The sequence below is a fragment of the Aeromonas sp. s1(2024) genome (genome assembly GCF_040908005.1).
GTDB classification, from domain to species: domain Bacteria; phylum Pseudomonadota; class Gammaproteobacteria; order Enterobacterales; family Aeromonadaceae; genus Aeromonas; species Aeromonas caviae.
Window position 1 is genome coordinate 57,672 of record NZ_JBFOCW010000043.1, and the last position, 54,943, is coordinate 112,614.

Below are 54,943 nucleotides of genomic sequence, written 5' to 3' on the forward strand. Positions count from 1 at the left end.
AGCAATGAGTCCTGAAACCTTCGTCGACGTCTTTCGCGAGGCGCTTTGGCTGGTGACCATCATGGTGTGCGCCGTGATCCTGCCGAGCCTGATGGTGGGGTTGGTGGTCGCCATCTTCCAGGCCGCCACCTCCATCAACGAACAGACCTTGAGCTTCCTGCCCCGTCTGGTGGTCACCCTGCTGGCCTTGGGGGCGGGGGCTCACTGGGGATTGCAGAGTCTGATGGACTTCTTCCAGCTGATGGTGAGCCAGATCCCCGAGGTGGTGGGCTGATGCCAGCCAAGGGCCACTCTTTTGCTCTGGCCGAGGCAGACCGTGGCCTGCGTCCTCCCGTTGGCCTGTTCCTGCCGGGAGTGTTGCTGTCATGACCTACACCACGGCGCTCATCATGGAGTGGCTCTCCTCCATCCTCTGGCCCCTGGCCCGGGTGAGCAGTCTCCTGATGGTGATGGCGGTCTTCGGCAGCCGGCTCGCCCCCGCCCATATCCGTATCGGCCTGGCGCTGGCGATCACCCTCATCATCGCCCCCCTGCTGCCCCCGATGCCGAAGATCGAGCTCTTCTCCCTCGGCAGCTTCCTGGTGCTGGGGCAGCAACTGCTCATCGGCATCGCGCTCGGCCTCATGACCCAGTTCCTGCTGGAGACCTTCGTGATGGCGGGTCAGGTCATCGCCATGCAGACCAGCCTGGGCTTTGCCACCCTGGTGGATCCCATGAACGGCCAGTCGGCTCCCGTGGTGGGCCAGTTCTACCTGATGCTGGCGACCCTGGTGTTTCTCGCGGTGGACGGCCACCTGCTGATGCTGCGCATGGTGGTGCTGAGTTTCGAAACCCTGCCGGTATCTGACAGCGGGCTCACCCTGCCTGCCATCCGCAGCCTGGTGAGCTTTCTCGGGGTCATGTATCAGGCTTCTCTGGTGATGGCGCTTTCGGCCATCATCGCCCTGCTGCTGATCAACTTCGCGTTCGGGGTGATGACCCGTGCGGCCCCCCAGCTCAACATCTTCAGCATCGGCTTTGCGGTGAGCATGATGTCGGGCCTGTTCATCCTCTGGCTCACCATCGGTGGCTTCATGGGACACTTCGACGCGCTCTGGGAGCGGGTGCAGGAGACCAGCTGCGAGCTCATCAACGTCCAGTGCTTCGGGGGCCAGCATGACTGAGGCCCTCCCGGTTGCGGCCCTTTTGCCGCCACTCTGGCAGGCCGCCAGTCGGCTGATGCCGGCAGGAGGCCAGCATGGCTGATACCGATCAGGAACGCACAGAACAACCCACGGGCAAACGACTGCAACAGGCCCGGGAAAAAGGGCAGATTGCACGCTCCAAGGAGCTGGGTACCGCCAGCGTCCTGCTGGCGACCGTGTTCGGCCTCCTGATGATCAAGGAGAGTCTGGCAGGGGCCATGATCAAGGTGCTCACCATGGGCTTTACCCTGGACCGGGATCAGGCGTTCGACCCCAATGCCATGGGGGCCATGGTGCCCGCCCTGCTGGGGGAGCTGATCCAGCCTCTGGGGCTGCTGTTCATGCTGGTGATCATCGCCGCCTTCGTCGGCAACACCCTGCTCGGCGGGATGAACTTCTCCTCCGAGGCCATGCTGCCCAAGTGGAGCAAGCTGAGCCCCCTGAGCGGCATCAAAAGGATGTTTGGGGTGCAATCTCTGGTGGAACTTGTCAAATCCATCGCAAAAGTGGTGTTTATTAGTCTGTTCGCCTGGTGGATGCTGTCGAGCCAGTTCAACCATCTGCTGAATCTCTCTCTTGAGGGCTTTCCCGGCGGCATCGTCGATGCCCTGGACCTGCTGCTCTGGATGCTGATCATCCTCTGCTGCGCCCTGATCCCCATTGTCGCCATCGATGTGCCGTTCCAGAGCTGGAACCACAATCGCCAGCTCAAGATGACCAAGCAGGAGATCAAGGACGAGTTCAAGGACAGCGAAGGCAAGCCCGAGGTCAAGGGGCGGATACGCCAGTTGCAGATGCAGATGGCCATGCGCCGCATGATGGGGGATGTCCCCAAGGCCGATGTGATCATCACCAACCCGACCCACTACTCGGTGGCGCTCAAATACGATGCGGGCAAGCCGGGGGCTGCGCCCAAGGTACTGGCCAAGGGGGTCGACGAGGTGGCGATGAAGATCCGGGAGATCGGGCGCGAATACGACATCCCCGTCATGTCCTCTCCGCCGCTCACCCGGGCCCTTTACCACGCCACCGAGATTGGCCAGGAGATCCCGGAGGGGCTCTTCGCCGCCGTCGCCCAGGTGCTGGCCTATGTCTATCAGCTCAAGAAGTTCCGCCGTGGCCGCGGCCGGCGCCCGACCCCCATCGCCAAGGATCTGCCCATTCCCCCCGAGTTTCGCAAATAACGCAGTGGTGGCAGCCTGATCCCGGGTTCTCTCCCTTGTGTCGCAAACAAGGCCGCAATCTCCCTGTCGAGGCGCGGCGCCTCGCCCCATGGCCTGGGCTGGCCTTTGGCCGGCTTGGTGAAGGCAGCTTCCCCCCTGTCACCATTCCCCGTGACGCCAACGACGGACTTCTGACAGCGTTAAAATAAAAACCATATAGATCAATGCATTGAATCCTTGGCTTGATATTTGCTTTAATCCGCTATTGGCAGTTTATCATTGAGATGCACGATGGGATTCAAAGCGGGACTGGGCCGTTTCAAAGAGTACAAGTGGCTGCTCAGCAGAGGGGTAGGGACGCCGCTGCTGGTATTGGCCTCTCTGGGGATGGTGGTACTCCCCATTCCGCCCCTGATGCTGGATATCCTCTTTTCCTTCAACATCGCCCTCTCCATCGTGGTGCTGCTGGTGGCGGTCTATACCCGCCGCCCCCTGGAATTTGCCGCCTTCCCCACCGTCTTGCTGATCGCCACTCTGCTGCGGCTCGCCCTCAACGTCGCCTCCACCCGGGTGGTGTTGCTGGAAGGCCACAACGGCAGCGCGGCGGCAGGCCATGTGATCGAGGCGTTCGGCAACGTGGTGATCGGCGGCAACTATGCCGTGGGCATCATCGTCTTCATGATCCTGGTGATCATCAACTTCGTGGTGGTCACCAAGGGTGCGGGCCGGATCTCCGAGGTGAGCGCCCGCTTCACCCTTGACGCCATGCCCGGCAAGCAGATGGCCATCGATGCGGACCTGAACGCCGGTCTCATCAACCAGGAAGAGGCCAAGAAGCGCCGTCAGGACGTGACTCAGGAAGCGGACTTCTACGGCTCCATGGACGGTGCCTCCAAATTCGTGAAGGGGGATGCCATCGCCGGCATCATGATCCTCTTCATCAACATCATCGGCGGCTTCATCATCGGCATGATGCAGCACCAGCTCACCTTCGGCGAAGCGGCCCAGGTCTATACCCTGCTCGCCATCGGTGACGGTCTGGTCGCCCAGATCCCCTCGCTCCTGCTCTCCATTGCCGCGGCCATCATCGTTACCCGTCAGAATACCGACCAGGACATGGGGACAGCGGTACTCGGCCAACTGTTCGAAAATCCCAAGGCGCTGGTGATCTCCGCCGGCATCCTGCTGATGATGGGCAGCGTACCCGGCATGCCGCACCTGGCTTTCCTGAGCCTGGGGGCGGTGGCGGCGGCGGGCGCCTGGTGGCTGCTGCGCCGCGAGAAGCAGAACAAGGCGAAGGCGGCGAGCGGCGAACTCATGCCGGCCCAGGGGGATGCCCCGGTGGAGCAGAAGGATCTCAGCTGGGACGACGTCATGCCGGTGGACATCATCGGCCTGGAGGTGGGTTATCAGCTGATACCTCTGGTGGACAAGAACCAGGGGGGAGAGCTGCTCAACCGGATCAAGGGGGTGCGCAAGAAGCTCTCCCAGGAGCTGGGCTTTCTGGTGCCTGCCGTCCACATTCGCGACAACCTGGATCTTGCCCCCAACCAGTACCGCATCACCCTGATGGGCGTGAGCACGGGGGAAGCCACCGTCTATCACGACAAGGAGATGGCCATCAACCCGGGGCAGGTGTTCGGCCAGATCCACGGTATCGCCACCCAGGACCCGGCGTTCGGGCTGGAGGCGGTCTGGGTCGCCAAGGAGCAGGTCTCCCAGGCCCAGACCCTTGGCTACACCGTGGTCGATGCGGCCACCGTGGTGGCTACCCACCTGAGCCAGATCCTCTCCAACCATGCGGCGCTGCTGCTGGGTCATGACGAGGTGCAACAACTGCTCGACATGATAGGGAAGCATCAGAGCAAGCTGGTGGAAGGACTGGTTCCCGAGGTGATCAGCATGGGCAACCTGGTGAAGGTATTGCAGAATTTGCTCAATGAAGGCGTGCCAATTCGCGATATGCGCACTATCCTGCAGACCCTCGTGGAATATGCGCCCCGCAGCCCGGACCCGGAAGTGCTGACCGCAGCCTGCCGGATAGCCCTGCGCAGATTGATTGTGCAGGAGATTGCCGGCCCCGAGCCCGAGCTGCCGGTGATCACCTTGTCACCAGAACTGGAACGTATATTGCATCAATCCCTGCAAGCAGGTGGGGGAGATGGCGCCGGTATCGAACCGGGACTGGCGGAGCGGATGCAACGCTCCCTGGTGGAAGCCACTCAACGACAAGAACTGGAAGGCCAGCCGGCCGTGCTTCTGACATCGGGGATATTGCGCAATACCCTGGCGAAATTTGTCAAGAATGCCATTCCTGGATTACGCGTGCTGTCCTATCAGGAAGTGCCTGACGACAAGCAGATCCGCATCGTCAGTGCGGTGGGACAGGGCTAGTTAGCGGAGATGACGGGTGAAGATTAAGCGGTTTTTTGCCAAAGACATGCGCACGGCGCTGGCCGAGGTCAAGGAGACTCTCGGACCCGATGCCGTCATCATGTCCAACAAAAAGGTCACCGGTGGGGTGGAGATAGTCGCGGCCGTCGATTATCAATCCCAGGTACCGGGGCCCAAAGACGCGCCGGTTCGCCGTCAGTTGAATGAAGAGAGCGTCAATATCTCGTCTGCGGGCAAGCAGATGACGAGGTCGGCGCCACCCAAGGAACAGAACGAATACTACGCCGATACCCTGGCGGCCCTGCTGGCACGCCAGCAGAAGCTCAATCCGGCCAACCCGGCGGGTGGCAATGGCGCACCGGGATCATGGTCTGGCAGCGGAGCGGGCAACGGTCAGCCAGCCTCGGCCTCCTGGCCCGCCAATGGCACTGCCGGCACCCAGTCCGCCGGACTGGCGGGCGCGGCCAGTGCTCCCAGAACCCTGGCCGAACAGGGCCAGTGGGGCGCCGCTCCCGAGCCCGCCAAGCCCAAGGCCCGTCCTGGCGCCGCCCCGCGCCAGGCCCAGTCCGCCCAGCGGGATCAGGAGATGGAGGGGATGCGCAAGGAGATGGCCAGCATCCGCAAGCTGCTGGAGCACCAGATCTCCGGCCTGATGTGGCAGGAGGTGGAGCGCCGCGAACCCATGCGCGCCCTGCTCATCAAGGAACTCAAGAAGATGGGGTTCGACGACGCCTTCGCCGATCAGCTGGCGGGCCTCATCCCCGAAGACATGCCGATCCATCAGGCCATGGCCCAGTTGGCCGAGGTGCTGACGGCCCAGCTCAAGATCAGCGAGGACGAGATCCTGCGTCAGGGGGGGGCGGTGGCCCTGCTCGGACCGACCGGGGTGGGCAAGACCACCACCATCGCCAAGCTGGCGGCCCGCTTTGCCATGAAGTATGGCGCCGAGCAGGTGGCGCTCATTACCACGGACAACTACCGGATCGGTGCCCACGAACAGCTGCAGACCTATGGTCGCATCATGGGTTGCCCGGTGCGGCAGGTGCGGGACGCCGAAGAGCTGGCCAGTGCCCTCTATCAGTTCCGCCATCGCCGGCTGGTGCTCATCGACACCGCCGGGGTGGGTCAGCGGGATATCCGCCTGACTGAACAGCTCGACACCCTGGTGAAGAATGCCAAGGTGCGTATCCGCAGTTATCTGGTCATGTCGGCCACCTCCCAGCGACGTGTGATGCAGGAGGCGGTGGATCACTTCCGGCGCATTCCGCTCTCCGGCTGCATTCTGACCAAGCTCGACGAGAGCCTGAATCTGGGTGAAGTGATCAACGTGTGCATTCAAAACGCCCTGCCCATCAGTTACATCACCGACGGGCAACGGGTGCCGGAAGATATTCAAGTTGCCAACGCGGCGCTGCTGGTCGGTGCCGCCATGGGGTCGCTGGAACGGGAAGCAGAAGATCCCTATTTCTGGGGATCGGGTTTTGGCGAATCCGAAGATTCGGAGTTTTATGAGTAACATGTATATGGATCAGGCGAGTGGTCTGCGCAAAATGCGTCAAAACAATCGAGTGAAAGTGATCGCCGTGTCCGGAGGCAAGGGGGGCGTCGGCAAGACCAACGTGACCCTGAACGTGGCGGGAGCCATGGCCGCCCAGGGCAAGCGGGTGTTGGTGCTGGACGCCGACCTTGGTCTGGCCAACGTCGACGTCATGCTGGGGCTGAGGGTGCATCGCAACCTCTCCCATGTGCTGGCGGGGGAATGCACCCTGGACGACATCATCGTCGAGGGGCCCTACGGCATGATGATAGTGCCAGCCACCTCGGGCACTCAGTCCATGGTCGAGCTCTCCCCGGTACAACATGCCGAGCTCATCCGCGCCTTCAGCGAGATGAAGACCCAGGTGGACGTGTTGCTGGTGGACACGGCGGCGGGGATCTCCGACATGGTGCTGAGTTTCACCCGTGCCGCCCAGGACATCATGGTGGTGGTGTGCGATGAACCCACCTCCATCACGGATGCCTACGCGCTCATCAAGATCCTCTCCAAGGATCACGGTGTATTCCGCTTCAAGGTGGTGGCCAACATGGTCCGCTCCCTGCGCGAGGGGCAGGAGCTGTTCGCCAAGCTGACCCGGGTCACCGACCGCTTCCTGGATACCTCCCTGGAACTGGTGGCCTGCGTGCCTTACGACACCAACCTGCGGGCCGCAGTGCGCAAGCAGAAACTGATAGTTGAAGCGTTTCCAAAATCCCCTGCCGCCCTGGCATTTCGTGCCCTGGCGAACAAGGCGGCGAGCTGGCCCATCCCGAATCAGCCGGGCGGCCACCTCGAATTTTTCCTGGAAAACTTGTTGCAAAAGCCGGTCATAACACAGGAAGACTCCCGTGAATAAAGCCCAAGCATACTTGCGTCATCAGGATTCCTACGTGCTGGTCGAGCGACACGCTCCGCTGGTCAAGCGGATTGCCCAGCATTTATTGGCTCGCCTGCCAAGCAGTGTCTTGCTGGATGACCTGATCCAGGCAGGTATGATTGGGCTGCTCGAAGCTTCCCGCAACTTTGACGGCAGCAAGGGCGCCAGCTTTGAAACCTATGCCGGCATCCGCATCCGTGGTGCCATGCTCGACGAGATCCGCCGCGGAGACTGGGTGCCCCGCTCGGTGCACCGCAACAGCCGTGCCATCGCAGAAGCGATCGAGAACGTGGAGCAGGCCCATGGCCGGGATGCCAGAGACACCGAGGTGGCCGCCAATATGGGGGTGTCCCTCGGGGAGTACCATGCCATGCTGCAGGATGTCTCCTGCGGCAAGATCATCGGCATCGAGGATCTGGGCGTCAGCGAGGATGTCATCGGTCATCCCGATGAAGGCAACGGTCAGGGAGGATTCGACGATCTGGCGGCCGAGCGCTTCCAGGGGGCCCTGGCGGAGCACATCGCCCGCCTGCCGGAGCGGGAGGCGCTGGTGCTGTCCCTTTATTACGATGAAGAGCTGAATCTGCGCGAGATCGGTGAAGTATTGAGTGTGAGTGAGTCTCGCGTGAGCCAGATTCATAGTCAGGCCATGCACAGGCTGCGCGCCCGTTTGCGAGATTGGAATTTATAAGTGGTTGTACTGGCTACACTGGAGCACAACTCTAAGGCATAATCCGCACCATAAAACCTGCGATCTGCATCATGTAAGTGAGCCGTCTTGGCGGCTATTTAGGAGGAACTTTGGACAAGAACATGAAAATCCTCATCGTCGATGACTTTTCAACGATGCGCCGGATTATCAAGAACTTGCTGCGTGACCTGGGATACAACAATACCCATGAAGCAGACGATGGCAACACGGCGTTGCCGATGCTGAAAAATGGCGACTTCCAGTTCGTGGTCACCGACTGGAACATGCCTGGCATGCAGGGCATCGACCTGCTCAAGGCGATTCGCCTCGACGACAAGCTCAAGCACCTGCCGGTTCTGATGGTGACTGCCGAAGCCAAACGCGAGCAGATCATCGAAGCCGCCCAGGCCGGGGTCAATGGCTATATCGTCAAGCCGTTCACCGCTGCCACCCTCAAAGAGAAGCTCGACAAAATCTTTGAACGTATCGGCTAAGGAGCGGCAGGGATGAAGGCCAAAACGAGTGCCATGATCTCGCTTGACCAGGCAAGGATGCTGGTTGCCCACCTGGAGCGGGAAGAGTTTGAACAGGCCGATACCATCCTCGCCGATGTGTGTGCCCCCAATGCGGCGGCCCTGTTTGACAAGGTGGGGCAGCTGACCCGCCAATTGCACAACTCATTGCAGGATTTTCGCCTGGATCCCAGGATCCCCGACCTGGCCACCCATGAGATCCCGGATGCCCGGGAGCGTCTGAGCTATGTCATCGACATGACGGACAAGGCGGCCAATCGCACCATGGATGCGGTCGAGGCAAGCCTTCCCATCGCCGATCGACTCAACGACAACATTCAGCTGGTCATGCCCAACTGGAATGCCCTGATGAGCCGGGATCTCGAGCTGGGTCAATTCAAGGCGCTGTGCCATCAACTGAATGATTTTATTAAGGCTTCTGAGACGGATGCCGATAAGTTACGACAACTGCTGACGGAAATTCTGATGGCTCAGGATTTCCAGGACCTGACCGGTCAGATGATCCGCAAGGTGATCAAACTGGTGCAGGAAGTTGAAACGAAGTTGATAGAGATGCTGACCATGTTCGGTGAGGGCGTTAGCGACAATTCGGCACGTAGCCTGCCAGTGAGCGGCATCGAAGCGGAAGGCCCCATCATGAACCCGCAGACCCGCTCAGATGTGGTCAATGGTCAAGATGATGTGGACGATCTGCTGTCTAGCCTGGGATTCTAATGGAGTGACGCATGGCCTTCGAAGTTGATGAAGACATACTGCAAGACTTTTTGGTCGAAGCATCAGAAATATTGGAACAGTTGTCTGAACAACTGGTCGACTTGGAAAAGCGGCCCGATGACAAGAACCTGTTGAACGCCATCTTCCGCGGCTTCCACACCGTCAAGGGGGGAGCGGGCTTCCTCTCCCTCACCGAACTGGTGGATGTCTGTCACGGTGCCGAGAACCTGTTCGACATGTTGCGCAACGGCAAGCGGACCCTCAGTGCCGAGCTGATGGATGTCATCTTGCAGGCGCTGGATGCCATCAACGTCATGTTTGCCCAGGTCCAGAACCGCGAAGAGATAAGCCCCGCTTCTCCCGATCTGCTGCACGATCTGCACGAGCTGTGCAAGCCGGAAGGGCAGGAGCAGCTGCGTACCGCCAGCGTGGCGGCCCAGCCAGAACCCGAGCCTGAGCCCGAACCCGCACCAGAACCCGAGGTCATCGCCGAGGTGGCGCCTGTCGCCGTCAATGGCGGTGGCTCCATCGACGAGATCTCCGCCGACGAATTTGAACGCCTGCTCGATGAGCTGCACGGTGTCGGCAAAGCGCCGACGGTCTCTGCCGCCCCCGTGCTGAGCGGGTCAGGTGACATCACAGACGACGAATTCGAGGCTCTGCTCGACCAGCTCCATGGTCAGGGCCAGCACGGTGGTGCCCCCGATCTGGCCCCCCTGCAGTCGGTCCAGAAAGAGGTGGACGAGCTCATCGACGACGATGAGTTCGAGCGCCTGCTGGATGAACTGCACGGCCGTGGCCAGGCGCCCCAGCACAGTCTGGCACCTGCTCCTGCGCCCGCTCCCGAACCCAAGGCCCCGGCACCCGCTACCCCCGCAGCCCCGGTGACGCCGCCCAAGGCGCCAGTGGCCGCCAAACCCGCGCCGGCAGAGCCCCCAGCGCCAGCCAGGGCCGCCCCTGCCAAGCAGGCCGCTCCCGCCGAGAGCAGCGCGGTACAGAGCGATACCACGGTGCGGGTGGATACCAAGACCCTGGACGTCATCATGAACATGGTGGGCGAACTGGTGCTGGTGAGAAACCGCCTGGTGAGCCTCGGCATCGCCAGCAATGACGAAGAGATGTCCAAGGCTGTCGCGAACCTCGACGTCGTGACCGCCGATCTGCAGGGCGCGGTCATGAAGACCCGCATGCAGCCTATCAAGAAAGTATTCGGCCGCTTCCCGCGCGTGGTGCGCGATCTGGCTCGTACCCTCAAGAAGGAGATCGAGCTGGTGATGGTGGGTGAGGACACGGATCTGGACAAGAACCTGGTGGAGGCCCTGGCCGACCCCCTGGTTCACCTGGTGCGCAACTCCTGCGACCATGGCGTCGAGATGCCGGACGTGCGCGAGAAGGCGGGCAAGCCCCGTCAGGGCACCATCACCCTGAGCGCCTCCCAGCAAGGGGACCACATTCTGCTCTGCATCGAGGATGACGGCGCAGGGATGGACCCGGAGAAGCTCAAGTCCATCGCCATCAGCCGTGGCGTGCTCGATGCTGACAGCGCGGCGCGCATGAGCGACAACGATGCCTACAACCTGATCTTCGCCCCCGGCTTCTCCACCAAGTCGGAGATCTCCGACATCTCAGGCCGTGGAGTGGGCATGGACGTGGTGAAGACCAGCATCGTCAGCCTCAATGGCTCGGTACACATCGATTCCACCTGGGGCAAGGGCACCCGTCTCGAGATCAAGGTTCCCCTGACCCTGGCCATTCTGCCGACCCTGATGGTGGAGGTGGGTCAGCAGACCTTCGCCCTGCCCCTCGGTTGCGTGAATGAAATTTTCCACCTGGATCTGAAAAAGGCCAACGTGGTGGATGGCCAGCTCACCATCATCGTCCGTGACAAGGCGATTCCGCTGTTCTACCTGCACAAGTGGCTGGTACGCGGTGCCGGCAAGACGGCCCGCCAGGACCAGGGTCACGTGGTCATCGTCCAGATAGGGACCCAGCAGGTGGGCTTCGTGGTAGACAACCTCATCGGTCAGGAAGAGGTGGTGATAAAGCCCCTGGACAACCTGCTGCAAGGTACCCCCGGCATGGCCGGCGCCACGATTACCAGCGACGGCGGCATCGCCCTCATTCTGGATGTGCCCAGCCTGCTCAAGGCCTATGCCCGTCGCCACTGAGCGCCAGGCTCAAGGAGTTAAAAGAATAACAATGGCAGTCAAGGTATTAGTGGTCGACGATTCGAGTTTCTTCCGCCGTCGGGTCAGCGAAATCATCAATCAGGATCCCCTGATGACGGTGATCGACACGGCCCAGAACGGGCGGGAGGCGGTAGACAAGGCGCAGCAGTTGCGGCCCGACGTCATTACCATGGACATTGAAATGCCGGTGCTCGACGGCATCAGCGCCGTGCGCGAGATCATGGCCAAGTGTCCGACCCCCATCCTGATGTTCTCCTCCCTGACCCACGAGGGAGCCAAGGCAACACTGGATGCGCTGGATGCGGGCGCCCTCGATTTTCTGCCCAAGAAGTTTGAAGACATCGCCCGGGACAAGGACGAAGCCGTCAACCTGCTGCAGCAGCGGGTCAAGGAGATCGCTCGCAAACGCTTCCTGATGGCGACCCGGCCCCGTGCCCCCGAGCCTGCCGTCCGGCCCGCCGTCACGGGGACCCTGAATCGTCCCTTGGCCGAACGCCAGCCCGAGCCTGCGCGGGCAGCGGCGGCTCCCGCCGCGTTCAAGCGCAGTGGCAAGAGTTACCAGCTGGTTGCCATCGGTACCTCCACCGGCGGGCCGGTGGCACTGCAGAACGTGCTGACCAAGCTGCCGGGAGATTTCCCTCATCCCATCCTGCTGATCCAGCACATGCCGGCCACCTTCACCGCTGCCTTTGCCGCCCGCCTCAACGGGCTGTGCCAGATAGGCGTCAAGGAGGCGCAGGATGGCGACGTGCTCAAGCCGGGTCAGGCCTATCTTGCCCCCGGTGGCAAGCAGATGTTGCTGGAAGGGCGCGGGCCCGGTGCCCGTCTTCGCATCATCGATGGCAATGACAAGGTCAACTACAAACCCTGCGTGGACATCACCTTCGCCTCCGCTGCCAAGACCTATGGCGACAAGGTGCTGGCCATCGTCCTGACCGGCATGGGTGCGGATGGCCGCGACGGTGCCCGTCTGCTCAAGGAGCAGGGGGCGACCATCTGGGCGCAGGATGAAGCCTCCTGCGTGGTCTATGGCATGCCCCAGGCCGTTGCCAAGGCGGGCATAGCAAGCGAATCCCTGCCGCTGGATCGGGTGGCCCAGCGCATTCTGGTCGAGTTGGGTCGCTGACCATGGGCATGCTCGGCCTGGTGCTGGCGCTGGGGGCCGTCGCCATCGCCCAGTGGTGGCATGGCGGGAGCCTGCTGACCCTGCTGGATGGCCCGGCCTTTGTCATCGTCGTCGGGGGAACCTGGGGGGCGGTGATCTTGCAGACTCCCCGCAGGTACCTGCTCAGTGCCCTGAGGCAGGCAACCTGGATGCTGTTTCCGCCGCAGCTGGATCTTGCGGAGCAGGCCGAGCGCCTGAAGGCGTGGGCCCAGTTCGCCCGCCAGCAAGGCTTGCTGGCGCTGGAAAACCAGGCCGAGGCCGAGCCCGATCCCTTCACCCGCCAGGGGCTTTCCATGATTGTGGATGGCGTCTCCATCGAGGATATCCGCAGCCTGCTGGAGGCGGACATCGACATCGAGCAGGAGCGCAACGAGCACTCGGCCAGGGTGTTCGAGTCCATGGGGGGGTACAGCCCCACCATCGGCATCATCGGGGCCGTGATTGGCCTCATCCAGGCCATGTTTCATCTGGAGGAGCCAGGCACCCTGGGGGCGGGCATTGCCGTGGCCTTCGTCGCCACCATCTACGGGGTGGGCTTTGCCAACTTGCTCTATCTGCCGATTGCGAATCGGTTGCGCGCCTTCCACTACCATTACGGCCTCTATCAGGAGATGACCCTGGAGGGGCTTCTGGCCATCGCCCACGGGGAGAACGGCCCGCAGGTTGAAAGGCGGTTACGGGCTTATCTGAAAGGGGAGTAGCCATGCGCAAGCGCTATCGTTTGCACCTGCAAGGGCGAGAGCATCTCGATCGCTGGCTGGTCTCCTATGCCGATTACATGACGCTCATCTTCGCCCTTTTCGTGGTGCTCTACTCCGTTGCCATCGTCAACAAGGAGGAGTACCGCGCCGTCATCGAGGGCATGACCCAGGCCTTCAACCAGGCGCCGCGCAGCGATGGCCTGCTGGAAGGGCGGGGTAATTCCTTGCTGGACAACCCGGTCTCGGCCGCCCCCAGCCTGCTGGAGAGCCAGGCCTCTGCGTCCCCCTCGCGTGCCCCCATCACGGGTACGCCCGTCTCGCAAGATGGCACGGCTCTTGCGCAGATCGACATGCAGATCCAGGAGTCCATGGGCGCCCTGGTCGATGCGGGGGTGGTGAAGCTTGCGCAGGATGACAACTGGCTGACGGTGGAGCTGAGTTCAGGTCTCCTGTTCAACAGTGGCAGCGCTTTTCTGGGGAGCAATGCCGCCCCTGTGCTCGATACGCTTTCAGGTATTCTCAAACCGGTCGATAACTATGTCAGGGTGCGGGGCTACACGGATAACCAACCGATAAACAACGAAATTTTCCGCTCCAACTGGACATTGTCAGCGGCCCGCGCCGAGGCAGTGCTCAATGCCCTGGTGGGCAAAGGGGTGGCTCCCGGTCGGCTCGCCTACGAGGCGTATGGAGAGTTTTCCCCCTTCGTCGACAATGGCACCGAGCAGGGACGATTACAGAATCGCAAGGTGGTGGTCGCCATATCCAGGTTCGCCTGGGTGCCGCCAGCCCCCGTCAAACCGCTGACGGTGGCACCGGTGCAGGACGCACCGCAGAGTGTCGATAGTGAAAAGATCAGGGTGATCGCGCTGCCCGGTGGGGGCATACGCATAACAACAAGGCAGGATTGATACAGTGATTGTTTGGACGGTTGCCAATCAGAAAGGTGGAGTCGGTAAAACCACCACGGTCGTCTCCCTGGCGGGCATTCTGGCCCAGCGTGGCCAGCGGGTACTGCTGATCGACACCGACCCACACGCCTCCCTGACCTCCTATCTCGATTTCGACTCGGACAGGCTGGAAGGCACCCTGTACGAGTTGTTCCAGGCGGCCAAACCCAGCGCCGAGCTGGTCAACCGGATGACCCTCAAGACCCGATTCGAGAACATCAGCCTGCTGCCCGCTTCGATTACCCTGGCCACGCTGGATCGGGTGATGGGCAACCGGGAAGGGATGGGGCTGGTGCTCAAGCGCGCTCTGCTGCGGGTGCAGGATCAGTTTGACTACGTGCTCATCGACTGCCCGCCGGTGCTGGGGGTCATGATGGTGAACGCGCTGGCGGCCTGCGATCGCATCCTGGTGCCGGTACAGACCGAATTCCTGGCCCTCAAGGGGCTGGAGCGGATGATGAAGACCTTCGAGATCATGCAGCGCTCCAAGCGGGAGAAGTTCCGCTACACCATCATTCCGACCATGTTTGACAAGCGTACCCGCGCCTCCCTGATGACATTGCAGTCCATCAAGGAGCAGTATGGGGAGGCGGTGTGGAATGCGGTCATTCCCATCGACACCAAATTCAGGGATGCCAGTCTGGTGCACATTCCTCCCTCCATCTATGCACCGGGCAGCCGGGGCACCTATGCCTATGAGACCCTGCTCAACCATCTCGACGCGCTGGAGCGTCAACGGACCCAGGAGGTGATGCCGTGAGAGAGACCACCCAGGTTCGGGCCATGGACGACTATTTCCACTCCCTGCTGCTGGACGATGCCCTGCTGCGGGAAGATTCCGAAGACGAAGCACCGGCCCCTGCGTTGCAACGTCAGACCGTCGCCGTGCCGGAGGTGGCTGCCACCCCCTATCTTGAAGCCGATACCCGACTGGCCCAGCTGAGCGAGCTGCTTGCCCAGGTGGGACAGGTCCAGTTCGAGATGGATGCCCTGAGCCACGAAGAGGTGCATGTCGAGCCATTCCAGCTCGAGGCGGAGGTGGTTGACAGTGAGCCTCTGGTCGCCCTGGCAGAGCCGATGGTGGAAGCCGTGGTGGAGGAGGTCGAGCCCGTCGCCCTCGCGGTGGCAGAACCCGCGCCCGCCCTCGAGGCGGCGCCCGCACCGTCGACCTGGGAGAACCTGGATACCGGCAACGAGTTTCAGGCGCTCTTCTTCGACGTGGCCGGGGTGACGTTTGCGGTGCCTCTGACCGAGTTGGGGGGCATCCATCAACTGGGGGAGGTGACCTCTCTCTTCGGCCAGCCGGGCTGGTACAAGGGGATCATGACCTCCCGCGAGCAGAAGATGAACGTGGTGGACACGGCCCAGTGGGTCATGCCGGGCCAGCATCTGGAGATGGACGATTACAAATATCTGATTATGCTGGGAGAATCACCCTGGGGATTGGCCTGTCACCAGTTGAAGGGCACAGAACTGCTGCACCGGGACCAGGTGAAGTGGCGCCATCAGGAGGGCAAGCGCCCCTGGCTGGCCGGCATGGTCAAGGAGAAGATGTGTGCCCTGCTGCACGTCAGGGAGCTCTTGCTGCTGCTTGGCCGGGGCGTGAACATCGAAGGCCGCTGACAACATCGGCATCGCCATGGTTTTATTGCTAATTTTACCCGTTGACGGGTTCATACAAGGATCAAGAAGATGACAGAGAAGCGCAATATTGCACAGAATCTGGCCGAAGACGAAGTGCTGCAGTGGGTGACCTTCCAGTTGGAAAACGAGACCTATGGCATCAACGTGATGCAGGTTCAGGAAGTGTTGCGCTACACCGAGATCGCTCCGGTCCCGGGTGCACCTGACTACGTGCTGGGTATCATCAACCTGCGTGGCAACGTGGTGACCGTCATCGATACCCGCTCCCGTTTCGGCCTGCCGGCCGGGGACGTGAGCGAGAACTCCCGCATCGTCATCATCGAGGCGGAGAAGCAGGTGATCGGCATCATGGTGGACAGCGTGGCCGAGGTGGTCTATCTGCGCTCCTCCGAGATCGATGCCGCCCCGGCGGTGGGCACTGAGGAAAGCGCCAAGTTCATCCAGGGCGTCAGCAACCGTGACGGCCAACTGCTGATCCTGGTGGATCTCAACAAGCTGCTCTCCGACGAAGAGTGGGAAGACATTGGTTCCCTGTAACAGGGACGGGAACGTGAGGACGGGGGCGATGGCACCTGTCCGCCTCCCTGTGACGGTAAGGTGATGGTTTGATGATTGAATTTGCAGCCTTGGGGTTGTCCTTGCTCGCACTGGTGCTGGCCCTTTACGGGATCCTGGGGCACCGTCGTCGCCAGCGAGAGTCCGAGGCCAGGGTGGAAGCGCTGCAGGGGCAGCTCGAGAGTCTGCGCAAGCAGATGATGGAGTTGCACACGGGCGCCATCGGCATGGGTCAGCGTCTGCAAGCCGCAGAAGGGGCCATGCAGAAGATCCACGACAGCCAGCAGGAGCTGACGTTGCAGGATCCGGAGCGCCGCCTCTACAGCCGCGCCGCCAAGATGGTGGAGCTCGGTGCCGATCTGGACGAGGTGATGAGCGAGTGCGAGTTGCCCCAGGCGGAAGCGGAGCTGCTTATTTCCTTGCGAAAGGGACGCAGCTGACGGATGTGTCGCGGGGAGGCCGGTGCCTCCCCGCTTTCTGTTCGGCCCGTGGCCACCTCTTTCTCGATGCCGGGACGGTGATAATCCTTTGGCATCAATCTCTTTGGTGGAGGCGCGATCTTCCCCACAAATCCTGTTGATTATTGGCATCTTTGAAAAGACGCCTCCGGATCCTGTGTTAAGATGCAGGCCGCCTCATTTTCAACGATTACATCCCCATGCTGCTTCAAGCGAACAATCTGAGCTGCGTGCGTGAAGATCGCACCCTGTTTGAACATCTCTCCTTCGCGGTGCGTGCCGGAGATTTGATGCAGATTGAGGGGCCCAACGGGGTGGGCAAGACCAGCCTGTTGCGCTTGCTCACCGGCCTCTCCCAGCCCTTTGCTGGCGAGGTGTGCTGGAATGGGGAGAATATCCGCCATTGCCGGGATGAATACCACGCCAGCCTGCTTTACCTGGGCCATCAGCCCGGCGTCAAGGCGACCCTGACCCCCCTTGAGAATCTCTCCTTCTACCAGAAGCTCCATGGTCCTGTCGGGGACGGCGTGGATCTCTGGCGGGTGCTGGCCCAGGTCGGCCTCGCCGGTTTCGAAGACTATCCCGCGGGGCAGCTCTCCGCCGGGCAGCAGCGACGGGTGGCGCTGGCCAGGCTGTGGCTGAGCGAGCGACCGGCGCTCTGGATCCTGGACGAGCCCTTCACCGCCATCGACAAGCAGGGGGTCAGGGTGCTGGAGCAGTTGTTCCTCGCCCACGCGGACAGGGGGGGCATGGTGGTCCTTACGACCCACCAGGATCTGACCCTGATGCAGGGACGGCTCAAGACCCTCTCTCTGACCTCGCTGTTGCAGGAGTAGCCCATGCTGCGCGCCGTCATACACCTTATTCACCGCGAGTTGCTGATGGCCCTGCGCCAGCGCGCCGACATCTTCAACCCGCTCTGGTTCTTCCTCATCGTCATCACCCTGTTTCCGTTAGGGATCGGGCCCGAGCCCCAGTTGCTGGCCCGCATCGCTCCCGGCATTATCTGGGTGGCGGCCCTGCTGGCAGCCATGCTCTCCCTGGAGCGGCTGTTTCGTGACGACTTCAGTGACGGCGCCCTGGAGCAGATGATGCTGATGCCACATCCCCTGGGGTTGCTGGCCCTGGCCAAAGTGATCGCTCACTGGTTGCTGACCGGTCTGCCGCTGTTGCTGGTCTCCCCCTTGCTCGCCATCCTGCTCTCCCTGGAGCTGAAGACCTATCTGGCCGTGGTGGCCACCCTGGCGCTCGGTACACCGGTGCTGAGCCTGCTCGGGGCGGTCGGAGTAGCGCTGACCGCAGGGCTGCGCAAGGGGGGCGTGCTGCTCAGCCTGCTGCTGCTGCCGCTCTATATTCCGGTGCTTATCTTCGCCACGTCCGCCATCGACGCGGCCAGCATGGGACTGCCCTATGCCGGTCAGCTCGCCATCCTGGGGGCCATGCTGGTGGGGGCATTGACCCTGACGCCCCTGGCCATCTCGGCGGCGCTGCGGGTGAGTGTCAACTGATTGATTTGGCGAAAAGATTTTCGTTTGAAGCCTTGTTAGGGGCGAGATAGTTGAGATAGATCAAGGGGATGGCTGCTTATTGCTTTCGGGGGATATGATGTTTTTCCCCCATGGGTATGGTAGTCCTCGCCACTTAAAAATTAATAACTGAAAGGTTTCGTGAGCTATGTGGAAATGGTTGCACCCTTATGCCAAACCCGAGCGCGCCTATGGGCTGGCCGGCACCCTGCTGCCCTGGTTTGCCGTGACAAGCCTGCTCGCCTTCATCATCGGCACCGTCTGGGGGCTGGCTTTCGCTCCCGCCGATTACCAGCAGGGTGACTCTTTCAGGATCATCTATATCCATGTGCCCTCCGCCATCCTTTCCATGGGCGCCTACTCCACCATGGCGGTGGCCGCCTTCATTGGCCTGGTGTGGCAACTGCGCATGGCAGACATGACGGTGGCGGCCATCGCCCCGGTGGGGGCCGTCTTCACCTTCATCGCCCTCTTTACCGGCGCCGCCTGGGGCAAACCCATGTGGGGCACCTGGTGGGTGTGGGATGCCCGGCTCACCTCCGAGCTCATCCTGCTGTTCCTCTATCTGGGTGTCATCGCCCTCTACAACGCCTTCAGCGACAAGGTGGTGGCGGGCCGCGCCGCCGGCATCCTGGCGCTGGTCGGGGTGATCAACCTGCCCATCATCCACTACTCGGTGGAGTGGTGGAACACCCTGCACCAGGGGGCCACCATCACCAAGTTTGACAAACCCTCCATCTCCCCCGAGATGCTGTGGCCGCTGCTCATCATGATCCTGGCGTTCGCCGCGTTTCTCGGTGCCCTGACCCTGATGCGTTTTCGCAATGAGCTGCTGATGCGGGAGTGGCACCGCCCCTGGGTCGCCGACATCGCCAGGCAGGAGAAGTAAGCATGCACTTTGCCTCGTTCAGTGATTTCATGGCCATGGGAGGCTATGCCTTCTACGTCTGGCTCTCCTTCGGTCTGACCCTGCTCTGCCTGGTCGGCATCGTCATTTCCACCCGGTTGAAGACCCGCAGCCTGCTTGGCGAACTGCGCAACAAGCAGGCTCGGGAGGCACGCCGCAAGGCGGCCCAGCAGATGGAGAACACCCTATGAACCCGCGCCGCAAGAAACGCCTCACCATCATCCTGGCCATCAGCCTGGGCCTTGCCAGCGTGACTGGCCTGGTGCTCTATGCCCTGAGCCAGAACATCGACCTCTTCTACACCCCGAGCGAGCTGGTGGAAGGGAAGGGGCCGGAGAAGATCAAGCCCGAGGAGGGGCAGCGCCTTCGCATCGGTGGCCTGGTGGTGCCGGGGTCTGTGGTGCGGGATCCCCAGAGCCTCAAGGTAGCCTTCAAGCTGGTGGACAACGGCGGCCATCTGGTGACGGTGGAGTTTGACGGCATCCTGCCGGATCTCTTCCGGGAAGGGCAGGGGATCGTCGCTCAGGGCACCCTCAAGGATGCCACCACGGTCGCCGCCTTCGAGGTGCTGGCCAAGCACGACGAGAACTACATGCCGCCGGAAGTGGCCGACGCCACCAACGGCATGCACTTCAAGCCCGAATACACAGAGGCGCAGTTGCAGGGAGCCAAGCAATGATGCCGGTATGCGCCAAAAATTCACTTCTTTATACCGCCAAATCGGCAGGTTTCTCCGTGCAATCGAGAGGGAATAGTCAATGATCCCGGAATTAGGGCAGTTCTCACTGATCCTGGCCTTCGCCACCGCCCTGCTGCTGGGCAGTTACCCGCTGATCGGGGCCCATCTCGGTCGTCTTGGCATGATGTCGGCAGCCCGCCCGCTCGCCTACAGCCAGTTTCTGCTGCTGCTGCTGTCGTTTCTCTGCCTCACCTGGGCCTTTATCGACAACGACTTCACCGTGCAGTACGTGGCCACCAACTCCAACAGCCTGCTGCCCCTGCAATACCGCATCTCGGCGGTGTGGGGAGCCCATGAAGGCTCGCTGCTGCTCTGGGTGCTCACCCTGGGGGGCTGGACGGCGGCGGTAGCCCTCTTCAGCCGTCGCCTGCCGCTCGATGCAGTGGCGCGGGTACTCGGGGTGCTCGGCCTTATCTCGGTGGGCTTCACCGCCTTCGTGCTGTTCACCTCGGATCCTTTCACCCGCACCCTGCCGTATTTCCCGGTGGACGGGCGCGATCTCAATCCGCTGCTGCAGGATCCCGGTCTCATCTTCCACCCCCCCATGCTCTACATGGGCTACGTGGGCTTCTCGGTGGCCTTCGCCTTCGCCATCGCCTCCCTGATGACGGGGCGTCTGGACGCCACCTGGGCGCGCTGGTCCCGTCCCTGGACCATGGCGGCCTGGGTCTTCCTGACGCTGGGCATCGTGCTCGGTTCCTGGTGGGCCTATTACGAACTCGGCTGGGGCGGCTGGTGGTTCTGGGACCCGGTGGAAAACGCCTCCTTCATGCCCTGGCTGGCGGGCACGGCCCTGCTCCACTCCCTCGCGGTGAGCGAGAAGCGCGCCACCTTCAAGGCCTGGACCGTGCTGCTGGCGCTCTCGGCCTTCTCCCTGAGCCTGCTCGGCACCTTCCTGGTGCGTTCCGGCGTGCTGGTGTCGGTCCATGCGTTTGCCTCGGACCCGACCCGGGGTCTGTTCATCCTGGGCTTCCTGCTGGCGGTGATAGGCAGCTCCCTGCTGCTGTTCGCCTTCAAGGGCTCCCAGGTGAAGAGCCACGGCAAGCATGAGCTGTGGAGCCGGGAGACCCTGCTCCTTGGCAACAACATCCTGCTGGTGGCGGGCCTGCTCACCGTGCTGCTCGGCACCCTGTTGCCCCTGGTGCACAAGGAGCTGGGGCTTGGCAGCATCTCCATCGGCACCCCCTTCTTCAACCACATCTACAGCTGGCTCATCATCCCCTTCGCCCTGCTGCTGGGGGTGGGCCCCCTGTTCCGCTGGCGCCGCCAGGATCTCGGTGAGCTCAAGGGCAAGGTGATGCTCGCCCTGGTGCTGAGCCTGGCCGCGGCTCTGCTGTTGCCCAAACTCTTTGCCGAGGCGTTCAAACCCTGGGCTGCGCTCGGTATCGGGCTTGGCGTCTGGATCATCGTCACCAGCGTGCAGGAGACCTGGGCGCGGGCCACCCACAAACACGGTTTTGCCACCGGCGTGCGCAAGCTTGGCAACAGCCACTGGGCCATGATCCTGGGGCACGTGGGGCTCGCGGTCAGCATCATCGGCATCGCCTGCACCCAGAACTACAGCATCGAGAAGGACCTGCGGATGCAGGCCGGCGATCGCGTCCAGTTCGCCGATTACGAGTTCGTCTTCACCGGCATCAAGGAGAAGAACGGCCCCAACTACGACGGTTTCAAGGGCGTGCTGGAAGTGCACCGGGATGGCAAGCAGGTAGCCCTGCTCAAACCCGAGAAGCGGATGTACACCGTGAGCCGCATGCCGATGACCGAGGCGGCCATCGATGCGGGTGTTACCCGGGATCTCTATGCGGCGCTCGGCGAGCAGCTCGACAACGGCGCCTGGGCGGTACGGATCTACTACAAGCCCTTCGTGCGCTGGATCTGGTTCGGCGGCGTCTTCATGGCCCTCGGCGGCGTGCTGGCCATGCTGGACAAGCGCTACCGCTTCGGACGTCGTGACGAGGAGGCCAAGGCATGAACAAGAAGACCTGGCTCTATCTGCTGCCCTTCATCATCTTCCTGATGGGGGCCGTGTTTCTGTTCAAGGGGCTCTACTCCGATCCCACCAAGCTCGAATCCGTGATGGTGGACAAGGAGGTGCCCGTGTTTACCCTGCAGGACATCTATGACCTGGGCAAGCAGCACGACAGGAGTATCCTCAAGGGGCGCCCCATGCTGCTCAACGTCTGGGCCACCTGGTGCCCGACCTGTTACGGGGAACACACCTACCTCAAGGAGCTGGCGGGGCAGGGGATCTACATCGTCGGCATGAACTACAAGGACGAGCGTGACAAGGCCATCAAGTGGCTGGCGGAGCTTGGCAATCCCTACCAGGTCAACCTCTACGATCCGGACGGCATGCTGGGGCTGGATCTCGGTGTCTATGGCGCGCCCGAGACCTTCTTCATCGACAGCCAGGGCATCATCCGCTATCGCCACGTGGGGGACATCAACCCAGACGTCTGGGCCAGTACCCTCAAACCCATCTTTGATGCCATGAAGTGAGGCCTCCCCGATGAAAACACTGATTGCATCCCTGTTGCTGCTGGCCGGTCTCGTCTGTGCCGGACAGGCCCGCGCCGCCATCGATGTCTACACCTTCGAGAGCGACGCCCAGGAGCAGACCTTTCGCGAGCTGACTAAGGAGCTGCGCTGCCCCAAGTGCCAGAACCAGGACATCGCGGACTCCAACGCCGGGCTCGCCAAGGATCTGCGGGACAAGACCTACCAGATGGTGCGCGAGGGCAAGGAGAAGCAGGAAGTGGTGGACTACATGGTGGCCCGCTACGGCAACTTCATTCTCTATGATCCCCCCCTGATGGCCTCGACCCTGATCCTCTGGCTTGGCCCCTTGCTGGTCATCGTGATTGGCGTCGTCACCGTGGTGGTGCGAAGCCGCCGCCATGCCCCTGCTCCCTTGCAACAGCCTGAAGGCACCCTGAGTGCAGAAGAGCAGGCCAGGCTGTCCGCCCTGCTCAAAGAGGAAGATAAACCATGACCCCATTCTGGATACTGGGTGCGGCCCTGCTGGTGCTGGCGAGCCTGGCGCTGATCGTGCCGCTCTGGCGCGGCGAGGGCAGGCAGAGCATCAGTCGCTCGGCCCTCAACAAGCAGCTCTATCGCCAGCGCCTGCTGGAGATAGGGGAGGAGCGGGAGCAGGGGATACTGGCGGAGGAGCCAGAATCCCTGGTGGAGCTGCAGCGCAGCCTCCTGGACGACATTCCCGACGTGGAGCAGACCGCCCGTGGCGGCAAGAGCCTGATCTGGATCCCCGGTGTGCTGGTGCTGGCGGTGGTGAGCATCGGCCTCTACGCCAAGCTCGGCGCCTGGCAGGAGGTGAGCCGCTGGCAGGATGCCAGCAGCCGGTTGGGGGAGCTCAGCAATCGCATCCTGGTGGAGCGTGATGCCCGGGTGACTGAGCAGGATCTGCTGGACTTCACCCTGGCCCTGCGAACCCGGCTGAAAGAAGAACCGAACGACTACCGTGGCTGGCTGCTGCTGGGGCGCCTGACCCTGGATGGCAATGATCCCGAGATGGCCCGCGAGGCGCTGGAGCGTGCCTACGCCCTCGCGCCCCAGAAGGCCATGGTGGCGGTGCCCTATGCCCAGGCCCTGATGATGACGGGGGAGGAAGCCCGTGCGGATCAACTGTTGCAGGCGGTCATTGCCGAGGACCCGGCCAACATCGAGGCCCGCTCCGTCCACGCCTTCATGGCCCTGCAAAAAGAGGATTTCCAGACCGCCCTCGACCGCTGGCAGGGGATGTTGCCGCTGCTGGAGCCGGGCTCGGCCCGCTTCACCATGGTGGAGCGCTCCATGGAGTACGCCAGGCAGCAGCTTGGCCAGCGTGGCATCGCCGTGACCACCCCGTCTGCCGAAGGCCAGGCACAAGCCGGGGTGCTGGCGGTGAAAGAGGGGGAGTTCCCCCTGCACATCACCCTGGCGCCGGGTATAAAGATGCCGGAAGATGCCCATCTGTTCGTCTTTGCGGTGATCCCCAACGGTTCGCCCATGCCCATCGCGGTCAAGCGCATTGCAGGCCCGCATCTCCCGCTCACCCTCTCCCTGGGGGACGGGGATGCCATGATGGAGGGGAGCAAGCTGGCGGCCCATGCCGAGCTACAGTTCAAGGCGCGACTCTCCCGGGGCGGCAACGTCATGAACAAGGAAGGCGCCTTTGAAGGGGTTTCGGTCACCGTGCCGACCAGCACCATCCCCACAGCGCCGATTGACATCCGCATCGATCACGCCCTCTAATACGCTTTTGGCCCACCCCTTGGGGTGGGCCCCCTGTATAATTCATATCAATACCCAAAAAAATCTTAGGACTTTCATATGTATCTGCGTTCAGGAGCATTGGCGGTGGTATTGCTGCTCGCGGGCTGTGCGGGCGGCCCTCCCAAGCCGGGCCCGGAGAGCCTGGATCTCGGCGAGACCCCGAGCCGCCCCGGGGCATCCAGCACGGCCAGCGATCCTCGCGACCCCTTCCAGGGGCCCAACCGTGCCATGTGGGCCGTCAACTATGACGTGCTGGAGCCCTATGTGGCGCGCCCCGTGGTACACGGCTATGCCCGCTATGTCCCGCAAGGGGTGAGGGACAGCATCGAGAATTTCGTGGACAACTTCGACGAGCCGAGCAGCATGGTAAACCACCTGCTGGTGGGTGATCTGAAAGGGGCCGGTACCAACCTGGGCCGCTTCACCCTCAACACCACTGTGGGCCTGCTCGGTCTGTTCGATGTGGCCAAGCATGCGGGCCTGGCTCGCAACACGCTGGAGATGGACACCGTGCTCGGCAAGGCCGACATCGGGGATGGCGCCTATCTGATGGTGCCGGTCTACGGTCCCACCACCACCCGGCAACTGGTAGGGGATACCATTGATACCATCTACTTCCCCTATGCCCTGCTGACCTTCCCGCTGAAGGTAGTGCACTGGGCGCTGGATGGCCTCGGTACCCGCTCCAAGCTGATCGATCAGGAGCGCATCATCGACAACGCGCTGGATCCTTACGCCCTGACCAAGGACTTCTACTTGCAGTACAACGATGGCAAGGTGACGGGCCGCAAACCCGAGCTCCAGGAGCAGAAACCAGAGGCGGCGGATGATGGCAACCTCGACGATTACATGGACGAGATAGACCAGTAAGCACGGTCATCTTCCACAAGGCGCCTGCGGGCGCCTTTGTTGTCGATGGCAGGTATTCGACCATAAAAAAACGCCCCGCAAGTGCGGGGCGTTTTGGCAAGAAAGGCTTATCAGGCAGCCAGGTTCTTGGCCACGAATTCCCAGTTGACCAGGGCCCAGAAGGTTTCCATGTACTTCGGACGCAGGTTGCGGAAATCGATGTAGTAGGCGTGTTCCCACAGGTCGACGGTCAGCAGCGGGGTGGTACCGGCTTCGGTCAGCGGGCAACCGGCGTTGGAGGTGTTGACGATGGCCAGGGAGCCGTCAGCCTTTTTCACCAGCCAGGTCCAGCTGGAGCCGAAGTTGCCGATGGCAGACTTGGTGAACGCATCCTTGAACTCGGCGAAGGAGCCGAAGGCCTTGGTGATGGCATCGGCCAGGGCGCCAGTGGGTTCGCCACCGCCGTTCGGGGAGAGGCAGTGCCAGTAGAAGGTGTGGTTCCAGATCTGGGCAGCGTTGTTGAAGACGCCACCAGTGGAGGTCTTGATGATCTCTTCCAGAGACTTGCCTTCAAACTCGGTACCCGGCACCAGGTTGTTCAGGTTGACCACGTAGGTGTTGTGGTGCTTGCCATGGTGGTATTCCAGAGTTTCCTGGGAGATGTGCGGTTCCAGAGCATTGATTGCATAGGGCAGAGCGGGAAGTTCGAAAGCCATTTTCTACTCTCCATTGGCTGGTCCGTGCGAAGGCGACGGTTGCAAGACATTGCGTACTCTTTTCTATCTTGAAAAGAATTGTTCTTGAAATGAGGGGGCCAGACGGCCCAAAGCCCGTCGATTGTAGCAGTATCAAAGATGGGCGAACAACCCTTGATTCTTGCCATGATCCGGATCAAGCTGCGGCGTATTGATGCATGACTTCTTTCATTCGCAACGGTTTGCCAGTTTGTGGTCTGCCCGGATTGCAGTAGAATGGCCGCCGAAATCGCTCCAGTGAGGCATTTATGGAAACTATTGAAAAGATCAAACAGCAGTTGGCTGAGAATCCCATCATCCTCTACATGAAGGGATCCCCCAAGCTGCCCAGCTGCGGTTTCTCTGCCCAGGCCTCCCAGGCCCTGATGTCCTGCGGCGAGCCTTTCGCCTATGTCGACATCCTGCAGAACCCGGACATCCGCGCCGAGCTGCCGAAATTCGCCAACTGGCCCACCTTCCCGCAACTGTGGGTCGAGGGCGAGCTGGTCGGTGGTTGCGACATCATGATCGAGATGTTCCAGGCCGGCGAGCTGCAGACCCTGATCAAGGAAACTGCCGCCAAGCACAAGCAGGATGACGCTGCCGCCGAATAAGGCCGCATCCATACCATGCAAAAAGGGGAGCCACTGGCTCCCCTTTTCTTTGTGCCCACGACAGACATCAGGCGATGCGTTCGAGGCGCGCCATGTAGAAGCCGTCGAAGCCGGTCTCGGCCGGGCTGACGTTGTGATCGCCGATCAGGCGGAAGTGCTCGTTGGCGGCGAGGAACTTGTCCACCTGCTGGCAGTTCTCCTCGGGCAGGATGGAGCAGGTGGCGTAGACCAGCAGGCCGCCCACCTTCACCATCTGGCTGTAGCGCTGCAGGATCTCCTCTTGCAGGGCGACCAGCACCGGCAGGCGCTCGGCGGTGTCGCGCCACTTGGCATCCGGGTTGCGCTTGAGCACGCCAAGGCCGGAGCAGGGGACGTCCAGCAGCACGCGATCGGCGCTTTCTTTAAGGCGCTTGACGGTCTTGCTGCTGGTGATGACCCGGGTCTCCACGTTGTGGGCACCGGCGCGGCGGGCGCGCTGCTTGAGGTTCTCCAGTTTCCACTCTTCCACGTCCATGGCCAGCAGACGGCCCTTGCCCTGCATCATGGCGGCCAGGTGCAGGGTCTTGCCGCCGGCACCGGCACAGGCGTCGATGACCCGCATGCCGGGCTTGACGTCGAGGGCCGCGGCCACCAGCTGGGAGCCGGCATCCTGCTGCTCGAAGCAGCCGTCGGCAAAGGCCTGGGTACGGAACAGGGCGGCGTCCGAGGTCACTTGCAGGGCGGTCTCCACTCCGTCGACGGGCACTGTGGTGACATGCTCTTTGGCCAGCATGGCTTGCAGCTCGTCCCGGGTGCACTTGAGGGTGTTGACCCGCAGGTAACGCTTGGGCATCCAGGCCAGGGCGGCACGCTCGGCCGGCCAGGCGTCGCCCAGTTGCTCGCTGCCGAGTTTTTCCAGCCAGGCAGGGCAGCCGTCCATCAGCACGGGGTTCTTCTTGGCCTCGGTCAGGCGGCGGCGGAACGCCTCCTCGTTGAAGCGATCCAGGGTCGGGTGGTTGGGCTGATCTATCTTGTGGAAGGCGTGCCAGCTGTGCAGCAGCGGCCAGACATTCTTCTCCGCCTGACGGACCTGGATGCCGGTGAGGAAGCAGTAGAGGCTGAGGCGGCGCAGCAGATCGCCGGTGACCAGGGCAATCCTTGCCTGTTCTTGCGGTTTGAGTTCGATGCCGGAGAAGTGACGTGCATAGGCGCGGTCGAGGGTAAGACCCTGACCCAGCACATCGTCAACGATGGCAACGACCAGATCCCCGAAACGGGGCAACAGTGGGGACTTGAGCATGAGATTAACCTTGGCCAAAGAAAGAGTGAACCGGCCCCGTCGAAGAGGGGTTCTGGAACGGACAAATCCGCGCCATGATAGGGGCTAGTCTGCATTGGTGCAACCTTCCCCATTCGGGGAATGTACAGAGGATGTTGCTGGACTAATCGGACCAGCGGGCAAATGATGCCGTGGCAGTTCAGGTGAATCCGTTTAAAAAGGAATTAAAAAGATGCAGTTGATGAAATATTCTCCGCTGGCGGTGCTGGTGGCGGGTCTGATGACGTCCGGCAACCTGATGGCCGGCGAGTGGCATACGGTCACGGCGCGGGCCACCGCCGCCGATGGGTACGAGGTGAGGGCCAGCCAGTATCGCATCGTCACCGTCTCTACCGATTACCTGGCTGCCCTGAAGGGGGGCGAGCGCCGCCTGACCTTGCCTCTGCCGGATGGCAAGGAGGTGACCTTCAGCCTGCAACCCTATGATCTGCTGCCGGCGGATCTAGCCGCCAAATATCCCGATATCCTGGCCTTCAAGGGGCACAACGAAGCGGCGCCTGGCGAGACCGGGCGCTTCGATCTCGGTCCCCAGGGATTCCACGCCATGTTCAGCCATGAAGGGAAGATGGTGTTCGTCGATCCCCTTCGCAATGGGGAAGGCTATGCCGTCTATTACCAGCAGGATGCCCACAGCCGGCTGGAAGAAGAGGCGGACAAGGTGATCGGGGGCGAGGCCAAAAAGCTGGCCCGTCAGGTGCTGGTGGATGGCAACGAGCGCAAGCGCTATGTCATCGCCATCTCGGCGGCGGGGGAGTATACCCAGTATCACGGCGGTACCGTGGAGGCGGGTCTTGGCGCCATCACCACCCTGCTCAACCGGGTCAACGAGGTCTACCAGCGTGATGTGGCGGCCGAATTCCAGCTGGCCAGCGGCAACGACACCATCATCTTCACCGACGTGGCGAACGATCCCTTCAATAATGATGACGGCGATATCGATGCCAACATGCAGGTGCAGGCCGATGCCCTGACCAAGGGGCTGGGGGCCTTCGACATCGGCCATGTGGTCAACACCGGTGGCGGCGGCCTGGCGGGGCTGGGCGTACTCTGCACCCCTGACAAATCGGCGGGGATGACGGGCTCCCCCGAGCCGGTGGGGGATGCCTTCTTCATCGACTACGTGGCCCACGAGATCGGTCACCAGTTCGGGGCAGACCACACCTTCAACGGCACCACAGGCAGTTGTGGCGGCGGCAACCGGGAGGCAAGCCAAGCCTGGGAGCCGGGCAGCGGCAGCTCCATCATGGCCTATGCGGGGATCTGCGGAGACGAAGATCTGCAGCCCCACAGCGAGCCCTATTTCCACAGCAAGTCCATCGAGCAGATGCGGGCCCACATGGCCACGGAGCCAAATTGCGGCACCCCGTTGGCGCTGGTCAACAATGCGCCCCAGGTGGCGGCAGGCAATGACTACGTCATCCCTGCGAACACCCCCTTCGTGCTCAAGGGGGCGGGGGCCGATCTTGACAGCGATCCGCTGAATTACACCTGGGAGCAGATCGATCTGGGGACGGAGTCGAGCAGCCCGGCCACCATGGTGGACGACGGCAGCCGTCCGCTGTTCCGTTTCGTGGCGCCGACCAGCGTGCCGGAGCGCACCCTGCCGAGTCTCACCTCCCTGCTCACCAACACCCTGGCAATAGGGGAGGCCTGGCCTGCCACCAACCGGGACCTGAACTTCCGCCTCACGGCGCGGGACGGCAAGGGCGGTGTCGCCAGCGATGACATGAAGATCCAGGTGGTCAACACCGGCAAGGCCTTTGCCCTGACCAGCCCGGTGGTGACCCCCCTGGGGGCGGGCAAGACGCAGACCATCAGTTGGGAAGTGGCCGGCACCAATGCCGCCCCCATCAACTGCAGCAAGGTGGATCTCTTCATGACCCGGGACGAGGGGGCAAACTGGACTTCCCTTGCCAGCGGCAAACCCAACTCGGGCTCGGCGAGCGTCACCATCCCGGCGGGCCAGGATGGCACTGCCCGTTTGAAGGTGGCGTGCAGCGACAACATCTTCTTCGCCATCAGTCCCCTCAAGATCTCGGTCACCCAGCGCGGTGAAGAGGGGGGAAGCGGTGGCGGCGGTGCCCTCGGCTTCTGGACCCTGGCCCTAGCGTTGCTGGGCTGGCAGCGGAGGCGGGCATGAGACTGGCCGGGGTGCTGCTGCTCACCCTGCTCGGCGGTTGTCAGGCCGATGCAGACACCCTGGAGCAGGCGGTCAGCGCCAGCCTCGCCAGGCAGGATTACCGGCTGATCGTGCGGGCCGGGCGCGGCGAGGTGGCGCCCGGGATCGCGGCGGATCAGCAGGCGGCGGCCAAGGCCCGCTGCGGCGTGCGCTATCTCGACGGATTCGGGGATGTCATCAAGCCGGATCAGAAGGAGGCCCATGCTAGGCTGAGCGCCTATGCGGCGGACTACAACCGGCGCATGCTGGCCCATTGCCCGCCGATTGACGGCAAGCAGTAGGCTGACGGTCATCGGCATAAAGAGGGAGGCATGAGCCTCCCTCTCTTTTTGCTCCGCCATTTGGCCGCCCCGAGGCTTGTACCCATGGCGCGCTCGTCGCACAATGCCTGCACCCATCGCCGCACGGGCGGCAGAGAAAGAGAGAAGGAAAATCAAGATGATGGATGTGGCTGATCTGCGTCGCGAATACACCAGGGGTGGACTGCACCGGGCCGATCTGCCGGCCGAGCCCCTCACCCTGTTCGAGAAGTGGCTGGCCCAGGCGTGCGAGGCCAAACTGACCGATCCCACCGCCATGGTGGTGGGCACCGTGGATGCTGATGGTCAGCCCTGGCAGCGCACCGTGCTGCTCAAGCACTACGATGCCGAAGGCATGGTGTTCTACACCAACATGGGCAGCCGCAAGGCGCATCAGCTGGAGGGCAACCCCCGTATCAGCCTGCTCTTCCCCTGGCACACCCTGGACAGACAGGTACACGTGACCGGTCGGGTGGAGAAGATGAGCACCTTCGAGGTGATGAAGTATTTCCACAGCCGTCCCAAGGATAGCCAGATCGCCGCCTGGGTCTCCAAACAGTCGACCCGCATCTCGGCCCGTGGCGTGCTGGAGGCCAAGTTCCTCGAACTCAAGCAGAAGTTTGCCAATGGCGAGGTGCCGCTGCCGAGCTTCTGGGGTGGTTTCCGGGTGCGCATCGACACCGTCGAGTTCTGGCAGGGCGGGGAGCATCGTCTGCACGATCGCTTCTATTACACCCGCGAGGGGGACGGCTGGCACATCGAGCGCCTGGCGCCCTGATGAACATCGCCCGGCTCAAGAACTTCACCGAGATAGTGAAGAACAACTTCAACATCTAGGCGACGGCGGAGAAGCTCTATACCTCCCAGCCGACCCTCAGCAAGCAGATGAAGATGCTGGAAGAGGAGCTGGGGCTGGCCAGGGGAGTGGTGGCCCAGGTGGAGCAGATTGGTCAGCTTTCCCTCGGGGATCAGCTGGCCACCAGCGGGGTGCTGCGCATCGCCACCACCCACACCATGACCCGCTACAAGCTGCCGGCGGTCATTACCGAATTCTCCCGCCGCTACCCCGAGGTGAGCATCCAGCTGCATCAGGGAGCCCCTGCCCAACTGGCGCAGATGGCGCAAAACGGGGATGTGGAGATGGCCATCGCCACCGAGTCCATGCACCTGTTCGACGAGCTGGCGACCGTGCCCTGCTATCGCTGGGGGCGCAGCGTGGTGGTGCCCCACGGCCATCCGCTGCTGGACTGCCAGCCGCTGGCCATGGCGGATCTGGCCCGGTATCCCCTCATCACCTATGTGTTCGGTTTCACCGGCCGCTCCAAGATGGACAAGGCGTTCGGACGCCATGGCCTCAGCCCCCGCATAGTGCTGACGGCCACCGACAGCGACATCATCAAGCACTATGTGCGCCTGGGGATGGGAGTCGGGGTGATCGCCACCTCGGCGTTCGACGAAGGGGACAGGGAGAGCCTGGTCTGCCTCAACATCGATCATCTGATCGCCTCGAGCGTGGCCCATGTGTGCCTGCGCAGGCACGCCCACCTGCGGGACTACATGTACGACTTCATCCACCTCTATGCCCCCCATGTGAGCCGGGAGACGGTGCAGCTGGCGCTGCTCAACCAAGGAACGCCCGCCCCGTCTGCGACCCTGCCCTGGCTCTGAAGGCCGTCAGGGGGGCCAATGGCCTCTCTTTTTTGTGATAAGTGGTGTCCTGCGCTGCCTTTTCCCGGTGATCCCTCTCTCCCGGCTATCGTGGTCACCATATTGACGGCGCTCCGGGTGCCGAGCCGCAGTTCGCCATCATCCAGCATGGCCTCGGGGTGCGGCAGTCCCCTTGCTGCTTAGGGGGTCGGGTCGTCAGATTGACGAAGGTCTGGGCACCGATCAGCAGGCAGTCATCATCCGGGTAGTAGGGGATTGACGTGGTGCTGGTAGTGGCAGATCCCCCTGGCCCGTCAGTCGACCCTGGTCGCCAGATTGACGAAGATCTGGGCTCCCACCAGTAGGCAGTCGTCGTCCAGGTAATAGGGGTTCGCGTGCAGGTAGTTGCAGATCCCCTTGGCCTGATTGCCGCTGCCGAGGAAGAACATGGCCCCCATGCGGCTTGGCGTGGCGTTGATCATGTAGCTGAAGTCCTCGCTGCCGGTCATGGGCTGGCCCTTTGCGTTGATCCCGTCGCTGGACAACACCTCCGAGGCGGCTTGTTGCAGGCGCTCGCAGGCCTGGGGGTGGTTCTCCACTGCCGGGTAGCCGGCATGGACCATGGTGGTCTTGAAGCCGCGCAGCTCGCTCTGGGCGATGATGTCCCTGAAGCTGTTTTTCAGGATCTGGTCGGTTTCGGCGTCCATGGCGCGGATGGTGCCACGGGCCTGCACATGATCGGCGATGGCGTTGGGAATGGTGCCGCCGTTGATCATGCCGCAACCAAAGACCGCCGGGCTGAACGGGCTGGTGCGCTTGGCGACGATGTAGTCCATATCCTCGATGATCCGCACCGCCTCCCGGATGGCATCCAGCCCCTTGTGGGGGGTGGAGCCGTGGGCGGAGATGCCGTGCACATCGAGCGTCCAGGCAGACCCCCAGGAGGACATGACCCCCTGGTTGAACTTGATGGTGCCCGTCTCCATGGCGCCGTCGTTGTGCAGGGCATAGACCTCGTCCACCCCCTTCATGCAGCCAAGCTCCACCATCTTTTCGGCCCCGGGGACGCGCATGTCCTCTTCCGCCATCTGGAAGATGAAGCGGACGTTGTACCGCAGGCGATCGCGGTTGGCGGCCAGAAACCTGGCGGCGGTCAGAGCGATCGCCATGTGGGAGTCGTGGCCGCAGTTGTGGGCCATCCCCTCATGGGTGGATTTGAACGCCACCTCGCTCATGTCGTGCATCTCCAGGCCATCCATGTCGGCACGAAAGGCAATGGTGGGCAGGGTGGGGTCGACCGCCAGATCCCCGTGAAAACCGGTGAAGCCGGGATACAGGGTGATCCTGTAGCCGAACTCTTCCATCAACCCACGGCAGTAGGCAGAGGTCTTGAACTCGGCCCCGGAGTATTCCGGGATGCGGTGCAGGTGGTGGCGCACTTCGTAGCTGAAGTCGCGCAGGGCCAACAGGTCAGGTTCGATATGGTAGTGGTTCATCAGATGATCCCTTGAATGGAGAAACCGAGCTGGGCAACCAGGGAGGCGCCAAAGAAGCAGCAGGTGGAGACGACCATGAAGATGAGGATCACCTTCCACGACATCTTCTTGAGCTCCTCCAGCTGACCGCCCACCGAGAGGCCGGCGAAGGCCAGGAGCGGCACGCAGCAGGAGAGGAAGGAGATCTTGGCCACGGCATCGATGAAGAGGCCGCGCACCGGGGTCTCGGGCAGGCAGATGAGAATGCCGATGATGGTGGCATAGGCAAAGGCCGGCAGGGAGGAGGGCAGGTAGCGCTTGGTCACCAGGGAGGCGAACACCACCAGGGACATGGCGATGAAGCTGTCCCCCATCTGCCACAGCGGCAGGCCCGAGGTCAGGGTCTGGGTGAACATGGCCAGCAGGATCGCCAGGAAGACGAAGCGCATATCCATCACGATGCTTTTCATGCTTTCTCTCCTTTGGCGGTCAGGGCATAGATTTTTTCAGCGAGCGGCAGACCCAGATAGGTGAGGGAGAGCGCTCCCAGGGCCGACGAGAGCAGGTTCGAGGCGGCGGCGATGCTGAGCACCTGCTGGGCCATCGCCTCATCGAGGCCGTTGATGAGGGCACCGGAGGCGGCGCTCAGCATGGAGCCGGATCCCACGCCGGAACCGGCGGCCAGGGCCAGGGGATGCAGCCCCGTGAGGGGGGCAATGCTGCCGAGCACGCTGAACCAGAGGGTGCCGATGACGGAGCCGCACAGGTAGATGGCGAGCACGCCGATGTACTCCTGGGAGCCGGTGCCGAACTTGCCCTGGATCACCGCGACCGAGGGTTCACGGCTGATGGAGGAGCAGGCCCCGATGGCGCGGCGGCCAAAGCCGAACTTCACCGCCAGCGGAATGGCGATGAGGATGGGCAGGAGGTTGCCTATCTCCTGCAGGAAGAGCGGTACGCCGACGCTCAGGATCATCTTGAGGTTGGGGATGATCATCCCCGCATACTGGGTCCCGAGGATCAGCAGGCTGAAACCCACCATCTTGCCGCAGAAGCCCTCTTCTCGCTCGGTGAAGAGCCTCTTCCAGCCGGGAATGCGATCCTTGACGGGCTTGGCGGAGACGATCATGCCGATGATGACGGCAAAGAGCATGGGCAGGATGGGGATGATGGCGATGCCGAGTCTGATCTCCTGCTTCCCGATGAGGGATTGGGCCACGAAGATCAGCAGGGCGGTCGCCAGGGTACTGACTACTACCGTTTTGAGTGGGCTGGTTGGCTGCATAGTGTGTTCTCTTGTTATCCGTTGTCCTTCATGGGCGTCTTTGGTCACGCCATGATGGGGGCATGATAGGAAGCGAGGAGGGGAAGGAATGTGACCGCCATCAAGTCAGCCATATGGCATTTTTTCATGGGGTATGCCGTTTAACCATGGTAAACATATGGTTTAACAACTCATTGGCAGCTGCTTATGCTGCCTCAGACAGGAGTGTGGTGCCGCCCGGGCACCCGGTGCCTGATCCGGGGGGGGATGTGGGGGAAGGAATGGATCTGTTGATAGAGGGCGCGCTCTGGCGCCCCTCCTGGCAAGCGGCGTTGCAGGCCTGGCAGCACCAGGGAAACCGCTGGTGGCTGCTGCTTGGCAAAGGGGAGGCGAGGGAGATGGCACCTTGGGCGGCCAGCCCGCCAGATGGCATTCTCCTTGCCCGCGACCTGCTTGCCGCCTGGCTGGGTGAGGCCGCCTCCCCGCTGATGGTGACACAGCCGGACCGGCAGATCCTGATCGCTGCCTCCGGCTCCCTGCTGACCCTGGCCAGAGAGAGCGGCTTGCTCACCCTGGGGCCCGCGGGGGCGGATCACCGCCTCGGTGCCGATGACGACCTCGGGGTTGCCCTGCAACGCCTGCTTGCCCGCCGCCTGATGACCCCGGTGCTGCGCGAGCCTGGCGGGCAGGACGCGCTGGTGCTGCGCCCCCTGCTGCCCGGCGATGAGAGCGCCATCCTGCGTTATTGTTCGGATGCGGCGCTCGCCCGCTATACCCTCAACATCCCCCACCCCTATTCGCCGGAGGCGGCGCGGGACTGGCTTGCCCTGAGCGGGCGCAAGGCTGCTCTCGGGCTGGGATGCACCTGGGCCCTGACTCTGCCCCAGGGGCGTGAAGACGAGCCCGCTCCCCTGGTCGGCACCCTCTCCCTGCACTGGCACGGGGAGCTGGCATGGTGGGTCGGCGTGCCCTGGCAGAACAGGGGGCTGGCCACCCGGGCCGCGAACCTGGTCAGGGCGTTTGCCTTCGAACAGTGGCACCTGCCTGCCCTCACCGCCCGCCACATGCCGGGCAACCTCGCCTCAGGCCGGGTGATGGAAAAGACTGGCATGCACCATGACGGGCGTCGGCCAGATCCGGCCGATGGCGCCCTCGAGCTCGATCACTGGCGGCTGGATCGCCCGGCGCGCCTGACGGATGCACGCAAAGAGGCGCTGGCCCCCTGGCTGGATGACGAGGAAGTGGTCGTGGCCATACTGCACGATGAGGGGGTGGCGCTCTTCATGGCGGGGGAGGCGACAGAGGGCGAGCAGACACTCAGCGGGCTGACGGTGCGGCGCTATCCCCTGGCCATGCTGGCGCCAGAGGCACCCGGGGTGCAGGCCCATGGTGGTGGCGCCCTGCTCAAGGAGTGCGGGGATCTGGGCCTCGCCTATCTGCGGCGATTGCGACAGCCTGACGACGGACGCTGATGGCTTGCGCAAGGGCGGTCATCGCGAAGCCTGGTGCGGGGTCTGTCAGGCGTTTTCCTGAGTCCGCCCTCCCATTTTCAGACAAAGGCAGTGAAGAGGCGCCCCACTTCTGTGGAATAATGGCCGCCCTGCTGTACGAGGAGTAACGCTGTATGTTGAGAACCGAGCGTCCCGGCGACATGCTGCCAGTCTATGAGCTGGTGAGTGCCGCCTTTGGTCGTCCCGACGAGGCCGAACTGGTCAACCGCCTGCGAGAATGTGGGGCCGCCGTGGTCACCATGGTCGAGGAGGAAGAGTACGAGTTCATGGGGCACCTGATGCTGAGCCCGATCACCATTGAGGGACAGGAAGGGCCCTGGCTGGGACTGGCACCCGTGGCCGTGCATCCCGACTGGCAGGGACAGGGCATTGGCTCGGATCTGGTGCGGGAAGGGCTGGACACGGCACTGGAGATGGACTGGAAGGCGGTGGTGGTGCTCGGGGATCCCGCCTACTACGCCCGTTTCGGCTTTCGGCCTGCCAGCGACTTCGGCCTGCACTGCATCTACGAGGTGCCGACGGAGTGTTTCATGGCGATGGAGTTGCAACCCGGCGGGCTCGACGGGGTAAGGGGCGAGGTGCTCTATCACCCCCTGTTCGATGAAGAGCCGGTGGAGTGACCGCCTGCCCATCCATGAAAAAGGACCCTGAGCGGGTCCTTTTTCGTGCCATGCCCATCGCTTGAATGGACGTCACTGGGCCAGTGATTTCAGCTGCTGCTTGCCCGGCGGGTTGTTCCAGTCGATGGGGCCGTGGGTGAAACGGTACTGAAGCCTCGGCAGACTCAGTTCCAGCCACTCCTCCCGGAAGTAGGCATAGCCCTGGTCCCAGTCTGGATCCTGCGCCCAGCCGGTCTGCAGGAAGTGGAGTCGGGTGCCCTGGCCCTCCGGCACGAAGCGCAGGCTGACCTGGGTCTTCTGCTGACGAATGTGGGGAAACTGGGGAGGGAAATTCCAGCTGAAGCTGAGCAGATCATGGGGCATGACCGCCATCACCCGGCACCCTTCGCTGCCACGCTCGCCGAGGGGAGCATCGGGTCTGAAATAGATCTCGAACGGCCCGTTGGGTTCCGGGACCATGAGGCACTCCGGCGCCAGAAAACTGCGCAGCCCGCTCTCCGTGGTCCAGGCCCGCCAGACATCGTCAATGTGGGCGGGTACCAGAATACTGCCTTCAATTTGCTTGTTATCCATAAATCAGTGAACCTCAAACCAGTCATGGACGGGACCTCGGCAGTATAGCCCCTGAGGCGATAAAATAGGCAGCCCTGTGTCACACGGTTACGTATTCAAGAGGGTCCACATTGCCGATTTGACAGCACGGCGGGATCCATCGAGAGTGGGAAGCGACAAGCACGCAACGCAAGGATGGTGTCATGATCAGAATGATGACGGAAGCTGACGAGCCCATGCTGGCGCAGCTCTTCCTCAAGGGAAGGCGCCAGGCCTTCCATTGGGTTGATCCCGCCCTGTTCCGGCTCGAGGATTTTGCCGAGCAGACCCGGGGCGAGGAGATCTGGGTGGCGGAGAAAGGGGGCAGCCCGTGCGGATTCGTCTCCATCTGGGGGGCCGAGAGCTTCGTGCATCATCTCTACGTGGTGGCGGACTGGCACGGGCAGGGCATGGGGCGGGCCTTGCTTGCCGCCGGCTTGGCCGGGTACCCCTCCCCGGCCTCCCTCAAGGTGGCCATGCGCAACACCACGGCGATGGCTTTCTATCATCGCCTGGGCTGGGAGAACACCGAAGAAACGGGTCATTGCGACATCACGGGGCCCTGGCGCAGGCTGGTGTTGACGCCCGATGACGCAGGGGAATAAGCCGCTGGCAGACTGCGGCAACCGCACCGCACATTGATCTCCAGCCCTGGCAGGGCATAAAGAAGCCACTTCGCGGGAAGTGGCTCTTCAACACATCGGGGGAGGACAGACCTTCCCCTAGTCAGCGGATGATCACAGGGCCGCCACGGCCTCTCTTACCAGGGCGGCCAGCTCTTCCCACCTGCCCTCGTCGATGAGCTTGGCCGGCACCATCCAGGTGCCGCCGCAGGCGATCACGGCATTCAGCCCCAGATACTCCTTCAGATTGGCCGGCGTCACGCCGCCGGTGGGCATGAAGCGCACCGGATAGACGGCGCCCAGGGCCTTGAGCATGGCGGTGCCGCCAGACTGCTCTGCCGGGAAGAACTTGAGGTGGCGCAGCCCCATCTCCATGGCCTGCTCCACCAGGCTGGGGTTGTTGACCCCGGGGATGATGGTGACGTTCTTGTCCAGACAGTACTGCACCGTGGTCGGGTTGAAGCCGGGGCTGACGATGAAGTCGGCGCCCGCCGCAACGGCCGCATCCACCTGCTCGCGGTTGAGCACGGTGCCGGCCCCGATCAGCAGATCCGGGTAGGCCGCACGCATCTGGCGGATGGCCTCTGCGGCGGCGGGGGTGCGGAAGGTCACCTCGGCGGCGGGCAGGCCATTTTCCACCAGCACCCGGGCGAGGGGGACGGCCTGGGCAGCATCTTTCAGCGCGATGACGGGGATCACCTTGAGGGCTTCGAGGCGGGCGATGAGATCAGACATGGTGCGTTTCCTTGAGTGATGGCATGTGGGAGGGGGGAATGATGGCCCCCGGATACTGGATGACGGCCGCCGCCAGGCGGTGGCCTGCCCGGGCGGCGTCGGTGACGTCGGCCCCTTGCAGGCGTGCGGCGAGATAACCGGCGCTGAAGGAGTCGCCCGCCGCCGTGGTGTCGATCACCTGTTCGGCGGCCAACCGCAGGGCGGCGATTTCGATCCGCTGCGCTGCCGTGACCACCAGGCAAGGCTCAGAGCCGCGCTTGACGACGATCTCGCCCACCCCGAAGCCCTGGCTGCGGGCGAGGCAGGTTTCGACCTCCTCGTCGCCCCAGAGCGCCTGCTCGTCATCAAGGGTCAGCAGGGCGATGTCCGCCAGGCGCAGGATGGCGGTGTAGGCCTCTTTGGCGGTCTCCTTGTCTTGCCAGAGGCGGGGGCGGTAGTTGTTGTCAAAGGCAATTCTGGCCCCCCGGGCGTGCGCTGCGGCGAGTCCTTCCAGCAGGCGCTGGCGCGAGGCGGGCGGCAGTATGGCCAGGCTGATGCCGCTCACGTAGACAAGATCGCACTGGCCCAGGGCGGCGAGAATGGCCTCGCCCTCGGGTTGCGCCAGCCAGTAGCGGGCGGCGGCGTCGCTGCGCCAGTAGGTGAACGAGCGCTCGCCGTCGGCCGCGGTGTCGATGAGATAGAGACCGGGGGCCTTGTCAGCCAGGCGCTGCACCCAGTCGGTGTGGATGCCCTCTTGCTGCCAGGCGGCCAGCATCTGGCTGCTGAACCCGTCTTGGCCGAGGGCCGTGACGTAGTGCACCGCGAGCGCCTGGCTACCCAGGCGGGCGAGATAGAGGGCGGTGTTGAGGGTGTCGCCCCCGAAACCTTGTGCCAGCAGGCCTTGCCCGGCTCGGCGCAGCTCCACCATGCATTCGCCGATGACGGCTATCTGTCGGGTCATGGTTTCGACTCCTTGCAATCGTTACAGGGGGTTCGCCAGGGGATGACGCCACATGCGATACATGGTGTGGCAGTTGACGAACAGGAAGGTGGTCTCAATCAGGCTGCCGCCGATGGAGCCGATCAGTATGTTGTGGCTGGTCCAGCACAGGCCGCCCGCCAGCATGCACAGCCGCAGCGCCAGCCCGCGGGCCCGGAACAGGCCCCAGGTGCCGATGGTGGTGCCGATGATGGGGAGCCACTGCACCGCACTGGTGATCCCGGGGATGCCCAGTACCCACACCAGCACGAGGAAGAAGAGCATCACCCAGGGGCTGCGGGTGCGCCCCGAGGCGATGGTGCGACCACAGCTGAGGGCGGCGCTGAGAGCCGCCGTGCTGGCACCCATCAGCAGGAAGTGGACCGCGATGGCCCCCTGGTAGAGGCACAGCCGCCAGCGAAAGCGGCTGTCGTCCCGTTGCAGGAAGGCGCTCACCCCGACCAGCATGGCGGCAAGGCCGATGCCTTGCGCCAGGGGCTGTTGTTCAATCAGGGTCCAGACCGGTTGCAGCCAGCCAAGCTCGAGACTCACAGGGTGACACCACTCTTGAAGATGGCCAGCTCCCGGAAGTCGTTGCGCTCGTTGCAGGTCGGCTTGCCGTTGGCGATGTCGACGATGAGGTCGATGAACTGGGCGAGCAGGCTGCTCATGGGGGTGCCCTCAATCAGGGTGCCGGCATTGAAGTCGATCCAGTGCGGCTTGCGCCTGGCCAGATCGCTGTTGGTGGCGAGCTTGACCGTGGGGGCCGGGCCACCGTAAGGGGTGCCGCGCCCGGTACTGAACAGCACCATGTGGCAGCCCGCGCCGGCCAGGGCGCTGGTGGCGACGGCGTCGTTGCCCGGGGCGCTCAGCAGGTTCAGACCGGGGCGCTGCAAGCGGGCGCCGTAGGGCAGCACGTCCACCACCTGGCTGTGCCCCGCCTTCTGGGTACAGCCGAGGGATTTCTCCTCCAGGGTCGAGATGCCGCCCGCCTTGTTGCCGGGGGAGGGGTTCTCGTAGATGGGCTGCTGGTGGTCGATGAAGTACTGCTTGAAGTCGTTGACCATCTGCACCGTCTTGTCGAAGGTCTGCTTGTCCTGGCAGCGGGACATCAGGATGCGCTCGGCGCCAAACATCTCCGGCACCTCGGTCAGCACCGAGCTGCCCCCGTGCTGGATCACGTAGTCGGAGAAGCAGCCGAGCAGCGGGTTGGCGGTGATGCCGGAGAGGCCGTCCGAGCCGCCGCACTCCAGTCCGAATTTGAGCTCGCCGAGCCGACCGGGTTGGCGCCTGTCTTGCTGCATCTGCGCGAGCAGCTCGCGCAGCAGCCCCAGCCCGTGCTCGACCTCGTCATCGTGCTGCTGGCACACCATGAAGCGCACACGGGCGGCATCGATCGGGCCCAGGGTCTCCCTGAAGGCGGCGATCTGGTTGTTCTCGCAGCCCAGCCCCACTACCAGAACCCCCCCCGAGTTGGGGTGGTGCACCAGGTTTTGCAGCAGGGTGCGGGTGTTGAGGTGGTCCTGACCGAGTTGGGAGCAGCCGTACTGGTGGCTGAACAGGTGCACCCCGTCGATGGCGCCGAGATCGGTGTCGCGCTCGAGCTGTTGCTTCATCTGCTTGGCGAGGGCGTTGACGCAGCCCACGGTGGGCAGGATCCACAGCTCGTTGCGAATGCCGACCTGGCCGTCGTGACGGCGGTAGACCTGGATCTCCCGGTCCGGCAGCGCGGTGCTGACGTCGATGAGCTCCGGCTGGTAACTGTACTCGTCGAGATCGCTGAGGTTGGTGGCCAGGTTGTGGTGATGGATATGCTCTCCCGCCGCGATGGCGCGGGTGGCGTGGCCGATGGGCAGACCGTACTTGATGATCTGATCCCCTTCACAGAGGCCCACCAGCGCCAGCTTGTGGCCGCGGGGGAGGGGGTTACTCAGGGTGAAGGAAACACCTTCGTGCGCTATCTGCTCGCCGGCGGCGAGCTCTCTCAGGGTCACCAGCACATTGTCGGCGGGGTGGATGCGAATCACGGCTTGCATGGACACTCCTTAGCAGCAGGCGGCCAGCGCCGCGCGCAGGCCCTGCTCGCGGATCTGGGTCAGGCAACAATCGACCCGTTCGACCAGGCCGGGCACCTCGCACAGGGACTGGCCCCAGTGGGCCTCCTGGCCGAGCACCTCTTGCACCAGGGCAAGCTGGGGGATCTCGCCGCGCTCCACCGCAGGCCAGAGGCGGGCGTAGGCGTCGAGCCAGGGTTGATCGTCCTGCAGCGGATAGGCGTGTCCGTTGCGCTCCCCGCGATAGAAGGCGAGCAGGGCGGCGAGGGCAAAGCTCAGGCGCGGCGCCAGGGTGCCCTGCTGCTGTTGATAGGTCAGCAACTGCGGCAGCAAACGGGTGCGGAACTTGGTCATGCCGTTCAGGGCGATGGAGAGCAACTGGTGCTTGATGAAGGGGTTGCGAAAGCGCCCCTGCACGTCGCGGGCGAAGGAGAGCAGCTCTTCTTGCGGCAGGCTCAAGGTCGGCACTATCTCATCGCGCATGATGCGCTCGACGAACTCGCCAATCTCCTCGTCGGCCATGGCCTCGCCCACCGTGTCGAGCCCGGCCAGGAAGGCGACCGGTACCAGGGCGGTGTGGGCGCCGTTGAGGATGGCGACCTTGCGCTCCTTGTAGGGCTTGATGTCGTCGACGATTAGGATGTTGAGTGCCTGCCCGGCGGGCAGCTGATCGAGGCAGAGGGCGCTCGCCAGCCATGCAGGCCCCTGGATCACCAGCAGGTAGAAGTGCTCGGCGGTGACCACGAACTGATCCTGATAGCCAAATTGCGCCTGCAGCTCGGCGTGCTCGTCCCGGGGGAAGCCGGTGACGATGCGATCCACCAGGGTGGAGCAGAAGGTGTTGTGTTCGCGCAGCCAGGTCTGGAAGGCCTCTGGCAACTGCCACTGGGCGGCGTAGCGCAGCACCAGCTCGCGCAGGGCGTCGCCGTTGTAGTCGATGAGCTCGCACGGCAGCAGCACCCAGCCCTTGTCGGCGGCGCCGTCAAAGTGACTGAAGCGCTCGAACAGCAAGCGGGTCAGCTTGGCCGGGAAGCTCGCGGGCGGAGTGTCGTCGAACTGGTCGTCGGCGTGATAGCTGATCCCGGCTTCCGTGGTGTTGGAGAAGAGGAAGCGGATATCCGGGTTGCGCGCCAGTGCCAGCACCTCGTCGAACTGGCGATAGCAGCTCAGTTCGCGGTTGACGCTGCGGATCAGGCGCTGGGTGCTGATGGCCTTGCCGGACTCGTCCAGCCCGCGGATGACGGTGGTGTAGAGGCCGTCCTGAGTGCTCAGGCTGGGGGGAAAGTCGCTGTCGATGGGGCGCACTATGACCACGCCGGCGTCGAGGCGGGTGTGCTCGTTGAGCAGGTCCAGCTGCCAGTCGATGAAGGCGCGCAGGAAATTCCCCTCGCCAAACTGGATCACGCGGTCCGGATATTGGGCCCCCGGGAAGGCATCACGATTCAGGCGTTGCATCTTGTTGTGGTCCTCATGGGGCTGTGCCCCTGTGGCGGATATGGATGATGGGCGCGGTTTGACCCATGGAATGGTCCGCTCCGGCGGCGGGACATGCCCGCCGCCTCATTTTTTATTTCTGGTCAGTTCAGCTCGATGGCGAAGTAGTCGCGGGCGTTGTGGAAGCAGATGTTCTCCACCATCTGGCCCAGCAGCGCGAGATCGGCCGGGGCCTCGCCGTCCGCGACCCAGTGCCCGATCATGCGGCACAGGATGCGGCGGAAGTATTCGTGACGGGTGTAGGAGAGGAAGCTGCGGCTGTCGGTCAGCATGCCGACGAAGCGACTGAGCAGGCCGAGCTGGGCGAGCTGGGTCATCTGGCGCTCCATGCCATCCTTCTGATCGTTGAACCACCAGCCCGAGCCGAACTGCATCTTGCCGGGGAGGTTGTCCCCCTGGAAGTTGCCGATCATGGTGCCGAGCACCTCGTTGTCCCTCGGGTTCAGGCAGTAGAGGATGGTCTTGGGCAGCGTCCCTTGCGCGTCCTGGGCGTCGAGCAGACGGGAGAGGGCCTTGGCCACGGGAGCGTCGTGGATGGAGTCAAAGCCGGTGTCCGGCCCCAGGGTCAGCAGGCGGCGGCTGTTGTTGTTGCGCAGCGCCCCGATGTGGTACTGCTGCACCCAGCCGCGCCTGTGGTATTCGCTCGCCAGATAGAGCAGCACGGCGGTCTTGAAGGCGGCCACATCGGCGCTCTCCAGCACGATGCCCCCCAGACGGCGGGCCAGCATGGCGTCGAGCGCCTGTTCGCCGGCCTGGCCGAAGGGCACTTCGTCCAGGGCATGGTCGGCAATCTTGCAGCCGTGTGCGGCGAAGTGATCCAGCCGCACGCCGAGGGCCCGGGTCAGATCGGCAAAGGTGCGGATCTGGATGTCGCTGACCCGGCCGAGTTCGGCCAGGTAGTCAGCAAAGCCATGGGCGTCGATGTTGAACGCCTTGTCCGGACGCCAGCTCGGCAGCACCTTGATGTCGAAGCCGCCGTCGGCCGCGATGGCGGCGTGGTGGCGCAGATCGTCGACGGGATCGTCCGTGGTGCCCACCATCTTGACGTTCATCTGTTTCATGATGCCGCGGGCCGAGAAGTCGGGCTGGGCCAGCTTGTCGTTGCACTGGTGCCAGATGGCCTGTGCGGTCTGCGGCCCCAGCAGCTGGCCCGTGATGCCAAAGGGCCGCTTGAGCTCGAGATGGGTCCAGTGATAGAGGGGGTTGCCGATGGTGTGGGGCACGGTGCGGGCCCAGGCCTCGAACTTGGCGTAGTCGTCGGCATCCCCGGTGCAGAAGCGTTCATCCACTCCGTTTGAGCGCATGGCGCGCCACTTGTAGTGATCCCCCTTGAGCCAGATCTCATACAGGTTGGCGAAGCGGTGATCCTCGGCAATCAGCTGGGGCGGCAGGTGGCAGTGATAGTCGAAAATGGGCTGTCCGGCGGCGAAGCCATGATAAAGCTGGCGCGAGAATTCGGTATCCAGCAGAAAGTCATCGGTCATGAAGGCGGTCATTCGCTTGCTCCCTACGAGAGTGCTCGGTGAAGTGGAGATAGTTGTTGGACCAATTATTCTCATTGCCAGACATCTCGTCCAGTCACCATATTGAAAAAACACCGGTCGGCTCACAAAATCGTCGAATTAAACCATTTTGAGTCTCAAAGAGGGCCTTCAATGGTGCCTAACAGGGTGAGAAAGAGCGGGAAAGAGGATGAAGAGGCTGGATGAGAGGTTTGTATGACACCTTTTTACTCTTGTGGATCGGGAAAATGTGACCTGCGTTGGGTTTATCACAGCCCATTTGTGGGGGTATGCCGTTTTTGTGATGGTTCTCAACATTCATAGATGTTCTACCAATTACAGTGTGCATCACAAAGATGTAGGACATTAAGACTGACTCCTCAGGGAAGAGGTCTAGCAGATAAACGCACACACTTGAGGTCCCGCTCCAATGAAAATGAAAACCATCGCCGCCGCCATCCTGATGGCCGCCCCCCTGGCCCTGACAGCCTTCTCTTCCCATGCCATGGAGAGAGTGACGCTGAAGCTGGCCCATAACCTGGACACCAACCATGTGGTACACCAGGCGTTGGCCCAGATGGCCAAGGAGATCAGCACCGCCTCCGACGGCAAGATGAAGCTGCGCATCTACCCGGGTGGCCAGATGGGCGGTCCCCGTGAGACCCTGGAGTTGCTGCAAAACGGCGCCCTGGACATGACCAAGGCCAGTGCCAGCGAGATGGAACCCTTCTCGCCCGCCTTCTCCATCTTCAGCCTGCCTTACCTGTTCAAGGATCAGGCCCACTTCAACAAGGTTATTTACGGCCCCGTGGGCGAATCCATGATGGCCCAGACCCGTGACAAGGGCTTCGTCTCCATCGCCGCCTACGTGGCGGGGACCCGCAGCTTCTACGCCAACAAGCCTATTCACACCCCGGCCGACATGAAGGGGATGAAGATCCGGGTGGTCGCCACCCCCACCACCATCAAGCTGATCGAACTGCTGGGTGCGGCCCCGGCCCCGATCCCCTTCGGTGAGGTCTACACCGCACTGCAGCAAGGGGTCATCGACGGCGCCGAGAACAACGAGCCCTCCTACGTGCAGACTCGTCATGTCGAGGTGGCCAAGTTCTACGCCGAAGATCAGCACACTTCTGTGCCCGATTTCCTGGTGATCTCGAGCAAGGTGCTGGACAAGCTTTCCGACGAGCAGAAGGCCATCCTCACCACTGCCGCCAAGCACTCGGAAACCTACGAACAGGAGCTGTGGGACAAGGAGGTCGCGGCATCTCGCAAGCAGGCGACCGACGCGGGGGCCACCTTCATCCAGGTCGACAAGGAGGCTTTCCGCACTGCGCTGGCCCCCCTGTATGACGATTTCCGCAAGGATCCGATACGCGGTGAGTGGCTCACCAAGATCGAGAATGAAGCCGGTCAGTAATCATGAGGGGAGGGCGACGAGATCGCCCTCCCGGGAGAACCGCAATGCGTCTTGAAAAGTTCAAGCAACCCATCGACAGGTTGCTCGCCGGGTTTACCGTCGCCGTGATGGCCATGCTGGTGGTCTGCGTGGTCTGGCAGGTGTTCAGCCGCTACGTGCTGGCACAGCCGAGCACCATGACCGACGAGATAGCCCGCTTCAGCATGATCTGGGTGGGATTGCTGGGAGCGGCCTACGCCACCGGCAAGCGTCGCCACCTCAGCATCGACCTGTTCGTTTCCGACCTCAAGGGAGGGCGCAAGCTCGCCAACCAGCTGTTCGTGGATCTCTGCGTGCTGCTGTTTTCCAGCGGCGCCATGGTGTGGGGCGGCCTGACCCTGGTGACCAAGGTCTACAGCACCGGCCAGGTCTCCCCGGCCATGCAGTTGCCGATGGCCTATGTCTACGCCGTGCTGCCCCTGAGCGGCCTCATCATCAGTTATTACTGTGTGCTCTTCATGCTGGAGACCCTGCTCGACAGTCTGGCGCCCACCCCCGATCTTGCCCCCTCAGAGGAGAACATCTGATGGATTGGACCATAGCCCTGGTCATGTTCGGCTCCTTCTTCGTGTTGGTGTTCGCGGGCGTGCCCATCTCTTTCTCCATCGGCCTGGCGACCCTGGCCTCCGGCATGATGATGCTGCCGATGGAAACCATCCTTGCGGTGGTCGGCCAGAAGATGGCCACCGGCCTCGACAGCTTCTCCCTGCTGGCGATCCCCTTCTTCATCCTGGCGGGGACCCTGATGAACTGCGGCGGCATCGCCCAGCGGCTCATCAACTTCTCCCAGGTGCTGGTGGGCCGCATGCCGGGCTCGCTCGGCCACGTGAATGTCATGGCCAACATGCTGTTCGGCTCCATCTCGGGGTCGGCGGTGGCAGCCGCGGCCGCGGTGGGTGGCACCATGGCCCCCATGCAGAAGAAGTCCGGCTATGATCCGGCCTATTCGGCGGCCATCAACGTGACCTCCTGCATCACGGGTCTGCTGATCCCGCCCTCCAACGTGCTCATCATCTATGCCCTGACCGCCGGCGGCATCTCGGTGGCCACCCTGTTCATGGCCGGTTACGTCCCCGGCATCCTGATGGGGCTCAGCATCATGGCCGTGGGAGCCATCATCGCCAAGCGCCGTGGCTACCCGGTTGCGGAGCGACCCTCCTTTGCCATGGTGATGCGCGCCTTCTGGGATGCCATCCCCAGCCTGCTGCTGGTGGTGGTGGTCATGGGCGGGATCCTGGGGGGCATCTTCACCGCCACCGAAGCCTCCGCCATCGCCGTGGTCTACACCTTCGTGCTCTCGGTGCTCATCTACCGCGAAGTGAAGTTCAAGGATCTGCCGGCCATCATGCTGGACTCGGTCATCACCACCGCCATCGTGCTGCTGCTGATCGGCATCTCGGTGGGCATGTCCTGGGCCATGACCAATGCGGATATCCCCTACACCATCAGTGACGCCTTGATGAATGTCTCCGATAACCCTCTGGTCATCCTGCTCATCATCAACGTGATCCTGCTCATCGTGGGCGTCTTCATGGACATGACCCCGGCGGTGCTGATCTTCACCCCGATCTTCCTGCCCATCGTCACCGAGCTCGGCATGGATCCGGTCCACTTCGGCATCATGATGATCTTCAACCTCTGCATCGGGCTCTGTACACCGCCGGTGGGCAGTGCGTTGTTTGTGGGGTGTTCGGTCTCGGGGGTCAAGCTGCAGGCCCTGATCCGGCCCATGCTGCCCTTCTTCTTCGTCTTGCTGCTGAGCCTGATGGCGGTGACCTACATACCGTCACTCAGCCTCTTCCTGCCGGGACTGTTTGGCATGCATTGAGTCATGAGAGAGCAAGTGAGCCCAGGGCTCACTTGTTCATTTTCATGTAAATTGGTATAACAAGTTACCGTATCCGGGGGACAGTCCCGGCACTTGAAGAGTATGAGGCTGGGGTGTGAGTGAGATGAATATGGACTTGGTTGAATCAAAGCGTCTCTATCAGAAAGTCGCCGCCGAGCTGAAACAACGCATTGCCAGCCAGCGTTATCAAGTTGGCGAGCGTCTGCCGGCCGAGCGGCTGATTGCCGAGGAGATGGACGTGAGTCGCACCGTGGTGCGCGAAGCCATCATCATGCTGGAAGTGGAAGGGCTGGTGGCGGTGCAGAAAGGGTCCGGGATCCACGTGATCGCCCGGGAGAGCCAGTATGCCGAAGCGATTCCCACCCTGGATGACGCCCTGTTGACGGCGGGCCCCTTCGAGCTGCTGCAAGCCAGGCAACTGCTGGAGAGCAACATCGCCGAGTTTGCCGCGACCCAGGTGACCAAGCAGGACATCATGGAGCTGCTGAAGATCCAGGCCCTGGCCCGCAAGGAGGATCGTGCCCGCGATTCGGAGTGGGACAAGCAGTTCCATATCCAGGTGGCCAAGGCGACCCAGAACTCCGTGCTGGTGATCCTGACCGAGCAGCTCTGGCTGCATCGCGAGCGCAACCCCTACTGGCGCAAGCTCCACGAGCATATCGACGACAAGGCTATCTCCAGCTGGTGCGACGATCACGACCAGATCCTCAAGGCCTTGATGCGCAAGGATCCGCAGGCGGCCAAGCTGGCCATGTGGCAGCACCTGGAGAACACCAAGCAGATGCTCTTCCAGGCCACCATCTTCGATGACGAAATGGAGGATGACCGCTACCTCTTCTCCGAAAATCCCGTCGTTCATCTGACCCAGCATTCCACTGCCAACGGCTAGTGGAAAGTTCTCGGGGGCGAATCCTCGAGGCTGTTTCAACCCCATGGAGGCGCTGGGCTGATGGCGTAGCCCAGAGCTCCCGGGCAAATTGCCGTTCCACTCGCCGGTTTTTGCTGGCCGCATCACCTGGATGCTGGCCCATGTCAAATGCAGTCACGACCCGCAGAGCCTTTGGCCCTTGGTCTGGAGATGCACAGCACTCGCGGGGCGGATACATCCTCTGAAGGCGAGAAAAAGGATACAAAAAGGGCCACTTCTTGCGAAGTGGCCCTTTCCAAACGTTTGGTGGAGTTCTTTATACCTAAGATTTATCGATCGAATGAACGAACTGATTATTTTTAATTAAAACAATCCATTACAAGGAAAGTCTTTTAAACTAGGAATTTTTTTAGGTAAATTTGTTCTGTTTTTCCACGGTCTGTGGACAACCCCCCCCGCATAGGGGATGACTTTTTTCCTGATTTTACATAGTTGGTTTTTGAGTGAACTTCTGATGAGTTGCTCGCTTGTAGCCAACGTTAGGCCGGTCTTACCCTAGATACAGGTCGATTCTCTTTCTAGACCTTCAACGCCCTCAACACCTCCTCCACGGCTGCCAACCGTCCTCGTAAGGACAGAAATTCCTGACTGGTGTGCCTGAGCACACTATTAATGGTTGCCTCTAGCGCGGGGAAATCTGGTCGTAGCTCGTTGTATTCGGCGAACGTGGCCTGGTATTCCTGGAGCTCAAATCGATAAGAACGCGCCCTGGCCTCCAGCCCCCTGAGCCCTTCATTTCTGGCCTCCACGACAGCCTTTTGCTCGACCGGAGTTACCGGAACCTCTGAGCTTGGTAGATCTTCCTGAAAAGTTACCTTATCAAAAAGCGGTGTTTTGACGTAATTTGGGCGAAACCATTTATTGCCCACACTGCGCCTATTCAAAAGACCCATACCGACCAACTTGTTCAGATGGCGGTATATGAGTCCATAGTATTTATGTTTTGATGGGCGCTTGAACTTGTCACCAAATACCGCGATTACGCACTCCTGTGCAGTGAAATCGTTCAGCTGTAACCGAATTAGTGCAGTGTAGAGTACGGTTGGAAGCCACACAGTTTGGGAGCCCATAGGTAACCCTCAGTCTCGAAAGACAACAATTAGTAGGAATCAAAATCAGGGTGAGGATTATAGTCCTCATCATTGGGTCAGACAACCTGAGAAATAATAGTAAGATCCTACGATGTTACTCATTGGCCCCATTGGGGCCATGGTTAAAGGCGGTAATATTTTTCGGGAAATTAATTGTTTGCTTAAATATAAATAGATTTGTAGACTAATTTGTTTATATCTTTCTCTCTATCATATGGGTACAGATCTCGATAAACAGAGGCTGCCAAGTCAGAAACTTCCTTGCTAAGAATCTCAAGAGCATCATCTTTTTCAACATTATTGAAAATAGACTGAACCTCATCTGGAGATTTTAGTGAATCTCTCAGCGTTTTATCATCCTTTAACTTTTGTAGCCAGAGATCAAGCTTGTGAACAAGTAGCAGGGGAAAATATTCAGGACATGTCAGTTGAGCATCCATGTGATACGCAATGCTAGTTAAGTCAAAGCTTGTAAGCTTTTTGGCTACTTTCTTTTTATAATCTGGCATGTCAGCCACAATATTCTTCATCAAACGGACTACCTTTTTAAGGTTCCCTCCATAACTATGGTCTTTGTCATCAACTTTCTTAATATGAAGAAATGGTTTATTTTCGATAAACTCATGCTTTTCTTTATCGTAAATTCTAACGCTGCGATCATACTGTTGACCTGAGCGCTGATAATCATGAGAGTCATGCCAACAGCTTGGCACAATATCAATCTTTCGAGCCAGGCTCCCCCCACTCATTGATATGGATTTCTTATTCGAGCAGTCTACTGTAGCTTGATAGTATCTGCTTGTCAGTTTAACTTCTGATGCCAATCGAATGTCTTTTACTTGATCGAGCATGGGCCTTTTGTCAGGAGCATCAGTATAGTTAGTTGATGGAAGAACTGGTAGTTGGACGAGGATTACATCTTTTTTAAGAATCAACATATCGACATCGGAGTGTCCTTCAATATGAATATCTAAAGCGACAGAACCTTGAAGCCTGAATTCAGTATTAATCCGGTCGGTTTCGAGCATGCTAACCAATGTATTAGCTACACGCTCTCCTTCATCGATTGAAACTTGTGTTGATTTAGAACTCACTGGTGCCATCGCACCAATTACATACTTGATTGCATCACTGTCTTTGACCTTTTCATAATTTTCCTGTGGACGATAATCATATGCAGATGCTAGTCCTGTGTAGCCTTGATCAAGTGCATAACGCTGAGCTGTACCCTGACGCCTTTCCTTCAATTTTTTCAAACGGTCACTAAAGTTGATCATTTTCACCTCGCGTCAGGTACATTTTTCCGAAAGTTCGTCTACCATTACTATTAAAATATGCAGCTTCACCAGAAGTTAGATCCTTATCAAAGATAACTTCACAGTAACCTCTATGTGAGTTCAACTCATGGAACTGAGATGCATCAGGAGAGTTACTATAACTATAATGAAGAACCCAGCCACCACGAGTCCCTGATTTTTTTGCAAGAGTTGCGGTATAGCTTTCGCTGGAGCTTTGTTTGGTTTTTAAGTTTATAGATATCTTTTCCCAAGTCTGCTCAATATCAATTTCAGCTTCCCAGTTATACTTTATAACACCGTCATCTTCGGAGAGCGTTTCACCTCTGACAGACCAAACACCATTTAAATCTGGAATTTTTAACAGTGGTACTTTTTTCCACACATAGTTATTAAAAACCCAATGTAAGGCAAAATATATAGCAGCAGTTGAAACTGTTGCTACAGACATAAAACTGAGACCTTCTACTTGGTGCAACCATAGAATAACGCTTGATATCAAACCAGTAAGGATAACTGACAAAGATCCGAGATATCGACCTACTGTAGCTCTGCTATGACCAAAAACAGCGTAATCATGCATATGCCCATCCTTTCATGCGTATTAGCATAACCCTGCTATTCATCGCTCTTTATTGGCTTGTGCCAAGATGCTGGCAGCCAGGGTCTTTGACGTTTCGCTGTACTTGCTGCTTTGTAGCACCATGGAGGCAAATGTCTCCATTTCAGCCCCAGTTTGCTTCCCAGCCCTAGCCTGAGACAGCGCGGAAGCCGCAAGGGAGCGCGCAGTGGCAGAGGAGGTTATATCGTTGAGCACTTGCCCAGCAAGTGTTGCGACTCTATCGGAAGTAGTTTTGCTGTTCGTTGTCATAACTATATCCTGTGTTTGATTCTTGAGATTGGCACTAGATGTGGTGCTGTATGTTTACACAGCACAAACATATCCGATCCGATTGAGGCGATCAAGGAAAACGATTGATGCATCAGTAAGGTTGTTTTTCGAACTGATTGGGGAGCACAGCTACAGCCAGTCAACCCTCTGATTTTTATGATTTTTATTACCATCATCCTCAAGCGGGAGTGTGTGATAACGTAATGTTCATGTATGGTGCAGTAAGCGCCATAGCTTCAACGACTAGGCGTTGAGACAGGCTCCCGCTAATGCAGGGACAGTTCTATTGCATTTATGGCACTTGGGCTTGGTTAGCGAGCATTCGCTCAGAACTGAAAGTGATCAATAACGGTGGATTAGCAATGGGTGGACACTACATCAACCTTTTCATGTGGGGATATCAAAGCCACTATCGGATTCAAATTCAGAGGTTAGCTCGCGATGTGCTTAAAAGACTGGGGGCTCCTTCAGAAGCGGAAGTTATTCTAGTTGGTGCTCGAAGCCCAAATAGCGATAACCGGAATCCAGTGTGCATCGAACCAGAAGATGGAAAATGGAAGCTGTCATTATTTGATGGCCTAATTGATTCTATTGAATTTACTTATAACAACCATGAAATGCAGAGTTTGTGTTTTGGTGATGCTCCAAGTATGCGTGATAAGCCGGAGTGGATGCGCCAAGATTCAGTGCGCACATCGGTAGAACTGGCATTAAAAAAATTTGATGAAGAACATCATTTAACTTCGTTCTGTGGAGCAGTTAGGCGCATCGATGACCACTATGTAACTCCTGTTATACAGATCCCAAATAGCCTGTTCTTGCAGTATCCCCCGTTAGATCATCAGCCACTCAGAAAAGGCAATAATCAAAATGGATATCGTAGTCTCATCCATTCAGCTATGGCGGCTGTTCTACATGAGGCAACGGAGGGATTAAACAAGCCTGAACCTGGACGTTTTTCACATCGTGGTATGAGAGAGGCAGAAGAGATCGTCCGTATTGCTGCGAAAAATTTCATGCACACCCCAGGGTTATCAATCGAACGACAGTACATACATGACGATCTGTTTGCTACGTTGAATCTTGTTTCTTCCTTAATGTATGAAGGCTCGAAGGGAATTGGGCATCTTATCCTTGTTGACCCCAAGAATGATGTAGTCGAATTTATGGTTAAGTTTGCTGAGCCTGTGACACTTCGTGAACCAAGGTGGGTTAGGAAAGTTTTACAGATGGCAACTACAGGCATTGGCATTATTGCAGACAGCCAGCGTATCTATGGACTGGGGAGGCTTAAGGAGTGGCATGATCCCCGTAACCAAGATGCATTTTTAGTCGTTTTTATCGACCATTATCACTGGGAGTTGCGTTGTGGCAATCAAGCATTACTTCGTAGTCATTATGCTGAACCTAAATTACCTCAAGAACCTTTTGATAAGGCAGCGTTCCTTGCGAATTATGCTCGACTCTTTCCAGAGACATCACATGAAAATGGATTAAACCTGTGGCGCCTGATGATGGCTCAAGTTAGCCAAGAACACGGGAGCATGATTGTTGTTGCCGAAGACGCGGCTAGTGAAGCTCGTCGTCTTAGCAAGCAAGGTACATGTATCGAGCCAACACTTCTTTCTGAAACATTACTCCGAAGTGTCAGTGGCATCGATGGAACCATAATTCTAGATCCTGCGGGCTTCTGTCATGCTATCGGGATCATTCTTGATGGCGAGGCGACCGAACAATGTACGCCATCAAGAGGCTCTCGCTACAACTCTGGAGTACGCTATGTTCACAAAGGAAGTCATCGAAGACTCGCTATTGTCGTGTCTGATGACCGGACTATTGATATCATCCCTATGCTCAGGCCATTGGTAAGTCGTAGCATGATTGAACAGCATGTAACTCGGTTAGAAAATGCAACTATCGAAAATTTTCATGATCCTAGAAATTGGTTAGATAAACATCGCTTCTATTTAAGTTTAGACCAATGCTCTAGAGTAAACAATTCACTTGAACGACTGGATAATTTCCCGAAAGAATTTGGCCGTCTTTATTTTTCCACAGAGAGATTTGAAGTCCATCCCGAAATGAATGAAAGCTATTTAACTGATTTATAGCGAGAGGATGGTATTCTGTACATCATATATTGACACTATTATGTGTACCGCTAGGTATATGAACGAGCAGCGGTGAGGGAAACTACATGACCTAAAAATCACAGACACCTATGGTCATGCAGTTAAAATCGGCTGATATATAGAAGGGATGATATTAGTGGGACAAATCGGAGCTCCCCAAAGCCCTCATCACCTCCTCCACGGCAGCCAACCTGCCACGTAGGTCACTATATTCCTTACATCTATCGCTGAGAGCATTCTCAATAGCCATATCCAGAGCCGGGTAGTCTGCTTGCAGCTTATTGTATTCAGCAATTGCAGCCTGGCACTCCTGAATTTCGATGCGGTAGATATTGGCCTTCGTTTTTAACTCATCTAAGAGAGCATCATTCGCCCCCCCTTTGTGTTCCTGAACCTTCTTAATCTTCTTAACCTCTAGGTCACTCGGTTCTTCTTGAAAGTTCACCTCATCAAACTGGGGGGTTTTCACAAAGCTTGGATACAATCGCACATCATCAACATTTCTCCGCTCCAGGAAACCCGCGTCAACCAGCTTCATCAGATTACGATAAACGAGGCCGTATCGCCTCTTATGGGCCTGATTGTACTCTGAGTCACCAAAGACTGCGTTCAAGCACTCCGTTGTAGT

At 60.7% G+C, this 54,943-nt stretch carries 56 protein-coding genes (1 of these 56 running past the window's edge); 40 read left to right on the plus strand and 16 right to left on the minus strand.

What is annotated here, in order from left to right; genetic code table 11:
• The first annotated feature begins 4 nt into the window (after nt 1–4).
• The 27 genes from fliQ (at nt 5) to AB5Y70_RS10215 (ending at nt 25,072) form a co-directional block, all read left to right on the plus strand.
• Nucleotides 5–274 carry a flagellar biosynthesis protein FliQ gene (gene fliQ, locus AB5Y70_RS10085; RefSeq protein WP_010673927.1) on the plus strand — a complete coding sequence of 90 codons (270 nt, stop codon included), beginning with the start codon at nt 5–7 and terminating at the stop codon, nt 272–274.
• 91 nt (nt 275–365) lie between these two features.
• On the plus strand, nt 366–1,163 hold the full coding sequence (gene fliR / locus AB5Y70_RS10090) for a flagellar biosynthetic protein FliR (RefSeq protein ID WP_010673928.1): 798 nt from the start codon (nt 366–368) through the stop codon (nt 1,161–1,163).
• A 74-nt stretch (nt 1,164–1,237) separates the two neighbouring features.
• Nucleotides 1,238–2,368, plus strand: a complete 1,131-nt coding sequence (gene flhB / locus AB5Y70_RS10095) for a flagellar biosynthesis protein FlhB (RefSeq protein ID WP_041212629.1) — start codon at nt 1,238–1,240, stop codon at nt 2,366–2,368.
• Between the two features lie 270 nt (nt 2,369–2,638).
• Nucleotides 2,639–4,741 (plus strand): flagellar biosynthesis protein FlhA, encoded by a 2,103-nt coding sequence (flhA, locus tag AB5Y70_RS10100; protein ID WP_010673930.1) that lies wholly within the window; start codon nt 2,639–2,641, stop codon nt 4,739–4,741.
• Nucleotides 4,742–4,757: 16 nt separating this feature from the next.
• Nucleotides 4,758–6,257 (plus strand): flagellar biosynthesis protein FlhF, encoded by a 1,500-nt coding sequence (gene flhF, locus AB5Y70_RS10105; RefSeq protein WP_268426262.1) that lies wholly within the window; start codon nt 4,758–4,760, stop codon nt 6,255–6,257.
• 1 nt (nt 6,258) lies between these two features.
• Nucleotides 6,259–7,134: a MinD/ParA family protein gene (locus AB5Y70_RS10110; RefSeq protein ID WP_010673932.1), complete on the plus strand. Its 876-nt coding sequence runs from the start codon at nt 6,259–6,261 to the stop codon at nt 7,132–7,134.
• A complete protein-coding gene (locus AB5Y70_RS10115; RefSeq protein ID WP_029314170.1) occupies nt 7,127–7,846 on the plus strand; it encodes an RNA polymerase sigma factor FliA in 720 nt (239 codons plus the stop codon). The genes AB5Y70_RS10110 and AB5Y70_RS10115 overlap by 8 nt, the downstream gene beginning before the upstream one ends.
• 110 nt (nt 7,847–7,956) lie before the next feature.
• Entirely contained in the window at nt 7,957–8,340 is a 384-nt protein-coding gene (gene cheY / locus AB5Y70_RS10120; protein WP_010673934.1) for a chemotaxis response regulator CheY, read from the plus strand.
• Nucleotides 8,341–8,352: 12 nt separating this feature from the next.
• The gene (locus AB5Y70_RS10125; RefSeq protein WP_041212633.1) at nt 8,353–9,093 is read left to right on the plus strand and encodes a protein phosphatase CheZ; all 741 of its coding nucleotides are present in this window, start codon (nt 8,353–8,355) and stop codon (nt 9,091–9,093) included.
• A gap of 11 nt (nt 9,094–9,104) precedes the next feature.
• Nucleotides 9,105–11,261, plus strand: coding sequence for a chemotaxis protein CheA (locus tag AB5Y70_RS10130; protein WP_049637253.1), 2,157 nt, complete (start codon nt 9,105–9,107; stop codon nt 11,259–11,261).
• Between the two features lie 31 nt (nt 11,262–11,292).
• Nucleotides 11,293–12,408 carry a chemotaxis response regulator protein-glutamate methylesterase gene (locus tag AB5Y70_RS10135; protein ID WP_041215583.1) on the plus strand — a complete coding sequence of 372 codons (1,116 nt, stop codon included), beginning with the start codon at nt 11,293–11,295 and terminating at the stop codon, nt 12,406–12,408.
• A gap of 2 nt (nt 12,409–12,410) precedes the next feature.
• Nucleotides 12,411–13,148: a flagellar motor protein gene (locus tag AB5Y70_RS10140; RefSeq protein ID WP_042016381.1), complete on the plus strand. Its 738-nt coding sequence runs from the start codon at nt 12,411–12,413 to the stop codon at nt 13,146–13,148.
• A gap of 2 nt (nt 13,149–13,150) precedes the next feature.
• Nucleotides 13,151–14,059, plus strand: a complete 909-nt coding sequence (locus tag AB5Y70_RS10145; RefSeq protein WP_043154490.1) for an OmpA family protein — start codon at nt 13,151–13,153, stop codon at nt 14,057–14,059.
• A 4-nt stretch (nt 14,060–14,063) separates the two neighbouring features.
• On the plus strand, nt 14,064–14,858 hold the full coding sequence (locus AB5Y70_RS10150; RefSeq protein ID WP_010673940.1) for a ParA family protein: 795 nt from the start codon (nt 14,064–14,066) through the stop codon (nt 14,856–14,858).
• Nucleotides 14,855–15,721, plus strand: a complete 867-nt coding sequence (locus AB5Y70_RS10155) for a chemotaxis protein CheW (protein ID WP_043154492.1) — start codon at nt 14,855–14,857, stop codon at nt 15,719–15,721. Before AB5Y70_RS10150 ends, AB5Y70_RS10155 begins: the two co-directional genes overlap by 4 nt.
• Nucleotides 15,722–15,790: 69 nt before the next feature.
• Entirely contained in the window at nt 15,791–16,279 is a 489-nt protein-coding gene (locus tag AB5Y70_RS10160) for a chemotaxis protein CheW (protein ID WP_010673942.1), read from the plus strand.
• 71 nt (nt 16,280–16,350) lie between these two features.
• A complete protein-coding gene (locus tag AB5Y70_RS10165; RefSeq protein ID WP_010673943.1) occupies nt 16,351–16,737 on the plus strand; it encodes a DUF2802 domain-containing protein in 387 nt (128 codons plus the stop codon).
• 218 nt (nt 16,738–16,955) lie between these two features.
• Nucleotides 16,956–17,591, plus strand: coding sequence for a cytochrome c biogenesis heme-transporting ATPase CcmA (gene ccmA, locus AB5Y70_RS10170; RefSeq protein ID WP_010673944.1), 636 nt, complete (start codon nt 16,956–16,958; stop codon nt 17,589–17,591).
• A 3-nt stretch (nt 17,592–17,594) separates the two neighbouring features.
• Nucleotides 17,595–18,263, plus strand: coding sequence for a heme exporter protein CcmB (ccmB, locus tag AB5Y70_RS10175; RefSeq protein ID WP_010673945.1), 669 nt, complete (start codon nt 17,595–17,597; stop codon nt 18,261–18,263).
• A gap of 166 nt (nt 18,264–18,429) precedes the next feature.
• Nucleotides 18,430–19,170 carry a heme ABC transporter permease gene (locus tag AB5Y70_RS10180; RefSeq protein ID WP_010673946.1) on the plus strand — a complete coding sequence of 247 codons (741 nt, stop codon included), beginning with the start codon at nt 18,430–18,432 and terminating at the stop codon, nt 19,168–19,170.
• Nucleotides 19,171–19,172: 2 nt separating this feature from the next.
• A complete protein-coding gene (gene ccmD, locus AB5Y70_RS10185; RefSeq protein WP_039039901.1) occupies nt 19,173–19,379 on the plus strand; it encodes a heme exporter protein CcmD in 207 nt (68 codons plus the stop codon).
• Complete coding sequence (gene ccmE, locus AB5Y70_RS10190; RefSeq protein WP_010673948.1) at nt 19,376–19,867, plus strand: cytochrome c maturation protein CcmE; 492 nt, start codon at nt 19,376–19,378, stop codon at nt 19,865–19,867. The genes ccmD and ccmE overlap by 4 nt, the downstream gene beginning before the upstream one ends.
• Before the next feature lie 79 nt (nt 19,868–19,946).
• The gene (locus AB5Y70_RS10195; RefSeq protein ID WP_041212639.1) at nt 19,947–21,902 is read left to right on the plus strand and encodes a heme lyase CcmF/NrfE family subunit; all 1,956 of its coding nucleotides are present in this window, start codon (nt 19,947–19,949) and stop codon (nt 21,900–21,902) included.
• Nucleotides 21,899–22,429, plus strand: coding sequence for a DsbE family thiol:disulfide interchange protein (locus tag AB5Y70_RS10200; protein WP_103243522.1), 531 nt, complete (start codon nt 21,899–21,901; stop codon nt 22,427–22,429). Before AB5Y70_RS10195 ends, AB5Y70_RS10200 begins: the two co-directional genes overlap by 4 nt.
• Nucleotides 22,430–22,439: 10 nt before the next feature.
• Complete coding sequence (locus tag AB5Y70_RS10205; protein WP_010673951.1) at nt 22,440–22,922, plus strand: cytochrome c-type biogenesis protein; 483 nt, start codon at nt 22,440–22,442, stop codon at nt 22,920–22,922.
• Nucleotides 22,919–24,181, plus strand: coding sequence for a c-type cytochrome biogenesis protein CcmI (gene ccmI, locus AB5Y70_RS10210; protein ID WP_368175995.1), 1,263 nt, complete (start codon nt 22,919–22,921; stop codon nt 24,179–24,181). The genes AB5Y70_RS10205 and ccmI overlap by 4 nt, the downstream gene beginning before the upstream one ends.
• A gap of 78 nt (nt 24,182–24,259) precedes the next feature.
• Nucleotides 24,260–25,072, plus strand: coding sequence for a VacJ family lipoprotein (locus tag AB5Y70_RS10215; protein ID WP_182721778.1), 813 nt, complete (start codon nt 24,260–24,262; stop codon nt 25,070–25,072).
• Nucleotides 25,073–25,182: 110 nt separating this feature from the next.
• Here the strand turns inward: AB5Y70_RS10215 and sodB are convergent, their stop codons facing one another.
• A complete protein-coding gene (gene sodB / locus AB5Y70_RS10220) occupies nt 25,183–25,767 on the minus strand; it encodes a superoxide dismutase [Fe] (RefSeq protein WP_010673954.1) in 585 nt (194 codons plus the stop codon).
• Nucleotides 25,768–26,054: 287 nt separating this feature from the next.
• On the opposite strand from sodB, the gene AB5Y70_RS10225 reads away from it, so the two are divergent.
• Nucleotides 26,055–26,399: a Grx4 family monothiol glutaredoxin gene (locus tag AB5Y70_RS10225; RefSeq protein ID WP_010673955.1), complete on the plus strand. Its 345-nt coding sequence runs from the start codon at nt 26,055–26,057 to the stop codon at nt 26,397–26,399.
• A 67-nt stretch (nt 26,400–26,466) separates the two neighbouring features.
• On the opposite strand, the gene AB5Y70_RS10230 is transcribed toward AB5Y70_RS10225, so the two are convergent.
• Entirely contained in the window at nt 26,467–27,678 is a 1,212-nt protein-coding gene (locus AB5Y70_RS10230; RefSeq protein WP_043154503.1) for an RsmB/NOP family class I SAM-dependent RNA methyltransferase, read from the minus strand.
• Between the two features lie 211 nt (nt 27,679–27,889).
• Between AB5Y70_RS10230 and AB5Y70_RS10235 the strand changes: the two genes are divergently transcribed.
• The 4 genes from AB5Y70_RS10235 to AB5Y70_RS10250 all read left to right on the plus strand — a co-directional run bounded on the left by AB5Y70_RS10235 (nt 27,890) and on the right by AB5Y70_RS10250 (nt 31,863).
• Nucleotides 27,890–29,857 carry a reprolysin-like metallopeptidase gene (locus AB5Y70_RS10235; protein ID WP_043154505.1) on the plus strand — a complete coding sequence of 656 codons (1,968 nt, stop codon included), beginning with the start codon at nt 27,890–27,892 and terminating at the stop codon, nt 29,855–29,857.
• Entirely contained in the window at nt 29,854–30,177 is a 324-nt protein-coding gene (locus AB5Y70_RS10240; RefSeq protein ID WP_043154507.1) for a hypothetical protein, read from the plus strand. Before AB5Y70_RS10235 ends, AB5Y70_RS10240 begins: the two co-directional genes overlap by 4 nt.
• A 157-nt stretch (nt 30,178–30,334) precedes the next feature.
• The gene (pdxH, locus tag AB5Y70_RS10245; RefSeq protein ID WP_039039893.1) at nt 30,335–30,973 is read left to right on the plus strand and encodes a pyridoxamine 5'-phosphate oxidase; all 639 of its coding nucleotides are present in this window, start codon (nt 30,335–30,337) and stop codon (nt 30,971–30,973) included.
• Between the two features lie 113 nt (nt 30,974–31,086).
• Complete coding sequence (locus AB5Y70_RS10250) at nt 31,087–31,863, plus strand: LysR substrate-binding domain-containing protein (RefSeq protein ID WP_223929771.1); 777 nt, start codon at nt 31,087–31,089, stop codon at nt 31,861–31,863.
• Nucleotides 31,864–32,156: 293 nt separating this feature from the next.
• Here AB5Y70_RS10250 and AB5Y70_RS10255 read toward each other — a convergent pair whose 3' ends face one another.
• Genes AB5Y70_RS10255 through AB5Y70_RS10265 form a run of 3 tightly spaced genes read right to left on the minus strand, consistent with a single transcriptional unit; the run spans nt 32,157 to nt 34,602 of the window.
• Complete coding sequence (locus AB5Y70_RS10255) at nt 32,157–33,338, minus strand: M20 family metallopeptidase (protein WP_043154509.1); 1,182 nt, start codon at nt 33,336–33,338, stop codon at nt 32,157–32,159.
• Entirely contained in the window at nt 33,338–33,787 is a 450-nt protein-coding gene (locus AB5Y70_RS10260) for a hypothetical protein (protein WP_043154511.1), read from the minus strand. Before AB5Y70_RS10260 ends, AB5Y70_RS10255 begins: the two co-directional genes overlap by 1 nt.
• A complete protein-coding gene (locus AB5Y70_RS10265) occupies nt 33,784–34,602 on the minus strand; it encodes a DUF3100 domain-containing protein (protein ID WP_010673963.1) in 819 nt (272 codons plus the stop codon). Before AB5Y70_RS10265 ends, AB5Y70_RS10260 begins: the two co-directional genes overlap by 4 nt.
• A 260-nt stretch (nt 34,603–34,862) precedes the next feature.
• Here AB5Y70_RS10265 and AB5Y70_RS10270 point away from each other — a divergent pair, with 260 nt between their 5' ends.
• Both AB5Y70_RS10270 and AB5Y70_RS10275 read left to right on the plus strand, forming a co-directional pair.
• On the plus strand, nt 34,863–36,053 hold the full coding sequence (locus tag AB5Y70_RS10270; RefSeq protein ID WP_043154515.1) for a GNAT family N-acetyltransferase: 1,191 nt from the start codon (nt 34,863–34,865) through the stop codon (nt 36,051–36,053).
• A gap of 152 nt (nt 36,054–36,205) precedes the next feature.
• Nucleotides 36,206–36,712, plus strand: coding sequence for a GNAT family N-acetyltransferase (locus AB5Y70_RS10275; protein WP_010673966.1), 507 nt, complete (start codon nt 36,206–36,208; stop codon nt 36,710–36,712).
• A 72-nt stretch (nt 36,713–36,784) separates the two neighbouring features.
• Here AB5Y70_RS10275 and AB5Y70_RS10280 read toward each other — a convergent pair whose 3' ends face one another.
• Entirely contained in the window at nt 36,785–37,285 is a 501-nt protein-coding gene (locus tag AB5Y70_RS10280; protein ID WP_010673967.1) for an SRPBCC domain-containing protein, read from the minus strand.
• A 182-nt stretch (nt 37,286–37,467) separates the two neighbouring features.
• Between AB5Y70_RS10280 and AB5Y70_RS10285 the strand changes: the two genes are divergently transcribed.
• Nucleotides 37,468–37,908, plus strand: a complete 441-nt coding sequence (locus AB5Y70_RS10285) for a GNAT family N-acetyltransferase (RefSeq protein WP_041212649.1) — start codon at nt 37,468–37,470, stop codon at nt 37,906–37,908.
• A 132-nt stretch (nt 37,909–38,040) separates the two neighbouring features.
• On the opposite strand, the gene AB5Y70_RS10290 is transcribed toward AB5Y70_RS10285, so the two are convergent.
• The 6 genes from AB5Y70_RS10290 to uxaC all read right to left on the minus strand — a co-directional run bounded on the left by AB5Y70_RS10290 (nt 38,041) and on the right by uxaC (nt 44,663).
• Nucleotides 38,041–38,661 carry a bifunctional 4-hydroxy-2-oxoglutarate aldolase/2-dehydro-3-deoxy-phosphogluconate aldolase gene (locus AB5Y70_RS10290; RefSeq protein ID WP_043154518.1) on the minus strand — a complete coding sequence of 207 codons (621 nt, stop codon included), beginning with the start codon at nt 38,659–38,661 and terminating at the stop codon, nt 38,041–38,043.
• The gene (locus tag AB5Y70_RS10295) at nt 38,654–39,601 is read right to left on the minus strand and encodes a sugar kinase (RefSeq protein ID WP_043154521.1); all 948 of its coding nucleotides are present in this window, start codon (nt 39,599–39,601) and stop codon (nt 38,654–38,656) included. Before AB5Y70_RS10295 ends, AB5Y70_RS10290 begins: the two co-directional genes overlap by 8 nt.
• 21 nt (nt 39,602–39,622) lie before the next feature.
• On the minus strand, nt 39,623–40,171 hold the full coding sequence (locus AB5Y70_RS10300; RefSeq protein WP_049637252.1) for a YgjV family protein: 549 nt from the start codon (nt 40,169–40,171) through the stop codon (nt 39,623–39,625).
• Complete coding sequence (locus AB5Y70_RS10305) at nt 40,168–41,655, minus strand: UxaA family hydrolase (protein ID WP_043154524.1); 1,488 nt, start codon at nt 41,653–41,655, stop codon at nt 40,168–40,170. Before AB5Y70_RS10305 ends, AB5Y70_RS10300 begins: the two co-directional genes overlap by 4 nt.
• Nucleotides 41,656–41,664: 9 nt before the next feature.
• Complete coding sequence (locus tag AB5Y70_RS10310) at nt 41,665–43,128, minus strand: tagaturonate reductase (protein WP_043154527.1); 1,464 nt, start codon at nt 43,126–43,128, stop codon at nt 41,665–41,667.
• 122 nt (nt 43,129–43,250) lie between these two features.
• Entirely contained in the window at nt 43,251–44,663 is a 1,413-nt protein-coding gene (uxaC, locus tag AB5Y70_RS10315; protein ID WP_043154529.1) for a glucuronate isomerase, read from the minus strand.
• Between the two features lie 436 nt (nt 44,664–45,099).
• On the opposite strand from uxaC, the gene AB5Y70_RS10320 reads away from it, so the two are divergent.
• The 4 genes from AB5Y70_RS10320 (at nt 45,100) to exuR (ending at nt 48,866) form a co-directional block, all read left to right on the plus strand.
• The gene (locus AB5Y70_RS10320; protein ID WP_043154532.1) at nt 45,100–46,089 is read left to right on the plus strand and encodes a TRAP transporter substrate-binding protein; all 990 of its coding nucleotides are present in this window, start codon (nt 45,100–45,102) and stop codon (nt 46,087–46,089) included.
• Between the two features lie 44 nt (nt 46,090–46,133).
• Nucleotides 46,134–46,655 carry a TRAP transporter small permease gene (locus AB5Y70_RS10325; protein WP_043154535.1) on the plus strand — a complete coding sequence of 174 codons (522 nt, stop codon included), beginning with the start codon at nt 46,134–46,136 and terminating at the stop codon, nt 46,653–46,655.
• Complete coding sequence (locus AB5Y70_RS10330; protein WP_043154537.1) at nt 46,655–47,956, plus strand: TRAP transporter large permease; 1,302 nt, start codon at nt 46,655–46,657, stop codon at nt 47,954–47,956. Before AB5Y70_RS10325 ends, AB5Y70_RS10330 begins: the two co-directional genes overlap by 1 nt.
• Before the next feature lie 124 nt (nt 47,957–48,080).
• Nucleotides 48,081–48,866, plus strand: coding sequence for a transcriptional regulator ExuR (gene exuR, locus AB5Y70_RS10335; RefSeq protein ID WP_216823192.1), 786 nt, complete (start codon nt 48,081–48,083; stop codon nt 48,864–48,866).
• A 557-nt stretch (nt 48,867–49,423) separates the two neighbouring features.
• Here exuR and AB5Y70_RS10340 read toward each other — a convergent pair.
• From AB5Y70_RS10340 to AB5Y70_RS10350, 3 genes are all read right to left on the minus strand, one after another.
• A complete protein-coding gene (locus tag AB5Y70_RS10340) occupies nt 49,424–49,975 on the minus strand; it encodes a hypothetical protein (protein ID WP_368175996.1) in 552 nt (183 codons plus the stop codon).
• A gap of 182 nt (nt 49,976–50,157) precedes the next feature.
• The gene (locus AB5Y70_RS10345; RefSeq protein WP_319895072.1) at nt 50,158–51,273 is read right to left on the minus strand and encodes a hypothetical protein; all 1,116 of its coding nucleotides are present in this window, start codon (nt 51,271–51,273) and stop codon (nt 50,158–50,160) included.
• Nucleotides 51,260–51,874: a pancortin-3 gene (locus AB5Y70_RS10350; RefSeq protein ID WP_319895074.1), complete on the minus strand. Its 615-nt coding sequence runs from the start codon at nt 51,872–51,874 to the stop codon at nt 51,260–51,262. The genes AB5Y70_RS10345 and AB5Y70_RS10350 overlap by 14 nt, the downstream gene beginning before the upstream one ends.
• A 578-nt stretch (nt 51,875–52,452) precedes the next feature.
• On the opposite strand from AB5Y70_RS10350, the gene AB5Y70_RS10355 reads away from it, so the two are divergent.
• On the plus strand, nt 52,453–54,294 hold the full coding sequence (locus AB5Y70_RS10355) for a hypothetical protein (RefSeq protein ID WP_319895075.1): 1,842 nt from the start codon (nt 52,453–52,455) through the stop codon (nt 54,292–54,294).
• A gap of 154 nt (nt 54,295–54,448) precedes the next feature.
• Here the strand turns inward: AB5Y70_RS10355 and AB5Y70_RS10360 are convergent, their stop codons facing one another.
• On the minus strand, nt 54,449–54,943 hold the 3' portion of the coding sequence (locus AB5Y70_RS10360; protein WP_319895077.1) for a hypothetical protein. 72 nt of this gene lie beyond the right edge of the window; the window shows 495 of its 567 coding nt (coding positions 73–567); the start codon falls outside the window, past its right edge; it ends in the stop codon at nt 54,449–54,451.

Excerpts from the sequence above, each read along its gene's own strand:
- AB5Y70_RS10350 (WP_319895074.1), bottom strand. The coding sequence starts at position 51,874 with ATGCATGATTACGCTGTTTTTGGTCATAGCAGAGCTACAGTAGGTCGA.
- AB5Y70_RS10355 (WP_319895075.1), top strand. The coding sequence starts at position 52,453 with ATGCAGGGACAGTTCTATTGCATTTATGGCACTTGGGCTTGGTTAGCG.
- AB5Y70_RS10310 (WP_043154527.1), bottom strand. The coding sequence starts at position 43,128 with ATGCAACGCCTGAATCGTGATGCCTTCCCGGGGGCCCAATATCCGGAC.
- ccmE (WP_010673948.1), top strand. The coding sequence starts at position 19,376 with ATGAACCCGCGCCGCAAGAAACGCCTCACCATCATCCTGGCCATCAGC.
- AB5Y70_RS10135 (WP_041215583.1), top strand. The coding sequence starts at position 11,293 with ATGGCAGTCAAGGTATTAGTGGTCGACGATTCGAGTTTCTTCCGCCGT.
- AB5Y70_RS10340 (WP_368175996.1), bottom strand. The coding sequence starts at position 49,975 with ATGGGCTCCCAAACTGTGTGGCTTCCAACCGTACTCTACACTGCACTA.
- AB5Y70_RS10270 (WP_043154515.1), top strand. The coding sequence starts at position 34,863 with ATGGATCTGTTGATAGAGGGCGCGCTCTGGCGCCCCTCCTGGCAAGCG.
- AB5Y70_RS10265 (WP_010673963.1), bottom strand. The coding sequence starts at position 34,602 with ATGCAGCCAACCAGCCCACTCAAAACGGTAGTAGTCAGTACCCTGGCG.
- AB5Y70_RS10225 (WP_010673955.1), top strand. The coding sequence starts at position 26,055 with ATGGAAACTATTGAAAAGATCAAACAGCAGTTGGCTGAGAATCCCATC.
- AB5Y70_RS10260 (WP_043154511.1), bottom strand. The coding sequence starts at position 33,787 with ATGAAAAGCATCGTGATGGATATGCGCTTCGTCTTCCTGGCGATCCTG.
- AB5Y70_RS10275 (WP_010673966.1), top strand. The coding sequence starts at position 36,206 with ATGTTGAGAACCGAGCGTCCCGGCGACATGCTGCCAGTCTATGAGCTG.
- pdxH (WP_039039893.1), top strand. The coding sequence starts at position 30,335 with ATGATGGATGTGGCTGATCTGCGTCGCGAATACACCAGGGGTGGACTG.
- AB5Y70_RS10325 (WP_043154535.1), top strand. The coding sequence starts at position 46,134 with ATGCGTCTTGAAAAGTTCAAGCAACCCATCGACAGGTTGCTCGCCGGG.
- AB5Y70_RS10195 (WP_041212639.1), top strand. The coding sequence starts at position 19,947 with ATGATCCCGGAATTAGGGCAGTTCTCACTGATCCTGGCCTTCGCCACC.
- ccmD (WP_039039901.1), top strand. The coding sequence starts at position 19,173 with ATGCACTTTGCCTCGTTCAGTGATTTCATGGCCATGGGAGGCTATGCC.
- fliR (WP_010673928.1), top strand. The coding sequence starts at position 366 with ATGACCTACACCACGGCGCTCATCATGGAGTGGCTCTCCTCCATCCTC.
- AB5Y70_RS10110 (WP_010673932.1), top strand. The coding sequence starts at position 6,259 with ATGTATATGGATCAGGCGAGTGGTCTGCGCAAAATGCGTCAAAACAAT.
- AB5Y70_RS10230 (WP_043154503.1), bottom strand. The coding sequence starts at position 27,678 with ATGCTCAAGTCCCCACTGTTGCCCCGTTTCGGGGATCTGGTCGTTGCC.
- AB5Y70_RS10330 (WP_043154537.1), top strand. The coding sequence starts at position 46,655 with ATGGATTGGACCATAGCCCTGGTCATGTTCGGCTCCTTCTTCGTGTTG.
- AB5Y70_RS10215 (WP_182721778.1), top strand. The coding sequence starts at position 24,260 with ATGTATCTGCGTTCAGGAGCATTGGCGGTGGTATTGCTGCTCGCGGGC.
- uxaC (WP_043154529.1), bottom strand. The coding sequence starts at position 44,663 with ATGACCGCCTTCATGACCGATGACTTTCTGCTGGATACCGAATTCTCG.
- exuR (WP_216823192.1), top strand. The coding sequence starts at position 48,081 with ATGAATATGGACTTGGTTGAATCAAAGCGTCTCTATCAGAAAGTCGCC.
- AB5Y70_RS10180 (WP_010673946.1), top strand. The coding sequence starts at position 18,430 with ATGTGGAAATGGTTGCACCCTTATGCCAAACCCGAGCGCGCCTATGGG.
- AB5Y70_RS10295 (WP_043154521.1), bottom strand. The coding sequence starts at position 39,601 with ATGACCCGACAGATAGCCGTCATCGGCGAATGCATGGTGGAGCTGCGC.
- AB5Y70_RS10345 (WP_319895072.1), bottom strand. The coding sequence starts at position 51,273 with ATGATCAACTTTAGTGACCGTTTGAAAAAATTGAAGGAAAGGCGTCAG.
- AB5Y70_RS10130 (WP_049637253.1), top strand. The coding sequence starts at position 9,105 with ATGGCCTTCGAAGTTGATGAAGACATACTGCAAGACTTTTTGGTCGAA.
- AB5Y70_RS10240 (WP_043154507.1), top strand. The coding sequence starts at position 29,854 with ATGAGACTGGCCGGGGTGCTGCTGCTCACCCTGCTCGGCGGTTGTCAG.
- AB5Y70_RS10145 (WP_043154490.1), top strand. The coding sequence starts at position 13,151 with ATGCGCAAGCGCTATCGTTTGCACCTGCAAGGGCGAGAGCATCTCGAT.
- AB5Y70_RS10205 (WP_010673951.1), top strand. The coding sequence starts at position 22,440 with ATGAAAACACTGATTGCATCCCTGTTGCTGCTGGCCGGTCTCGTCTGT.
- AB5Y70_RS10165 (WP_010673943.1), top strand. The coding sequence starts at position 16,351 with ATGATTGAATTTGCAGCCTTGGGGTTGTCCTTGCTCGCACTGGTGCTG.
- AB5Y70_RS10235 (WP_043154505.1), top strand. The coding sequence starts at position 27,890 with ATGCAGTTGATGAAATATTCTCCGCTGGCGGTGCTGGTGGCGGGTCTG.
- AB5Y70_RS10285 (WP_041212649.1), top strand. The coding sequence starts at position 37,468 with ATGATCAGAATGATGACGGAAGCTGACGAGCCCATGCTGGCGCAGCTC.
- AB5Y70_RS10125 (WP_041212633.1), top strand. The coding sequence starts at position 8,353 with ATGAAGGCCAAAACGAGTGCCATGATCTCGCTTGACCAGGCAAGGATG.
- AB5Y70_RS10140 (WP_042016381.1), top strand. The coding sequence starts at position 12,411 with ATGGGCATGCTCGGCCTGGTGCTGGCGCTGGGGGCCGTCGCCATCGCC.
- AB5Y70_RS10160 (WP_010673942.1), top strand. The coding sequence starts at position 15,791 with ATGACAGAGAAGCGCAATATTGCACAGAATCTGGCCGAAGACGAAGTG.
- flhB (WP_041212629.1), top strand. The coding sequence starts at position 1,238 with ATGGCTGATACCGATCAGGAACGCACAGAACAACCCACGGGCAAACGA.
- AB5Y70_RS10320 (WP_043154532.1), top strand. The coding sequence starts at position 45,100 with ATGAAAATGAAAACCATCGCCGCCGCCATCCTGATGGCCGCCCCCCTG.
- ccmI (WP_368175995.1), top strand. The coding sequence starts at position 22,919 with ATGACCCCATTCTGGATACTGGGTGCGGCCCTGCTGGTGCTGGCGAGC.
- AB5Y70_RS10305 (WP_043154524.1), bottom strand. The coding sequence starts at position 41,655 with ATGCAAGCCGTGATTCGCATCCACCCCGCCGACAATGTGCTGGTGACC.
- AB5Y70_RS10250 (WP_223929771.1), top strand. The coding sequence starts at position 31,087 with ATGCTGGAAGAGGAGCTGGGGCTGGCCAGGGGAGTGGTGGCCCAGGTG.
- AB5Y70_RS10200 (WP_103243522.1), top strand. The coding sequence starts at position 21,899 with ATGAACAAGAAGACCTGGCTCTATCTGCTGCCCTTCATCATCTTCCTG.
- sodB (WP_010673954.1), bottom strand. The coding sequence starts at position 25,767 with ATGGCTTTCGAACTTCCCGCTCTGCCCTATGCAATCAATGCTCTGGAA.
- ccmB (WP_010673945.1), top strand. The coding sequence starts at position 17,595 with ATGCTGCGCGCCGTCATACACCTTATTCACCGCGAGTTGCTGATGGCC.
- AB5Y70_RS10255 (WP_043154509.1), bottom strand. The coding sequence starts at position 33,338 with ATGAACCACTACCATATCGAACCTGACCTGTTGGCCCTGCGCGACTTC.
- fliQ (WP_010673927.1), top strand. The coding sequence starts at position 5 with ATGAGTCCTGAAACCTTCGTCGACGTCTTTCGCGAGGCGCTTTGGCTG.
- ccmA (WP_010673944.1), top strand. The coding sequence starts at position 16,956 with ATGCTGCTTCAAGCGAACAATCTGAGCTGCGTGCGTGAAGATCGCACC.
- AB5Y70_RS10290 (WP_043154518.1), bottom strand. The coding sequence starts at position 38,661 with ATGTCTGATCTCATCGCCCGCCTCGAAGCCCTCAAGGTGATCCCCGTC.
- AB5Y70_RS10280 (WP_010673967.1), bottom strand. The coding sequence starts at position 37,285 with ATGGATAACAAGCAAATTGAAGGCAGTATTCTGGTACCCGCCCACATT.
- flhA (WP_010673930.1), top strand. The coding sequence starts at position 2,639 with ATGGGATTCAAAGCGGGACTGGGCCGTTTCAAAGAGTACAAGTGGCTG.